Source organism: Nocardia carnea NBRC 14403, assembly GCF_000308515.1.
Classification (GTDB): Bacteria; Actinomycetota; Actinomycetes; order Mycobacteriales; family Mycobacteriaceae; genus Nocardia; species Nocardia carnea.
Genome location: NZ_BAFV01000118.1, coordinates 1 through 57,671, shown reverse-complemented (window position 1 = coordinate 57,671; position 57,671 = coordinate 1). Strand labels below are relative to the sequence as shown.

Below are 57,671 nucleotides of genomic sequence, written 5' to 3'. Positions count from 1 at the left end.
GGATTCGGTGAACCGACCCACCTGGAACACGCCTTCGCCTGGACCCGCAACGAGCTCTTCGCCGAGTTGACCGGTCGCGGCTTCCGGTCGATAGCACTCGAAACCGATCGGGTGGCCGCGCTCGTGGTCGACGACTACGTGCGGGAGGGCGTGGGCACGCTCGACGAGGCCATGCGGGCGGGCTTCTCGCACGGTTTCGGTGAGCTGGAGGCCAACTGGCAGCTGGTCGCCTGGATGCGGGAATACAACGAGGGCCGGGCTGCTGACGAACGTGTGGCATTCCACGGCTTCGACGGGCCGATGGAGACCATGAACGTGCCGAGCCCACGCCGATATCTCGAATACGCCCGTGACTACCTGGGTCTCGACCATGATGTGGCCGGCCTGGCGGGCGCGGATGAACGCTGGCACCGCACGGAGGCGGTCATGGACCCCGACGAATCGCCCGGTGCCACCCGCGAAGCCGATGTTCTCCGGGTGCTGGCCGACGATATGCTCACCGAGCTCTACGCACGTGCGCCGGAACTGGTGGCGAAAAGCTCGCAGCTTCAGTGGATCCGGGCCGAAACCCAGCTGACCGCCGGACTGGGTATGCTGCGGTACCACCGACAGGCAGCGCAACCCGTCGGACAGGAAGCCCGGTGGACCCGGATGTGCGCCACCCGGGACGCGCTCATGGCCCGGAACCTACTGGATATCCGGCGTTTCGAGGGAGGACGCGGCGCGACCCTGGTGTTTGCCCACAACCTGCACCTGCAGCGCAATACGAGCCGGATGCGCCTGGGCGATATGGATCTGGAGTGGGCCGGCGCCGGTGCTGTTGCCGGGTCGCTGCTGGGGTCCCGGTACTCCGTCGTCATCGGCAGTCTGGGCCGTGACGACACCATCGATATGCCGGAACCCGACGTCGGCACCTACGAGGGTTTCCTGCAGCGGCGGGTCGCCATCCGGGAGTGCGTAGCGCCCTCCGAAATCCCCGCCGCCACCACGCGAACCGACCACACCCCGGCCCACGGATATTTCCCGCTGGACCGCGAGACGGTGGACCGGGCCGATGCGATCCTGCATATCCACGACGGCGCTACCCATCGAGGAGGGGCGCCGGACCTGCGTCCGGCCTTGGCACCGGAACTCCGATAGGTCTTCCTCTACCGGCAATCGGCGCTCGGCGGCCCCGGGTGTTCGGCACCTGAGACTTCCTGCGCTTTCCGTGGCGCGCGGCCACTTACGGTGTGGTCGCGCGCCGGCGCCTGCCGATCACATCGGATGCGGTCGTCCGCCGGGGGAAATCTGCCGCGAACTCGTACCGGCCACTTCGCATGAGCAACCCGCAGCCGCGGAGTCGCTCGGAACCTTCGGATCCTGTTCAGGGCTCCGGGTTTCCGAACGCTGCCTGTGGAGTTCGTCCCGCCACAGGTTCTGCCGAGCCGCGGCAACGGACGACGCCACCGACGGGCTACCCGACCGATATGGGCAGGCCCGCCCCATGGTTTCCGCATGTCGGCCCGGTCGGTGCCGCCGCCGGTGGATCGAGAATCATTCCTCGCCACTCGCCACTCGCCACTCGCCACTCGCCACTCGCGCCGAGGGCCGGTTGAGCTTCGGGCCGGCCTCCGGGGTCTTCAGCGGGTGAAGGTTGCGGCATGGGCGGCAGTGGTCAGCCGGACGAGATCGGCGGCGTCGGTATCGCCGAGAACCGCGAACGCCGGAGCGATCAGCGTATCGGTGATCGATTCCGCCTGCTGCCACCTGTCGCGGATATCGGCGGTGATCTCCTCGAAGGGTTCGGGCCAGCCGTACCAGCGGGCCTGCCCGGGACCGTCGTTGAGCGGGGAGCCGGACACCAGGACGGCCTGCAGCGGGGTGATGCCCGAGGCGCGCACGGCCATCAGGTGCAGCCCGCCGCGGAGTTCGCGCAGGACGTGCGCGAGTTGCATGACCCGCGCGGCCGGATCGGTGGGCAGGGGCATTGCCCGCCAGCCCGCGAACAGCGGAGCTCCGGCGGGATCGGCCGCCGCGGCAACGGTTTCCAGGAGTGTTGCGAGGCGCTCGGCGTCCTCGAACGCACCGAGTTTGCGCCGGCCGAATTCCTGGCAGGCCAGTGCGTAGCGCTGCGCGGCTTTCTCGGCGGGGAGCGTTACCGATTCCCACGCGGCGCGGATCGAATGCCCCGGGAAGAACCCGAACGCCGCGGTGACCACATCGGCATCCACCTCGCCGAGGACACCGCCGCGGCCGCGGGTGTAGGGACCGAAGAATTCGTCGATCCCGGTTTCGGCGGCGTAGGTACGTGCCTCCCGGGAGAACATGAATCCGCCGCCGAGTTCCTGGATATGTTTGTTCACCGTCGCGCCGATCGACATTCCCGGCTCCTTCTCGTCCTGGCCTCTTTCGGTCACGTTAGCGCGTTTTTACGCTGTACGTAAGGGGTGTTCCGGTGCGGATCCTCCTGTGTGGCAGGAGCCTTTGGGCCGGTGAATGGACAGGGCCGGCGTTCGGCGAGCCCGGTCAGGGGAGAAATCGGCTGCGGGCATCGATTCGACCGGCCGCTCGCGCCACGGTCGGACACCCGCACCGGCAAACGTCAGTGGGCCACGGGGCCGATTTCCGGAGTCGAGTCAGACCAGGGCGCTTCTGTTCTGTGCGTAGGCGATGACGTCCTCGGTATACGCCGGCAGCTCGCGGCCGGCGAAACATGCCCGGAGGTGTTCTACGGCGTCGTCGAGCTCGGGGCCCGGCCCGCGGTCGGCGAGTAGGACGACGACCGTCTCCCAGGTGCCGATGTGGCGATCCGCTCGGGCGAGCAGTTCATCGAGGTAGCGGTCCGGTTCGACCAGTTGCAGTGCGCGGCGTGCGCAGGCGTGGATCCGGCGGGGGAGTTCGGCGCGAATGGTGTCGATATCCGATTGCAGGACATGCCCGTCGGGGGCGGATCGCAGACTCCACGGCCCGGGCGGTTCGCCGGATGCGTGTGCAGTGGTGAGCAGATCGGGCCCCACGGCTTCTTCCAGTGGTATCGCGGGTAGGCCCAGCCGGGCGTTACGCCAGTTCCCGAACTCCCACCAAGCGGCCGGTGTGGCGGCCAGGTACACGTCGAACCGGAGCACCTGGTGCCCGTCGGTCCAGCTGCGGGACGCCCGGGTGCGCCCGACGGCGGCGACACCGCCCGGTTCGATACGTACCCAGCGGGGATCGCTGCCGTGGAATCCGTACGGTTCCAGCAACTTCTGCGTTTCCCGCAGTAGACGGCGCAGCGCCGGATCGGGTCGGACCATCCCGGCAGAGTATCGACTGGGTCCGACAGGTTCCCAATGCGCAGCTCACCCGCCCGGCTGCGGTATGCCGGCGGCCCCTGGATCAGGTGGTGACCAGGGGCCGGAGACCAGTGTGGACGGGAGTTTTCCTACCCGGACGAGCTCGCATACTTGGCGGCGTAGCGGTCCGCGTATTCCTGGCGGGTGGTGGTGGAGAGGTCGACATCGGCGCCCTTGGTGCGCAAGGCGCCGACCGTCGCTTCTTCGCGGGTCTGATGGGCGAAGGGATCCCAGTTCAGGAAGCGGCAGGCGTTCTGCCAGGTGATCTTGTCGATATCGGAATCGTCGGCGCCGGCTCCCTCGAGTTCCTTCAGGACGAACTCCGGGGCACCCGGCCACAACGAATCCGAATGCGGATAGTCGCATTCCCAGGCGATATTGTCGATGCCGATCTCGTGGCGGAGTTTCAGCGAGGTCGGGTCGGTGACGTAGCAGGCCATGACATGCTCACGGAAGACCTCGCTGGGCATCTTGCCCCCGAAATCGCGGCGCAGCCAGCGCTGGTTGATGTAGTGCCGGTCGGAGCGGTCCAGGAAGAACGGTATCCAGCCGACACCGCCCTCGGACATCGCGACCTTCAGCTTCGGATAGCTGCGGAAAGCCGGGCCCCACAGCAGATCCTGGACGCCGATCAGCGAAATGCTGGGCGCGAGGACCATGAGATTGTCGATCGGCGCGTCCGGGGCCAGTTTGAGTACGCCGAATCCCTGGCCGATGTGCAGGTTCATGACGGTGTCGTTATCGCAGAGCGCCTGGAACACCGGGCCCCAGTAGCCGATATCGTGGTAGCTGGGCAGGCCGTCGATATGTGGCAGTTCCGGCATGGTCACCGAACAGCAGCCCTTCGCGGCGAGCCGGTTGATCTCGTCGACGGCCAGCTGTGGTTCCCAGAGCGGCAGAATCCCGATCGGGATGAACCGGCCGGGGTAGGCGCCCGCCCATTCTTCGATATGCCAGTCGTTGTAGGCGGAGATCATCGCGACGGTGATCTCGTCCATCCCGCCGCGGCTCAGGTGCCCGGCGCTGAAGCCGGTGAAGGTGGGGAAGCACATCGAGCCGAGGACGCCGTTGGCGTCCATATCGCGTACCCGGTCGTGGATGTCGTAGACCGCGGGCCGCATCTCGGCGTACCCGGCGGGATCGTATCCCCATTCTTCCGGGGGCCAGGAGACGACCGCGTTGAGACCGGTGACGCCGGTCGGCCGGTCCCGGTAGATCCAGCGGTCGATGCCCTGGTCGTCCACGACGACCTTGGGCACGTATTCGGCGTACTTCTTCGGCACGTGGTTGTCGAACATATTGCGCGGCTCGACCACGTGGTCGTCGATGCTCACCAGGATCATGTCGTCGATATTCACCGGATTCCTCGCTGTTCATGGTCGACGCCGGGCGTGCCCGGGCTGGGAGAGTAAAAGTCTCCGATTATGAGAATTGCGCTCTCGGTTGTGTTCGACGATACACCGCGGCAGGTGCCGGGTCGAGACGATCGGAGCGGATCGTGGAAGTGCTCAGGCGTGCTCAGCGCAACTGGTCCTTCATCACCTTTCCGGTGGCGTTGAGCGGAAGTTCGTCGAGGAATACCACCGACCGCGGCACCTTGTAGCCGGCCATTCGCTCCTTGGCCCAGGCGATCAGATCGGCTTCGCCGATTGCTTCGCGCGCCACCACGAATGCTTTGCCCACCTGCCCCATTCGCTCGTCGGGTACACCGATCACCGCCGCCTGGGCGACCCCCGGATGCTCCAGCAGGAAGCCTTCGATCTCGGCCGGGTAGGCATTGAATCCGCCGACGATGTACATATCCTTCTTGCGCCCGATCACTTTCAACCGGCCGCCTTCGTCGAGACTGCCCAGATCACCGGTGTGCAGCCAGCCGTCGGCGTCGATCGCCGCGGCGGTGCCCTCGGGATCGTCCAGATAGCCCTGCATCACGCTGTAACCACGGATGAGGACCTCCCCGTCGTCGGCGATACGCAGTTCGATCCCGTCGCAGGCGGTACCGGCGGTGGTCGCGATCTGCTCGAAGGTATCCCCGGGGCGGGACGCGGTGGCCGTACCCGCTTCGGTGAGCCCGTATCCGGTCATGATGGACTGGAAAGGCAGTTCCTGGCGGACCCGGCGGATCAGGTCGACCGGGATATCGGCCGCCCCGGTGACCGCGGCCCGCAGCGACGAGATATCGCGGGCGCCCTCGTATTCGAGCAGGGAATGGTAGAGGGTCGGTGCACCCGGAAGCATGGTGACCCGTTCCTTCTCCACCAATTCGAGTACCTTGCCGACATCGAACACCGGTACCGGCAGCATGGTGGCGCCGCGGATCAGCGCAGAGACGATACCCGCCTTCAACCCGAAGGTGTGGAAGAACGGATTCACCATCAGATAGCGATCGCCCTCGCGGAGATCGGCCAGATCGCACCATTCCGCATAGAGCCGCAGTGTCTGCAAATGGTTCATCATCACGCCCTTCGGGCGCCCGGTGGTGCCCGATGTGTAGATGATGTCGGCGATATCGGTACCGGCCACTTCGCGTTCGAAGGGCGCGCCGCTGCCGAGGAAATCCGATTTCAGATCGAAGACCGGGACTCCGGGCGGCGCCGGATAGTCGCCGCCGAGGAATCCCTTCTGGACGAGTAGTGCCTTGGCGCCGCTGCGGCGGATCACATCGGCCGCTTCCGCAGCCTTGAACCGGGTGTTCACCGGTACCAATACGCCGCCCGCTGTCATCAGGCCGAGTGCGGCGATGATCCATTCGGCGGAATTGGGCGCCCAGATGGCTGCGCGGTCGCCCTTGCCGATCCCGGCGTCGGCGTACGCGCCCGCGGCCCGCCGGATGCGGTCCGCGAGTTCTGTATAGGTCAACCGCAGGTCCCCGTCCACCACCGCTTCGGCGTCACCGAAGCGGTCGGCGGTGGACAGGGCCAACTGCGGGATGGTCTCCCAGGACATACGGTTCCGCTCAGACCTTCAGCAGCCGTGCCAAGTTGCCGCCCATGATCTTGGTCTGGTTCTCCAGCGGCATATCCTTGATCTCGTGGATGTAGCGGGCCGGTTCGGCCAGCCCCTCCGGATGCGGCCAGTCGGAACCGAACAGCACATGATCGGCGCCCATGACCTCCGAAAGCCGCTGCAGATCCTCTTCCCAGAACGGGCTCACGTAGAGGCTGCGTTTGATGGCCTCGACAGGATTCTGGAAGCCGAAACCTTCCGGCGCCTTCTTGTAGACATCGGTCAGCTGCTGCAGCAGCGGTTCCAGCCAGGCCGAGCCGTTTTCGATCACTGCGATCTTCAGATCGGGGAAGCGGTTCAGCGCCCCGTGGCACGCCCAGGATGCGACCGCATCGGTGACGGGCCGCCACTGATTGGTCATGGCGAAGGTGTTGGTCTGGAACGGCAGCATCTCCTTGTCGCTGCCATCCCATTCTGCGTCGAAACGTGAATAGCCACTGTCCGAGGAGTGCATGGTGACCAGCACGTCGAGTTCGACGACGCGCTTCCAGAACGGATCGAACTCCGGCAGCGCGAACGAGCGCATCCCCTTGTAGCCGGGCACGGGCGCGGGGCGCACCAGAATGGCCTTGGCGCCGTGTTCGACAACGGCCCAGTTCAGTTCGTCGATCGCTCGTTCGACAATCGGCAGGGTGATCACCGGAACGGTGAAGATCCGGCCGGAGTGTACGAAGTTACCGTCCTGGCCCCAGTCGTCGAGCATCCAGCGGTTCAGTGATTCGATCACCGCGTGGATCAGTTCGGGGTGGTGGCGCATCCGCTCCTCGACCAGGCTGGCCAGGGTCGGGAACATGAGCGCCCGCTGCAACTGGAGGTCGTCCATGACCTTCAGTCGTGCCTCCGGATCGCGGAAGGCGTCGATCGCCTTCATGGACTTCCCGAAGATCTCGCGCCGGCTCTTGCCCTCGGGGTTGCCGTGCTTGAAGTAGTCCTCCATCGCGCCCGGGCGGGCGACGACCTCGAAGGTGGGGTTGGGGATGTACTCGCTGATCTGGCCCAGTACCGCGATTTTGGTGCGGCCGTTGATCTCGACGTACTGAATGGCCCCCTCGTACTGCTTGGGCAGGTGGCGGGTGAGCGCTTCCTTGGTTTCGTAGAGGTGGTTGTCCGCGTCGAAGAGCTGGTAGGGCAGCTCGACTTTACTCATGAAATCCTCCTTGGCTATTTATGAGAATCGTATTCTCATAAAGGTTCCGTCGCAATGGCCTCGTTGCCGGACGTAGGGGCTTCGTCGTGTGCCGCGGCCAGCTCGCGCCGGATGACGAACTTCTGGATCTTTCCGCTGGGGGTCCGCGGGAAGTCGGTGACGATATGGAGCTCCTCCGGCCACTTCTGCTTGGCCAGCCCCGCCTGCGCGAAATGCGTGCGCAGGGCCTCGATATCGGGTTCGGCGTGACCCGGCAGGCAGCGCACGACCGCCGCGGTACGTTCCCCCAGTCGTCGATCCGGGACGGCCACCGCGACCCCCTCCGCCACGCCGGCAAGCGTGAGCAGCACTTCCTCGACCTCGAGGGCGCTCACGTTCTCCCCGCCGCGAATGATGATGTCGGATTTGCGGTCGGTGATGGTGAGGTAGCCGTCCGCGTCGACGATGCCGATATCGCCGGTGTGGTACCAGCCGTCGGCGTCGAACGCGCGGTCGGTGAGGTCGGGGTCGGTGTAGCCCAGGCAGAGATCCGGGCCGCGGCTGACGATCTCGCCGTCCTCGGCGATCCGGAACTCCACACCGGGCAGTGCGTGGCCGTCGGTGAACAGGCGCTTGTCCGCGGGCTCGGTGGCCAGGGATCCGGTGATCGACGGGTGTTCGGTACTGCCGTACGAACGGAAGACCCGGATCCCGAGGTTTTCGAGCCGGGTGCTGACCGCGGCCGGTACCGCGGCGCCGCCGAGTCCGGCGTAGCGCAGCTGGGCCAGATGTGCGGGATCGTAGTCGGGATGGTCGAGCAGGCTGGTGACGAAATAGCTGACCCCGCCGCCCACGCAGATGTTCTCGGTGGCCATGAGTTCGAGCACCCAGCCCGGATCCCAGAGATCGAGCAGATGGATCGGTGCACCGTCGAGCACCGGGATGAGCAGGGCGTTGAGCATGCCGATGAAATGCCCGACCGGGGCCGAGGTGAGCTGATCGCCCCGGTCCGGCGGATACATCCCGGCCAGTTGCCGCACCTCGTAGCCCAGGGTGTTGTGACTGTGTACGACCCCTTTGGGTGCCCGGGTGGTACCGGAAGTGAAGGCGATACAGGCGGGGCTGTCCGGGTCGGTGGTCAGTGTGCCGGTCAGCGGCTCGGGGTCGAGCAGATCTTCGAAATCCCGGCCGACCACACCCACCACCGGCACGTCGGCGCACAGGTGCGGGTCGAATTCGTTCTGGCCGAAGCGTTCACAGGTGATGAATGCTTTCGGGCCGACCGCGCCGAGGATGTAGCCGAGCTCTTTGCGGCCGTAGAAATGCGCGATCGGCACCACGGTGGTGCCCAGTAGTGCGCACGCCCAGTAGGTGGCGGCGGCCTCCATCCAGTTCGGTAGCTGGAACGCGACGGTATCGCCGGGGCCCACCCCACGCCGGTGTAATCCGGCCGCCAGCCGCCGGGCGGTCCGTTCCACGTCGCCGAAGGTGCCGGTGTACGGGCGGGTCCGCGAGTGCACCGCGAAGGTCGTGGCGGGGGATGCCGCCAGACCGCGGGCGAGGATTTCGCCGAGTGTTTCGTCGGTCCACCAGCCCGCTTGGCGATAGCTCCGGGCCAGGTCGGCGGGAACCCGGCGGGTGGACAGGTCGGGTCCGGTGGTGGGGCGTGACCGTGTGGGGTCTTCGCTCGTGTGCCATGCATGCGGCATATATCGAACTCCCGATCCGAGCGCCGGAAACCAGCGGGAAAGTATATGGTTCTCTATGTAAGAGAATCATATTTCCGTCGAGGAGAACAAGTCGTGATCGAGCTCGAACTGGCGGACGGACTGGCCGTCGTCACCATCAACCGCCCGCACGCTCGCAACGCCATCGCCCTGGACACGATGGACGAGCTCGGCAAAGCGATCGACGGAGCGGCCGGTGCGCGGGCGCTGGTGATCACCGGCGCCGGCGACAAGGCCTTCGTCTCCGGCGGCGACCTCAAGGAACTCGCCGCGCTGCGCACCCATGAACAGGCCGCGGCCATGGCGAACAAGATGCGGCAGGTATGCGACAAACTCGCCGGCTTCCCCGGGCCGGTGATCGCCGCTCTCAACGGGCATGCCCTGGGCGGCGGGGCCGAGGTGGCCGTCGCGGCCGATATCCGGATCGCGGCGGCCGATATCAAGATCGGGTTCAATCAGGTCGCGCTGGCGATCATGCCCGCCTGGGGCGGGGCCGAGCGGCTGACGCGACTGGTCGGGCGGAGCCGGGCGCTCCTGCTGGCCGGTTCGGGTGAGATTCTCACCGCGCCCGACGCCGAGCGGCTGGGGCTGGTGGACCGGGTCCTGCCGCGCGCGGAATTCGACGCGGGCTGGCGTTCGCTGGCCCGGGCCCTGGCCAACCCGTCCGCCGGTGCAATCAAACGAGTGATCGACGGCGCGACTCCACAGGAGGCAGTGGATGCCTTCGCCGACCTCTGGGTCGCCGACGCGCACTGGGCCGCGGCGGACCGGGTGATGAATCGCGGTAAATGATTTCGGTACGCCTACTGCTCGGGTTCGAGCAGGTCGATCTCGCGTTCGGCGAACGCGAAGGTTTCGGCGTGCCCGGCGGTCATCCCGAGCGCCTGCTCGAGCACCACCATCCGCGCGGCGCTGGTCATCAGCACCGACAGCACTTCGGCGGGGAAGCGGCTCGTATCGACCCCGTAGCCCGCGAGCATCCGGCCCAGAGCTTCGGTCTGGGCGGCGCGGAACTGTTCGGAGTAGCGCACCACCTCGGCGCGGACGGCCGGTTTCTGGTTGGCCAGGCCGACGAACTCCATGGTGAACCGCGCCGCGGTGGCGTCCGTGCTGAACTCCCACAGCGCATGCAGTGGACGTTCGGATTTCAGGACCTGGGCCAGGGCTTCGAGGCCCTGGTCGGCGCGGCGCCGGAACAGCTCGAGGAACAACTCGTCCATCGAGCGGAAGTAGTAGTGCACCAGTTGCGGTTTGAGGCCGGCGTGTTCGGCGATACGCCGGGAGGTCACGGTGGCCCACCCCTGTTCGAGCATCAACTGTTCGGCGGCGTCCATCAGGACAGTGCGATTCTTGGCGTCGGGTGCGCCGAGCCGGCGGGGTGCTGACATGGTCGTGTCTCCTCCTGGATATCCGCGCGGCCGAGGCGGTCTCGTGATCACCGGGGATGGTATCCCGCGAGCAGCGACTGTTGACGGCCGCGTGCCGCGCATGCTAAGCATGTGCTCAGCATCACATCTGAGCAGTCGCTCAGCAAGGGGCGTTCCGTATCAACCGGTAATCCACGCTCGAGCGCCTATTTCTGCTGACAACAGGAGGTTCCCGTGACCGATTTCGATACGGTCGACTACTTCACCGACCCGGCGCTGGTGCCCGACCCGCACCCCTACTACGACCATCTGCGCGCCAAATGCCCCGTGACCCGCGAACCCAACTACGGCGTGTACGCCGTCACCGGCTATCAGGAAGCCAACGACGTACTGCGCGATTCGGACTCCTTCTCCTCCTGCATCGCCGTGGGCGGGCCGTTCCCGCCGCTCCCGTTCACCCCCGAAGGCGACGACATCACCGCGCAGATCGCCGCCCATCGCACCGAACTGCCGATGTTCGAGCATATGGTCACCATGGACCCGCCCGAGCACACCGACGCCCGGTCGCTGCTGAACAAACTCCTCGTTCCCTCCCGGTTGAAGGAGAACGAGGAGTTCATGTGGAAGCTTGCCGATAAACAGCTCGACGAATTCATCGACGACGGCAAATGCGAATTCCTCGGCGCCTACGCCAAGGTCTTCACCCTGCTGGTGATCGCGGACCTGCTGGGTGTGCCCGAGGAGCATCACGAAGGACTGCGTATCAACCTGGCCGGTGGACCGACCGTGGGCTCGATCGACAAGGAGATCGTGCCCGTCAACCCGCTGGAATGGCTGGACAACCTGTTCAGCGAGCTGATCTCCGACCGCCGGCGCAACCCGCAGGACGATGTCCTGACCTCGTTGGCCGGCGCGAAATACCCGGACGGGTCGACGCCCGAGGTCACCGAGGTCGTGCGCACCGCGACCTTCCTCTTCGCCGCGGGGCAGGAGACCACCGCCAAACTGCTGGGCAGCGCCATGCAGTTCCTGATCACCCGCCCCGACCTGCAGGATGCGCTGCGCGCGGACCGCAGCAAGATCCCCGTCTTCATCGAGGAGACCCTGCGCATGCAGGCGCCGGTGAAGAGCGGGTTCCGGCTCGCGAAGAAGGCCGTGGAGGTCGGCGATGTGCCACTGACTGCCGGTGATCTGGTGATGATCTGCCCCGGCGCCGCCAACCGCGACCCGCGGCGTTTCGAGAACCCGCACGAATTCGATCTGGCCCGCCCGAACTTCCGCGAGCACATGGCATTCGGCCGCGGCGTGCACACCTGCCCGGGTAGCCCGCTGGCGCGGGTGGAGGGCCGAGTATCGCTGGAACGGATCCTGGACCGGATGCTCGATATCCGGGTGGATCCGGAAAAACACGGTTCCGCGGACGACCCGGTGTTCCAGTTCGAGCCGACCTTCATCCTGCGCGGCCTCACCGAGCTGCACATCACTTACACGCCGAACTCCTGAAACAGCGTACGTAGCAACGAAAACCGGCAGGCGTGCTGCCGCAACGAAGAAAAGAGGAAGTCATGACCGGACGGGTCGAAGGAAAGGTCGCGTTCATCACCGGCGCGGCCCGCGGCCAGGGCCGCAGCCATGCGGTGCGGCTGGCCGAAGAAGGCGCCGACATCATTGCCATCGATATCTGTAAACCGATCGACACGGCCGAGATCCCCCCGGCGACACCCGCCGATCTCGCCGAAACCGAAGAACTCGTCAAGGCCACCGGCCGCAAAATCGTCACCGCCGAGGTGGACGTTCGCGACGCCGACGGGCTGAAGGAATCCCTCGCCGAGGGCGTCGGGAAGCTCGGGCGCCTCGACATCATCGTCGCGAACGCCGGTATCGCCAGCGGCGGCGACACTCTGGCCGAAACCGACGAGAACGTCTGGCAGGAAACGATCGATATCAACCTCAGCGGTGTGTGGAAATCGGTCAAAGCCGGTGTCCCGCATATCCTCGAGGGCGGCCGCGGTGGTTCCATCGTGCTCACCAGCTCGGTCGGCGGCCTGAAGGCCTACCCGCAGACCGGCCACTACGTCTCCGCCAAACACGGTGTCGTCGGCCTGATGCGGGCCTTCGCGGTGGAACTCGGCCAGCATATGATCCGCGTGAACTCGGTGCACCCCACGCACGTGAGTACCGCCATGATCATGAACGACAAGACCTTCCAGATGTTCCGCCCCGATCTGGAGAACCCGACCGCCGACGATATGGCGCCGATCTGCCAGATGTTCCACACGCTGCCGGTGCCGTGGGTGGATCCGATCGATATCAGCAACGCCGTGCTGTACCTGGCCTCCGAAGAGGCCCGCTACCTCACCGGTGTCACACTGCCGGTGGACTGCGGTTCGATGCTCAAGTAAGTCGTCGTGGTGGACGCTCGCCGGTACCCGGCTGCCCCGAAACGGGCGGCCGGGTAACCCGCGCGTCGCGGGACGGGAGGCTTTCCTCGCAGTGGTGTGCTGCCGGCCCGGCTGCATCGGCGCGTCTCGACTGCAGCGGATCCAGTGGTCCGACTGCTGGACGATGCTCGGTCTCGGCGGACTCCTGGTGCGTGCGCCGGCAGGGTTTCCGGCGATCGAACATTCGGCTCGGATACCGACCGAGCGCACCGAATCGGCTCATCAGACGACACCCCTATGCGAGGATCGGTGGTTATGAATGCCGCGCGTGCGGGCCGGTGGGCGGTCGCCCTGGGGATCGTCGGGGCTGCGGCGGCCTGTGCGTCGGCTGAGCCGGCGCCGCCTCCGGAACTGGGTACCGAATTCACCTTGTCGGGCGGCGATACCGCTGTTCTGGAAGCAGGCCGGGTGACGGTGCACTTTCGCGATGTACCCGAAGACAGCAGATGCCCCGCCGAGGTGAACTGTGTCTGGGAGGGCGATGCGACTGTGCTCACCGAGGTCACGGTGGACGGTACACAGACGGCCCACGAACTCCATTCGAACCCGCAGTTCCCCACCGATGTGCTGACGGGTGGCTACCGGATCGCGCTGCGGTCGATAGCGCCGCAGGGATCCACCAGCGAAATCCCGCTGCCCAATTATCGCGTGAACCTGCTGGTCACCCGGGAATGATTCCGTTCAAGTCGGGGGCGTTGCAGGGTCGGCGGTTACGATTTGGGCATGTCAGTCCCACCCGTCGAGTGGCCCGACCTCCCCGAGCGTATGACGTGGGAGGAACTCGATGAGCTCCCCGTGGAGATCTCTGAGCAGATCGAACTCTGGGACGGCCGTGTGGTGTGGGTCTGTCGGCGGCCCGCCGAACATCAGGAGTTCACCAATCTGCTGTGGAGCGAACTACGCCGATGCGCCCGACGTGAAATGGAGCGAGGGCACCAGCTGTGCTGGCGAGTGCATACCGAAACGACTGTCTACCTCGGTCCCAGCGGCAAGTCGGACTTCGTAACCCCCGATTTTTTGGTTGCTCGGTGCTTGGCGGAGCCTTATCAGGATCTCCGTGCCGACGATGTCCTTCTCGCCGGCGAGGTGCTCTCGCCCTCCGACGCTGGCAATGACATGGACGAGAAGAAGTACCGCTATGCGATGGCAGGAATCCCGTGGTATTTTGAAGTAACGCTGGCTCCGGAGAAAAGTGCCATCGAGACGGTCAGGGCATTCGCGCTGGAGACCACTCATGGCCGGCTGCCGGAGGGAGTCCGCCCACTCTACCCGGCCAACTATCTGCTGGCCGGGAAATGGTCGCCGCAAGATTCCGAGCGGATATCGATCGGCTTCCCGTTTCCGATTGATATTCCCTGGTCGGCACTGGCGTTCTGAGGGCAGCGTTATCCGGGATTCATTCTTCGGGTAGGGCGCGGCGGAGTTCGGTGACAGCTATCCGGGCGGCCTCGGCGATGGCTGCGTCCACGGCCGGGAGGGCGGGGTCGGCGCGGGCCGCGCGGGTGAATACCGCCACTGCGACCGGGTATTCGCCCGGGAACTCGACCACCGCGACCTCGTTGCGGATGATGCCGATGGTTCCCGTTTTACCCGCCACCGATACCGCGCGATGCGGGAAACCCGCCGCGATCCGGTGCGGCCAGACCTGGCGGCGCATCACCGCTCGCGCGAAATCCGTTTGCTGTGCCGATACCACCTCGCCGCGCCACAGTGCCGACAGCAACCGGGTCATCTCCTCCGGCGTGGTCGCGCTCGTGTAGGCGGGATCGTAGGCCGAAACCGTCCATGCCTCGTCGTTGTCGGCCAGCGCCGCGAAAGCCTCCACGGTGCTGTGGGTATCGGTATCGGAGATCAGGCTGCGCTGGATATCGGCCGTGCCGCCGACCAGCCGGGTCCGGGTGAGCCCGAGTGATGTCAGGAGATCGTGCACATCGGCGAGACCGATCTCGCCCAGCAGCAGATCGGCCGCGGCATTGTCGGACACTGTCATCATCGAGGTCGCCAGATCCCGCCGGCTCATGGTGACCGGATCGTGCAGGGCGGAGATCCCGGTGGGGCCGGGGGTGCATTCGGCGGGAGTGAGGGTGAGCCGCTGCAGCGGGTCGATCCGGCCGGCGTCCACCGCGCGGCAGTACGCGAGCAGTAGCGGAAGTTTGTACACCGACGCGGTTACCACCCGTTCGGTGCCGCCGATCGAGACCTCCGCGGTGCCTCCGTCACACCGCCTGGCATGCAATCGCCCGGTGCAGCCCGCATCGGCGAATACCGCGTGGATCCGCTCGGCGACGGTCACCGTACTCGTTCCCGGTACAGCACGCTGTCCAAGGCGTCGGCCTGTTCTTCGGCATCCGCGCGGTGGATCACTCGGCAGCGCAACGCCACCGCCTGCGGTGCCATCCGCAGCCAGGCGACACCGGGGATATCGGACGGTGGGGTGGTGGTGAGACCGAAACTGGTCCCGGCGGCCACTGCGGCGAGTATCGAGCGATCGTCGTGCACGGTGATCGTCGGCGCGTCGAGTCCCCGCTCGCGCAATAGGTCCCGGACCGTATCGGAGGCCGGGGGATTGGCGGCGCGTGGATACGCCGCATAGGTGAGGTCGGCGAGCATCGGGAACACGGGGCGTTCGGTGGCGGCGCTGCGATGTTCGGCGGGCACCACGATCCAGCGCGGTAGTTTCACCACCGGCCTGGCCTCCACACCGTCGACCAGTGCCGGATGTTCGATCACCGCCACATCGCACAATCCCGACCGCACCGCCGATACCAGGTCTACGGTGGCGGCCACCGTGGTGGACACGGCATCACCGCTGTTCTTCTCGGTGCGTAGCGCGGTCACGCAGGCGGTGAGGATCCGGTCGGCGAGCGCTGTGGTGGCGCCCCAGTGCACGGTGCCGCGGGTTCGGGCGATCCGCTGCGCCTCGGCCAGCAGCCGAGCCGCGTCGTCGACCAGCAGCCGGGCCCGCGGCAGGAGTTGCCGGCCGGCCGCCGTGAGTACCGCGCCCTGCCGGGTACGGTGCACGAGTTCGACCCCGAGCTGGGTCTCCAGTCGCCGTAATCCCTGGGACAGTGGCGGCTGGGTCATATCGAGAACCGTGGCCGCGCGTCCGAAATGTCCCTCGTCCGCGATGGCGACGAAATAGCCGAGGTGGCGGATGAGGTCCATAGCCATATTGAACCAGCGTCCCGGCCGTCCACCGTCCAACTGCGGTTTCAGCGCGGGTTTCGCAGACCGAAACCGCCGGTTACCTGCAGATATATCTGATGCGTATCGTGTGTGGGAGTGTCGGATATTGGCGACCGGACACGGACCCGTGTGTGCTGCCGATGTGAAACCGATCCGATCCGAATTTCGCGTCCCGCGCCGATCGCTGGCGGCCGTACTGGCTGTCACCGCGTTCGCCGTCACCGCATGCGGTTCCGATCCGAGCGAGCCCAGCACTTCGGCACCGGCCACGATCAGCCCGCCGGCCGTCGCCGACCTCAGCAATACGCTGATGGAGATCCAGGAACGCCACGATGTGCTGTTCGGCATCGCCGCCTACAGCCCGACGGGCGCGCGGACCTTCGAGTGGAATGCCGCGGACCGGTTCGCCCTCACTTCCACCTTCAAGGTGTATGCGGTCGCCGCGCTGCTGCGTCTCGCCGAACGCGGGGAAGTGGACCTGAACGAGCAGGTGCCGATCCTGCAGGAGGACATCGTGATCGCGTCACCGACCACCAGCTACCGAGTCGGTGAAACCCTCAGCTGGTACGACCTGTGCCAAGCGGCCCTCGTACGCAACGACAACACGGCCGCCAACCTCATCCTGCGCCGGATCGGCGGCCCGCCCGCGGTCACCGCGCTGGCGCGCATGCTCGGCGATACCGAGACCCGGCTGGACCGCTGGGAACCCGCACTCAACGAAGCCCTGCCCGGCGACACCCGCGATACCAGCACGCCCGCCGCGTTCGCCGGTGGCCTGCACCGGCTGGTCCTCGGCAATGCGCTGATCCCCGAACACCGGCGCATGCTCACCGGTTGGATGCGTTCGAGCGTCACCTCGGGTGAGCGGATGCGCGAAGGCTTGCCGGTCGGCTGGGTCGCGGCCGATAAATCCGGTACCGGCGCCTACGGCACCGTCAACGATGCCGGTGTGGTGTGGAGCCCCACCGGAACCTCGGTCGTCCTGGTCATCTTCAGCCGTTCGACCATCGGCTACCCCATGGCTGCCCCGAGCAACCAGGCCGTCGCCGACGCCACCACGGCCGTGCTGGAGACCGTGGCCCGCTAGTGCCCGCGCCGCTACGGGGTGATCCGAGACCAGCCGGGGGCCGAATCCGGCGTCCGTGGCTCGTCGGCCGGGCCGGCTCCGAAACGCAGTGTGACCTGCTCGGTCACCGGCCGTGCCCGGCAGGCGAGAACCTGACCGCGCGCGATCTCGTCGCCGGTGATCGCCATCAGGGGATCGGGGTCCATTTCGGCGTGCCCGTCGGCGACGACGGCGAGGCAGGTTCCGCAGGAGCCACCGAGGCAGGAGTACGGAAGGTCTTCACGCTCGTCGAGTGCGGCGTCGAGGATCGTCCGGTGCCGCGGCATACCGAACTCCAGGGGTTCGCCGTAACCGGTCAGGGTGACCCGGCTGGTCGCGGCTTCGGCGGCGGTCTGCGGCCGATCCGGCGTGCGGGTGTCGAAGAGTTCCACCCGGATTCGCGATCCGGGAACACCGCGTGCCCGTAAGGCATCCATGGTTTCGCTGACCAGTGCTTTCGGCCCGCACAGAAACCAGCGGTCGGCGTGCTGCCGGGCGATATCGGATGCCGTCATCCGCCCGTGCCGGTACTGCACGCCGGAATCCTGCGCTTTTCGCGGCCGTTGCCGGGACAGGTGGTGAACGACCCGGAGCCGCCCGGGGTAGCGGTGGCACAACTCGCGCACGGACGGTGCGAGCATGATGCCGGCGCGGTCGCGGCTGCCGTAGTACAGCGTGAAAACACTGTCCGGTTCGGTCCCGAGTACGGCGGCGATGATCGAGACGATCGGGGTGATCCCGGAACCGGCGGCGACCGCCGCGTACTCGTTACGGGCGGCGGGGTCGAGTTCGGGGGTGAAAAGCCCCGACGGTTCGGCAACATACAACGCCGACCCGGTGATGCGCTCGTCGAGGACATAGGACGAGAACGCGCCACCTGCTTGCCGTTTCACGGCGATCCGCACCCGGCCCGAATCCGGGGCATCGCACAGTGAGTAGCTGCGGCGAACCGGTTCGCCGCGGCGGGTTCCGCGGATCACCAGATGCTGTCCGGCGGTGTAGGTGAATCGGCTGCGCAGGTGCGCGGGGATATCGAACTCGACGATCGCACTGTCTTCGGTATCGCGGACCACCGAACGCACCACCAGCCGATGGAAACCGCGGGCGGGGCCGTGCGGCAGGGGATCGAACAGGGGCCGTGGTTTCCGATCACGGGGGGGCCGGAACGCGGCCGCGGCTGCGAGCGTGCCCACGGCGAGCGCGGCGCGTCCTGCCGGTTCGGGCCGCAACATCGTCTCCGGACGGTCCAGCAGGCCGGCTATCCGGGCGATGCGGGTGCCGATCGCCGCGTCGCGCTCCCCGACGGCCATGGCGGCCCCGGCCAGCGCGCCGAGCGCCCGCAGCGGTCCCCGGCCCGCCGAATCCACTTGCGGCATAGCCAGATCGAACAACTCGGTGATCCGCCAGGCGTCGTCGATCGCCCGGGCGACGGCGCGGAAATACCGGCGGCGCAGGTTGTGGTCGCCGGCGGCGAGTACTTTGCCCAGTTGTAGCGCCTGCAGCGCCGAAACGGTCATTCCCTGCCCGAATGCGGGGCTGAAACTGCATACCGCGTCGCCGAGCACGAGTAGTCCGTCCGGAAATCTGGTCAGGCGTTCGTAGCGTCGCCGCTGGTTGGCCGGATACCGGTAGGTGGCGATATCGCTGAGGACCTCTGCGCCCACCAGCGCCTCCCGCACATCCGGGGGCGCCACCGAGGCGGCGAAACGCCAGAATCCGTCCGGATCGGTGGGCGGGTGGTCGCTGCCGTAGCCGATCAGTGTGAGGATATGCGCGCCGTCCTCCACCGCGAACAGGGCCAGCCCCCGGGCCGGGTTCTGGTTCGCGATCACGATCTCCTTGTCACCGCCGACCGAACGGGGCGGTAACCGCACGTACCGGCTGGCGTACTTCATATCGATCCGCACACCCTGCTCCGCGGGTCGCTCGTAACCGAGCTCGGCCAGCCAGTCGTTGATCGGACCGTGCCGGCCCAGGCAGCTCACCACCAGGTCGGCGTCGAATTCCCGCCCGTCGGCTGTGCACACGCCGGTGACCCGGGCGCGGCCGGTGTCGAAGAGCAGTCCGGCAACAGTGGTGTTGTCGACCAGTTCCACCCCGGGGAGCGCACGGACTCGGCCGCGGACCCGCCATTCGAGAAACGGGCGGCTGGCCTGGAGTAGGGAGAATCCGGCATCGGCCTGACGCAGCGTGTGGCCGGCCACGGTCATCCGCATCTCGGTCAGCGAACGGCATTCGACGGCGCCGTCGGCGAGTAGTTCCGCAGTGATGCCCGGGAACAGCTCCTCGAGGACGAGTCGCCCCCGGGCGAGCAGTGCATGGACGTGACGGCCCTGAGGAACTCCCCGGCGGTCCCCGGGGGCCGACAGATCGTCGCGTTCGAGCACGACGACCTCCGTGAAATGCTCGGCCAGCGCCCGGGCTGCCAGCAGACCGGCCATACTCGCGCCCAGTACCACCGCCCGGCCGCGAGCCGCTGTCTTTCCGGTCCTCGCCACCTGTGCCTCCGTCGTCATTGTCCCGAAATCCCAGGGCTTCGGCGTGCGCGGCACCGTACTGAGACTGATTATCAAATTAGTCTCAGTAGGCTGGGTGAGGCAACCCCCGTCACCGCATCCCGAGGTAGAAAGGCACATGACCTCTTCCACCCGATCGTCGGACGAGCTGCTGGAAGCCGCGGTCGCGCTCATCGCGGAAAGCGGTTTGGACGGACTCACCCACGGTGCCGTCGCCGCGCGCGCCGGGGTCTCGCGTGCCACCGCCTATCGAGAATTCGGAGATAAGGACGGGCTCGTTTCCGCCGTGGGCCGCTATGAGGTGGCAAAGATGGTGGCCGCCGCGTTCACCGCGATCGACATCACCGCCGACGCCGCCGAAGTCGTCCGGGCAGCAACGCTTTTCGCGCTCAACTACCTACGCGGCCACCGCGCGTTCAACTACCTCCGGATGCACGAACCCGGCTGGTTGCTCACCCTGGCCATCGCACACGACGGAGCACGGCTGAATCTGGTCGAATCCGTGGCTGCCTTCGCCGAACCGTTCGTCGCGGCCGGTGACGAGGCAGCGCTCGCCCTGTCTCCGCGCCGAGCGGCCGAGGTGGTGGTGCGCACGGTGTTGTCCCACGCGCTGATCCAGGACAGCGGCCTCGACGACGACGAGATCGCGCGCACGGTCGCCCGCGCGGTCACCCGCTGAGGCTCACTCCTCGACGACGAGTCCGACCGCCGCGGCAAGAGTCGGCGCCAGGTCCAGCAGCTGGCCCGGTGTGACGAGCGCACCGCGCAACGATTCCACCCCGTCGGCGATACCGATACTGTGCGCACGCCGGAAATCGACCTTCTTCAGCTGGGCGTTGCGCACCGTCAACGCCGACACCTCGGAACCCGGGAAGCTCACTTCCGAGAGCTTCGCGCTACCGAAATCGACATGCCGCAGCACACAATCGACGAAACGGACCTTGGTCAACCGGGCATTCCGGAAGTTCACCGAGTCCAGTTTGCAATTGTGGAAGACCACCCGGCGCAGTTCGGCACCACTGGACTCCACTCCCGACCAGGCCCCATCGATCACCTCCGCGTCCATCCACGCGGCGTCCGGCATATCCGTACCGGTGAACCGGACACCGTGCAGCCAGACATCGGCGAACCGGGCACCACCGGCCACACCGTGGTCGATATGCACCGAGCGGAAGGCACACTGGCCGAACACCGTACTGCGGAGATCGGGTTCGGCCAGAACCATATCCTCGAACCGGGCGCAATCGTACTCACGCTCGACATCCAGATCGCCGACCGGTTCCAGCCATGGTGCGAACGGTAGATCGGCCAGTTCCCGTGGCATTCCACTCCTTCGCCGGTGGCTGTAACGATTACACCGAGATGGTCCCACTGTAGGGTGCCGCGGATATGCGGGCGCCGGTACCCGGTGGGCCCGAGCTGCGCTGGTTTCGGCCTCGATGATCTGATCGAGATCGAATCGGAGAAAACGGGGGAGCGCATGCTTTTCGGCGGAGTCTGTGGTCGGCTGTCCGTGGTGCCGCTGCGCTGCCGGGGCGGGCGCTCCGCCGCGGGCACCGCTACTGCCGGTCGCGCGTTACTCTCCCGCGGCTTGCGGAGGTACGAGGCGCAGACCCGGCCCTGCGACGGCGGATCGATCGGCCAGCCAGATGACAAGACTCTGTTCCGCATCGCTATCCAGCATTTCGACCGGGATGTCGACATCGCCTAGTTCGGGATGATCGAACCGCAGGACCTTGGATACGGGCAGGCCCGCACCCTGCGGTCGCCAGCGGGCCGCGAAATCGGGATTCCGGCGCATCATGGTGACGGTGTCGCGCAGGACCGCGTCGCCGGGGCGGCGCAGCGTGGCGCGGCGCAGTAATTCGGCGAAGGTATCGGCGGCCTCGGCCCAGTTGCGCAGCATCCGCCGGGCCTGCGGATGGGAGTAGACGTACCGGGCCAGGTTCACGTCGTACCGGTGATCCAGCAACCCCAGTGGTAGTGCGAAATCCTCCCACGCCGAATTCCAGCCCAGCACATCCAACGCCGGCGGCCCAGGGGCGTCGGTGCCCGCCGATCGGCGGGGCGGGCCGATGGGCCGGCGACGAGTTCATCCCGTGATGCCACCCAGCGCTCCGAGGAAGCGCCAAGTGGCCCGTTCGTCCTCATCGCCGCCGAGGTCGGTCTGGGTGATCAGCAACTCGGTGGCGCCCGCGTCGACATAGCGGCGTAGCTGTGCCTCGACCTCGGCTTCGGTGCCGATCACCGCCAGTTCGGCCGCGGTCGCGACGCCTTCTCGTTCCAGCACCGAACGATAGGACGGGATCGCGTCGTAGAACGACATCCGTTCGGCCGCCTCCGCACGTGCCCGGCCGGGGTCGGCGGTCACCACCACCGGAACTCCCGCGATCACCCGGGGCCGGGGACGGCCGGCGGCCCGCGCGGCTTTTTCGACCCGCGGCACGATATCGCCGGCGAGGGCGCGGGGGCCGGCCAGGAAGGGCACGATTCCGTCGGCGAGTTCACCGGATACGGCCAGCGCCTGGGGGCCCATGGCGGCCACGACGATATCCGGTCCGTCGCCGCCGGCCACCGCCGCGGGCAGCGGTGGTGCGGCGGTGAGTGTTTCGCCGGTGAAATCGACGGTTCCCGTGGTGAGTACCGAGCGTAGGACGGTCAGATACTCCCGCAGCCGGCGGATCGGACGGTCGGTGGGCACCCCGAACGCGGGTTCTTCCAGAGCTCGCGCGCCGAGGCCGAGCCCGAGGGTGAAGCGACGGTGACTGGCGGCGTGGGCGGTTTGTGCCTGACTTGCGACAACAAGTGGATGCCGCGGATTGATCGGCACCACCGAGGTGCCGATATGCAGCCCCGGCACCGCGGCGCCGACCGCGGCGGCGACGGACAGTGAGTCGAAGTCGAAACGCTGTGCGAACCAGACCCGGTCGATGCCCGCGCGTTGCACGAAACGCGCCCGGTCGAGCAGATCGTCGACGGTATTGGCTGCGGTGGGATGGGGGTTGAGCGCGATTCCGATCGGTGCGGTGAGTGCCATATCCGCCGCAACCGGCGGAGCCGCGATTCGTATTCCGGCCGGAGGCAATTGGAATCAGGCCGAATCTCACCGGAGCCGGGCAGGTTGTCATCTGCTAGCGGCCGCGGACCTCGTCGGCCCTGGGGGCCGGGAGTCGGAGTTCTGGTCGCGGAGCGCTGCCGCCGAGTCCGGCCGGTCCCGGAACGCGGCGCCCTTTCCGGCGGCCTCGCGGTGCCACCCGGCGCCGGGCGGCTGTCATCGAGTGCCGCCCGGGTTCCGTGATGGCCGCGGATGTGCTCGTTGCCGGTCGCGAGCATCCGTCCAGTGGCACATACTTCCGGCCCCGGGCACGCTGCCGGAACGGAGTCTCCGGCAGCCGGCGCAGACCCGGCCGGGGTGTGCCGCCGATCGCCGGCATAGTGCCTGATCTACGCGGCTGGGGCTGCTGCGGCGATCTCCTCGGAGTCGGACATTTCCTATATGGAGAATGATATTCTCCCAGTTGTGGCTCGCGGTGGTAGCAACGGCTTTCCGGGGGCGTCGAAAGCGCGCGTATCCAGGCGGATACCCCATGCTCGTAACTATCCTTACAAAGATTGCAATGCTTATTGCGCTTGCCTGGATGGGGCGTTAGATTCCTTACAAAGTCCTCGACATCGAGGCGGATCAGCGCTAGCGGCCGGGTCGGTTGGGAGTCAGTCGGAATGTTGCAGCAAGAGGCCCGCTATCAGGGCGGCCGATCGATCGGGGTCGCGGCGGGCTGGAGTCAACGGCGGATCACCCCGCCCAGCCGGCTGTTCGGCGCCAACGGGTTACGGACCGGGCCGGACGGGCGGATCTATATCGCCCAGGTGACCGGCAGCCAGATCAGCGCCCTCGATATCGATACCGGCGCGATCGAAACCATCAGCGCCAAGGGCGGCGATATCGTCGCGCCCGACGATTGCGCATTCGACTCGGCCGGCAACCTGTACGCCACCGAGGTGATGGACGGCCGCGTGAGCGCCCGCAACGCCGACGGCACCACCCGCTTGCTGCGCGCGGACCTGCCCAGCGCCAACGGCATCACGGTGTATCAGGGCCGGCTGTTCGTCAACGAATGCCGGCCCGGCGGCCGGCTCATGGAACTGCCGCTCGACGGTGGCACGCCGCGCATCCTGCTGGAAAACCTGGAACAGCCGAATGCGATGGAGGTGGGTCCCGACGGGTTGCTCTATTACCCGGTGATGGGGCTCAACGAGATCTGGCGGATCCATCCCGACGGCGGTGAACCCGAACGGGTCGCCGGGGATCTCGGCGTACCGGATTCGGTGAAGTTCGATGCGGACGGGTGCATCGTGTCCACCCAGGTCGCCTCGGGGCAGGTACTGCGGATCGATCCCCGCAACGGTGAGAAAACCGTCCTCGCCCAGCTCGATCCGGGCCTGGACAACTGCACGCTGGTGGACGGCCGGCTGTTCGTCTCCAACTTCACCGGCGAGATCACCGAAATCCGCGCCGACGGCACCACCCGCACCACGCTGCCGGGCGGGCTGAACTGGCCGCTGGATCTGACCGTCGGCCCCGACGGCACACTGTTCGTCGCCGACGGCACCTACTTCTATGCGGTCGGCCCCGACGGGCTCGAAACCCTGGGCATGCTGTTCAGTCCGGGCTATCCGGGCTTCGTCCGCGGTGTGACAGCCGCCGGACCGGGTGAATTCCTCGTCGCAACCGCGGGCGGTCAGGTCGCCCGGTGGCGGCCCGCGAGCGGGGAGAGCGAATTCCTTGCCGGCGCCGAAGCGCCGCTCGACCAGTTGTACGGGATCGAGGCCGGGCCCGGCGGAAAGATCGTGACCACCGAATTCGGCACCGGCCGGGTGCTCGGGGTGCGTGGTGACGGCGGAGTCGAGGTGCTCGCCGCCGGGCTGGACAAGCCGATCGGCATCGCGTTCACCGCGGACGGCACCTGTCTGGTCGCCGAATCCGGGGCGGGCCGGGTGGTCTCGGTGTCCGCCGGGGGAGTGGACACCGTGGTGGACGGTCTCGACACTCCGCAGGGCCTGCTGATCCGCGGATCGCAGCTGCTGATCGTCGATTCCGGTGCCAAGAATCTCGTCGCGGTCGATCTGGAGACCAAGGCCCGCGAGGTGCTCGCCTGGAACCTGCCGGTGGGCGCGCCGCCCGGGGTGACGCCGAAACCGCTGCTGGGTATGCCGCCCTTCTCCGGGCCGCAGGGGCCGTTCGCGGGTATTGCGGCCGGCCCGGACGGAACCCTGTATATCGCCGCCGACGCCGAGGGCAGTGTGCTCGCATTCCGGAAGGACGGGTGAATCAACCATGATAGGCGAATTCTTCGGACTGGACGGGCGCGTGGTGATCGTGTCCGGCGCGGGCGGTGGCGGAATCGGGACCGCCGTGACCAGACTGGTCGCGCAAGCCGGGGCGACCGTGCTCGGAGTCAGCCGCGGCGCGGAGAACCTGGCGAAACATGTGGAACCGCTGGCGAGCGAGGGACTGAACGTCGTTCCCGTACAGGCCGATGCCGCCACCGACGAAGGTGTCGCCACCGTGCTCGAAGCCGCGCGAAAGGCCGAAGGGGACCTCTACGGCCTGGTCAATATCGCCGGCGGTGCCGCACCCACCACCTGGATGCCGGCCACCCGGGTCACGCGTGACGACTGGCGGGCCCTGTTCGCACAGAACCTCGAATCGATGTTCTTCATGAGCCAGGCGGTGGCCGCGGAGATCAAAGCGGCCGGCCGGGCGGGCTCCATCGTCTCGCTGTCGTCGATCAGCGGGATGAACACCGCCCCGTACCATATCGCCTACGGCACCGCGAAAGCCGCCCTCGTCGCCGCGACCCGGACGCTGGCGGTCGAACTCGCGCTCAGCGATATCCGGGTGAACGCGATCGCGCCCGGCGTCACCGAAACTCCGGCCTCGGGAACCTATGTCGACGAGGACGCTGAACGCGATCGGACCGCGATCGCCATGGGCCGCCGCGGCCGGCCCGGAGAGCAGGCGGGTGCCGTGCTGTTCCTGCTCTCCCAGCTGTCGTCCTATATCACCGGGCAGACGATCCTGGTCGACGGCGGGCTCAACTTGAAATGGACCCATCTGGGCGCCGACAACACCTCGCTGTTCCTGAAGGACGAGGGTTTCCGCGCCGCCATCACCAGCTGACCACCGAAATGTATTGCACCGACACCGACTGTCCCCGGACCCGGGGTGGGAGAACACGATGAGCGAGCGCGTCGACGATATCGCCACGAACACCGAACCGCTGTCCGCGCCGATGACGATCGGGGTGGAGGCCTACCTCAGTCCCGAATACGTCAAAGACGAACGCGACAAGTTGTGGCGCAAGGTCTGGCAGCAGGTGGGCCGGGTCGAGGAGATCCCGCGCGTGGGCGATTACCTCACCTACGAAATCCTCGACGATTCGATCATCATCGTGCGCACCGCCGAGGATACGATCCGCGCGTACCACAATGTGTGCGCCCACCGCGGCCGCAAACTGGTCGACACCCCGTCCGGCGAGCGTAATGCCAAGGGGCAGAAGAAACAGTTCGTCTGCGGATTCCACGGCTGGCGTTACGACCTCGACGGCCGCAATACCTTCGTCCCCGAACGCGAGGACTGGCCCTGCGGGCTCACCGAACGTAACGACGGACTGGTCGACGTGCATGTCGACACCTGGGGCGGCTGGATCTTCGTCAATCTGGATCCGAAGCCGTCGGAAACCCTGCTGGAATACCTGGAACCGGCGGCGTCCCTGCTCGATCCGTTCCAGTTGCAGAACATGCGCTACCGCTGGCGGCGGTGGCTGGTGTTCGACTGCAACTGGAAGGTCGCGCTGGAAGCCTTCATGGAGACCTACCACGTGCCCTACACCCATCCGGAGTTCATGAACTTCGGTATGTTCCTGGGCTGGGCGCGGGCGCAGGGCAAGCACAGCAATATCGGCTACGACGCGCCGAAGGGCCAGGAAGAGAGCCAGGGCAAGATCCGCCTCGGCCACGGCCCCGACGCCCGCAAATCCACCATCGAACTGCAGAATTTCACCTGGGAGAACGCCAACACCAACACCACCTGGACCATGGTGGAGGCGGCGCGGCGGCTCACCGAGGAACTGCCGGAGGGCACCCCGGCCCCCGAGGTCATGCAGCATTGGCTGGCATCGGCGCGCGCCGCCGACGAGAAACGCGGTGTTATCTGGCCGACCGTTTCCCCGTCGCAGGTGGCGGCGGCCGGCACCGCATGGCAGATCTTCCCGAACTTCCAGATCGGGCACGCGGTGAACAATATGCTCTGCTACAGCGCCCGACCCTACGGCTACGACCCGGACAAATGTATTTTCGAGGCCGCGGTTTACGAACTGTTCCCGGAAGGCGAAGCGCCGGAAACGGAATGGATCCACACACCGCAGGACGATCCGGGCTGGCGCACCGTACTGCCGCAGGATTTCGACAATATGGCAGCCGTCCAGCAGGGGATGAAAACCGCCGGTTTCACCGGCCCGAAACCTAATCCGTATCGCGAGCGCAGTGTCGTCAACCTGCATCACAACCTCGCGAAATACATGGGCACCGGCGCACCGCGTGACCTCACCTGACCCGGCGCCGCCGGCCCGATCCAGCACCGAGGAATCCGAATGAACAACTGCGCACCCACGCAGACCCCCGATATCGACCATGCCGCGTTACGGGCCAAGTATCTGGCCGAACGCGATAAGCGGCTGCGATCGGAAGGGCAACAGCAGTACGTCGCCAGCGAGGACGGGTTCGCCGAGGTATTCGAAGGCGACCCCTATACCCCGGTGACACCGCGAGAGCCGATCACCGAGGAAGTCGATGTGGTGGTCCTCGGCGGGGGCTGGGCCGGTTTGACCGCAGGCGCGCGGCTCACCCAGGCCGGCGTCGAGGATTTCCGGATCATCGAACTGGCCGGCGATTTCGGCGGCGCCTGGTACTGGAATCGTTATCCCGGTATCCAATGCGATTCCGACGCCTACTGCTATCTGCCGCTGCTCGAGGAAACCGGGTACATCCCGACCCAGAAATACGCCTACGGCGACGAATGTTTCGAGCACGCCCAGCGTATCGGGAAGCATTTCGGACTGTACGAGAAGGCGATCTTCTCGACCATGACGAAATCGCTGGAATGGGATGAGGCGCTGCGACGCTGGCGCATCGGCACCAATCGCGACGACCGGATCCTGGCCCGGTTCGTCGTCATGGCGCAGGGGCCGTTCAACAAGCCGAAGCTGCCCGGTATCCCGGGTATCAACGATTTCATCGGGCACACATTCCATTCGGCCCGCTGGGATTACGCCTACACCGGCGGTGATATGCGCGGCGGCCTGACCGGGCTGGAGGACAAGAAGGTCGCGGTGATCGGGACCGGTGCCAGCGGCATCCAGATCATTCCGCATATCGCCCGGTCGGCCGAACACCTGTACGTTTTCCAGCGCACGCCGTCCTATATCAACGAACGCGGTAACGTCCCGACCGATCCGGATTGGGCGAAATCGCTGCAGCCGGGCTGGCAGCTGGAACGGCGCCGCAATTTCCACACCGCCGCGTTCGAGGCGTTCGCGCCCGGCCAGCCGGATCTGGTGTGCGACGGCTGGACCGAGGTGAGCCGGAATGTGCAGGCCTACCTGGACGAAACGAACAGCTGGGCCGAGGTGACTCCGGAGAAGTTCATGGAGATCCGGGAGACCCAGGACTACCGGGCCATGGAGCGGGTCCGGCAGCGCGTCGACCAGATCGTCGAGGATCCGGCGACCGCGGCCGCGCTCAAACCGTATTACCGATTCCTGTGCAAGCGGCCCTGTTTCAACGACGAATACCTGCCGACCTACAACCGCTCGAATGTGACCCTGGTCGATGTATCGAAGACCAAAGGCGTCGAGCGGATAACAGCAGCCGGCATCGTGGCCGACGGTGTGGAACACGAAGTGGACTGCATCATCTTCGCCAGCGGATTCGAGATCACCACCGATCTGGATCGCCGCTACGGTATCCACCCGTTCACCGGCCGGGACGGCCTGTCGCTCTACGAACATTGGGCGAACGGCTACCGCACCTTGCACGGCCTCACCAGTAACGGTTTCCCGAATATTTTCTTCACCGGGTTCGTGCAGGGCGGCGTGACCGCGAGCACCACCGATATGTTCGATCAGCAGACCACCCATGCCGCCTACATCATCGGTGAAGCGCTGAACCGGGACGCGAAAGTCGTGGAACCCACCCCGGAGGCCGTCGAAGGTTGGTGCACCACCATCAAGGAAACCGCCGTCGACAACAGTAATTTCCAGCGTGAGTGCACGCCGGGTTACTACAACAACGAGGGCGAGCAGAACATCCGGTCCCATCTCGGAGAGCCGTACTGGCCGGGCTTCTACGCCCTGGAGGAGCTGCTGCAGGAATGGCGCGGTACCGGCCGCCTCGAGGGTCTGGTGCTGGGCAAATGAACGAGTCGGGCCCGGAGAAACGGTTCGACGGCCGGGTGGCCGTCGTGACCGGTGCCGGTCGCGGGCTGGGGCGGGCCTACGCCCTGATGCTCGGCGCGCGTGGTGCGAAAGTCGTGGTCAACGATGTCGGTGGGGGGATCCCGGGCGGTGATATCGATGCCGGGGTGGCCGGTGGTGTGGCCGCCGAGATCCGGGACGCCGGTGGGGAAGCGGTGTCGAATGCCGATTCCGTGGCGAGCCCGGAAAGCGGACGCGCGATCATCGACACGGCCCTCGACACCTATGGTCGCGTCGATATCCTCATCCACAACGCCGGCAACGTTCGTTATGCACCGTTGACCGAAATGTCCTACGAGGATTTCGATTCCGTCCTCGACGTGCATCTGCGCGGCGCATTCCACGTGGTTCGCGCGGCATTCCCGGTAATGCGCGACGCCGGCTACGGCCGGGTGATCCTGACATCCTCGATCGGCGGACTGTACGGCAACCAGAACGTCGCGAATTACGCTGTCGCCAAGGCCGGCGTGATCGGATTGTCGAATGTGATCGCGCTCGAGGGTGCCGAGCACGGGGTGAAATCCAACGTGATCGTGCCCGCGGCAGTGACCAGGCTGGCCGACGGCCTGGATACCTCGAAATATCCGCCGATGGAACCCGAGCTGGTCGCCCCGGCGGTGGGTTGGCTGGCCCACGAATCCTGCACGATCAGCGGCGAGATGCTGGTCGCGCTGGCGGGCCGGGTCGCACGGGCCTATATCGCGGAAACCCCCGGCGTCTACCGGCCGCAGTGGTCGATCGAGGACGTCGGCGAACAGATCGACGACATACGCGATACCGACGATTCGTGGTTGCTGCCGGTGGTGCCGTCGGCGCACAGCGACCATATCGGCCGGAGTTTCGCAATGGCCATGGGAGGACAGTGAATATGGCGGTCAAGGTTTACGAACGAATTCTGGACCTCTTCGAGGCCGAAGGTATCAATACGATTTTCGGTATCCCCGATCCGAATTTCGTGCACCTGTTCCATCTGGCCGACGAACGCGGCTGGAATGTCGTGTCCCCGCACCACGAGGAATCGGCCGGGTTCATGGCCGAGGCGGTTTCCCGGATGACCGGTAAGGCCGCCGTCTGTATCGGCACCCTCGGACCCGGTATGGCGAATATGGCCGGCGCGATGATGTGCGCCAAGGTGGAGAATTCGCCGGTGATCTTCCTGGGCGGGCAGCGCGCGCGGATCACCGAACAGCGGGTACGCCGCGGGCGGATCCAGTTCGTGAAACAGTCCGGCCTGCTGGAACCCTCGGTGAAGTACGCGGCGAGTATCGAATACGCCGACCAGACCGACGAGATCATCCGCGAAGGCCTGCGCAAGGCGCTGACCGGTGTCCCCGGCCCCGTGTACATCGAATACCCATCGCATGTCATCCAGGAAGAGCTCGATGTTCCGGCGCCGCTGCCGCCGCACCGCTACCGCCTGGTCGGCCAGACGGCCGGTCAGGACAAGATCGACGAGGCCGCCGAGCTCATCCGTCAGGCGAAGCAGCCGGTTCTGCTGGTCGGGCACGGGGTGCACACCTCCCGCGCCGGCGCTTCGGTGAAAGAACTCGCCGATCTCATGGCCTGCCCGGTCGTGCAGACCTCGGGCGGTACCTCCTTTATCGAAGGCCTGGAAGACCGAACCTTCCCGTACGGGTTCTCGCCGTCCGCGGTGGAAGCCGTCGTGAAATCCGATCTGTGTTTGGCTATCGGCACCGAGCTGGGCGAGCCGGTGCACTACGGCCGGGGCCGGCACTGGCTGGAGAACGAAGCCATCCGGAAATGGGTGCTGATCGAACAGGACCCCACCGCCATCGGCGTCAACCGCCCCATCGACGTACCGCTGGTCGGTGACCTGCGCGCCGTCGTACCTCAGCTCACCGCCGTCCTGAAGGACACGCCGCGCGCCGCCACCCCGGAGCTCGCCCGGTGGATCGAACAGGACGCCACCCGGCTGGCCGAACTCGCCGAATCCGCGCCGTCCGGCATGTCACCGGTACATCCGGCCCGCCTGGTCGTGGAGGCCACCAAGGATTTCCCCGCCGACGGGATCCTGGTCCGCGACGGCGGCGCCACCACGATCTTCGGCTGGACCTACACGCAGTGCAAACCACACGATGTGGTCTGGAACCAGAACTTCGGGCACCTCGGCACCGGCCTGCCGTACGCGGTCGGCGCCTCGGTGGCCGACGGCGGTAAACGACCGGTCCTGCTGATCACCGGCGACTCCTCGTTCCAGTTCCAGATCGCCGAACTGGAAACCGCTGCCCGGCTGAATCTTCCGCTTGTCACCGTCGTCGCGGTCGATTACGCGTGGGGTCTCGAGGTCGGTGTCTACAAACGTACGTTCGGTCAGGGTTCCCGGGAAACCGCTGTGCACTGGAGTAAAGAGACACGGCTCGACAAGGTCGCCGAGGGCTTCGGCTGCTACGGCGAATACGTCGACACCGACGCCGAGATCGCGCCCGCCATCAAGCGCGCCTTCGCCAGCGGAAAACCGGGTGTCATCCATGTAGCGGTGGATCCGAAGGCGAACTCCGAGGAAATGCCGAGCTACGACGAGTTCCGCACTTGGTACGCGGAAGGGATGCAGTGATGCGCGAATACCTGAAGTTCTATATCGACGGGCAATGGGTCGAGCCGTCCGGAAACCGGACCTTCGACGTGGTCAACCCCGCCACCGAGGAAGTGGCCGGGAAAGTCGCGGCCGGATCGGCCGCCGATGTGGACGCAGCCGTCACGGCGGCGCGCGCGGCCTTTCCGGTGTGGGCCGCCAGTACGGTCGCCGAACGGCTGGACCTGCTCCGGGCCATCGGTAGGGAATACCAGAAGCGCACCGCCGATCTGGCCGCGGCACTCACCGAGGAGATGGGCGCTCCTGCCGGACTGGCGAACGGATTCCAGGTGGATCTGGCGGCGGGCCATCTGCAACAGGCGATCGAGATCCTGGAGAACTACCGGTTCGAGGAACAGCGCGGGGCCACGTTGATCGTGAAGGAACCGATCGGGGTCTGCGGGCTGATCACGCCGTGGAACTGGCCGATGAACCAGATCGCGGTGAAGGTTTTCCCCGCGCTGGGGACCGGCTGCACGATGGTGCTGAAACCGTCCGAACGTTCACCGTTCACGGGGCAGATCTTCACCGAGATCCTTGCCGCCGCCGGTGTACCGGCCGGTGTGTTCAACCTCGTACAGGGCGACGGCCCGGGGGTCGGCGTACCGCTGTCGTCGCATCCGGAGGTCGATATGATCTCGTTCACCGGATCCACCCGCGCCGGCGTCGAAATTTCTCGTAATGCGGCTCCGACCGTGAAACGAGTGACCCAGGAACTGGGCGGGAAAGGCCCTAATATCGTCCTCGACGACGCTGATTTCGCGACCAATGTCGGCGCGGGCGTCGGAAACATGATGGGTAATTCCGGGCAGACCTGCAGTTCACCCGCGCGAATGCTGGTTCCCAGCGCGCGGATGGCGGAAGCGATCGAGGCCGCCCGCGCCGCTGCCGAAACGATCACCGTCGGTGATCCCACCGGTGACGTCGCTATCGGTCCCGTAGTCGCCGCCTCGCAGTTCGAGAAGATCCAATCCCTGATCCAGAAGGGAATCGATGAGGGCGCCACTCTTGTAGCCGGCGGTACCGGGCGACCGGACGGCCTGGAGAAGGGGTACTACGTCAAACCCACGGTATTCGCCGATGTCACGAACGATATGACCATCGCGCGCGAGGAAATCTTCGGGCCCGTGCTGGTGATCATCGGCTACGACGGTATCGACGATGCCGTCGCCATAGCCAACGACACCGAGTACGGCCTGGCCGGTTTCATAGCGGGCCGTGACCTGGACCAGGCCCGCGCTGTCGCACGGCGCCTGCGTGCCGGGTCGATCGGGATCAACGGCGGTTTCGATTTCGCGGCGCCGTTCGGCGGTTACAAGAAGAGCGGAAACGGCCGCGAATGGGGTGCAGCCGGTTTCGAGGAATACCTCGAAGTCAAGGGCATTCTCGGATATGCCCCCGAAGCCGCCGAGGCGTAAGGGCGTGGCGAGGTGAACGACGTCGCCGCCGAAGTGCAGACGATCCTCGCCCATGCGCGTATCCGTGACTGTCTGGTCCGGCTCGCGCGGGGCGAGGACCGCCGCGATGCGACCCTGGTGAAAGATGCGTTCTGGTCCGATGCCACGGTCGATTTCGGGATATTCGGCGGCACCTTCGACCAATACCTGAGCTGGGTGATCCCCGGCTCGCCCGCGATCGTATCCACCCAGCATCTACTGGGGCAGACTTCGATCGACCTGCGCGGCGAGCACGCGCGCACCGAGACACAGGTGATCGCCTACCACCGTCTCGATACCGGTGCCGAGCACCGTGATTCGGTACTCGGCGGCCGCTATCTGGATCGGTTCGAAAGCCGCGACGGCCGGTGGCGGATCGCGCAGCGGATCATGCTGTACGACTGGGTCCGGGACGAGGGGGGTTCGGCGGACTGGTCGCAGGGCGTGCTGGGTGCTCCGCTGCGCGAGGAGAGGTTCATCGGTCGCGCGCACGGTGACCACAGCGAAGAATTCTTCGGCGGATAGGTGGCGTCGATGGGTGCACTGTCCGGCCGGGTCGCCGTGGTCACCGGTGCCAGCCGCGGTATCGGCAAGGGGATCGCGCTGGCGCTGGCGGAGCAGGGTGCGACCGTGTACGTCACCGGCCGCACGGTCGCCGACGGCGAGCATGCGTTGCCCGGCACGATCGGTGCGACCGCCGCCGACTGCACAACTCGCGGCGGGCAGGGGATCGCGGTGCGGGTCGACCACGGCCACGACGACGAGGTGGCCGCATTCTTCGACCGGGTGGCCGCCGAGCAGGGGCGCCTCGACATCCTGGTCAACAATGCGTTCTCGCTGCCGGAGGATCTGACCGATCCGCAGCCGTTCTGGGAGAAGCCGCTGTCGAACTGGGAAATGGTCGATATCGGGGTCCGGTCGAATTTCGTGGCCGCCCGGCACGCCGCCGCACTGATGGTTCCGGGCGAATCCGGGTTGATCGTCGCCATTTCCGGCTACACCGGGGTCGCCTACACCTACGGGGTGGTGTTCGGTACCGCCAAATCCGCGGTGGACCGGATGGCCCGTGATATGGCGGTGGAATTGAAACCGTTCGGCGTCGCCTCGGTATCGCTGTGGCAGGGCCTGACCATGACCGAACGTGCCGAACGCAATCTCGCGACCGTCCCGGGTCTCGCGAGGCAGGCAGCAACCACGCCGGCACACGGATGTTCCCCCGAATACCCCGGCCGCGTCATCGCCGCCCTTTCCGTGGATCCCGCCCTGATGCAGCGCACCGGCGGCACATTCATCACTGCGGAACTGGGGCGGGACTACGGCATCACCGATATCGACGGCCGTGAGATTCCTTCGCTGCGCGAAACCCGCGGATCCCCGATCTGGTCACCCATCCCATAACCATTGCGCACCAACAATGTTTCGAGGACATCATGAGCACCGCTACCGAACAGCAGGCCAGGCTCGCTGCTCTGCTGGACCGTCAGGACATTCTCGATTGCCTGACCCGGTTCAGCCGGGGAATGGACCGGTTCGACCGCAGCCTGTTCCTTTCGGCGTTCCACCCGGATGCCGAGATCGCGGCCGGTGATTTCGTGGGCTGTCCGGAAGATCTCTACGGCTGGGCGTCGGCGATGCACGAGAGTGGTCAGTACGCGACCCACCACAACCTGCTCAATCACACCTGCGATATCGACGGCGACACCGCCCACACCGAAACCTACTATCTCTTCGCCGCCCGTAACCGCGACGACAGCAACTGGCTCGCCGGTGGCCGCTATCTCGACCGCCTCGAACGACGTGCCGGGGTTTGGCGGATCACCGTGCGCACCAACGTCATCGAATGGTCGGGCATGGTCCCGACGATGCCCGTACCGTTCGCCGAAGTTCCCGATATCCACGCCAACGGTGCACCGTCGCGCAACGCGCAGGATCCTTCGTACGCACGCCCGTTGCGGAATATCCGCCGGCCGAATATCCCGTGCTGAACGCGGAAGTGAGGAGACAGTCATGCCCGCAGTGGCTACGCGAGAACTGAGCGAGAAAGTCGGTGTCGAGGTTCTCGATGTCGACGCCGCCCGGCTGATCACCGACCCCGATCTGCCGGGAATATGCCAGGAACTGCTGGAAGAATACGGTGTGGTGCTATTCCGCGAATTGCACGCCACCGACGCGGCACAGGTGGAATTCGGTGCGAAACTCGGTGAGCTCGCTGTTTTCCCGCAGTTCTCCAACAATAACGTGATGGAGATCAGCTTCGACCCGGCGAACCCGCTGGCGCCGTACTTCCCGAGCAACGACTACTGGCATATCGACGGCTGCCTGGACCGTATGATCGCCAAGACGTCGATCATGAGCGCCCGGGTGATCGCCGCCCGCGGCGGGGAAACCGCGTTCGCCAGCACCTATGTCGCCTACGACGAACTGAGCGAGCGGGAGAAGGAAGAACTCGCCGATATCCGGGTGGTCCACAGAATGGCGCGGGTACAGCGATTGAGCCATCCCGATCCCACCCCCGAGCAGGTCGCCGAATGGGAGCGCCGCCCGCCCCGCGTGCACCCGCTGGTCTGGCAACACGAATCCGGCCGCCGCTCCCTGGTTTTCGGTGCCACCGCCGCGCATGTCGAGGGCGCCGATCCAGCCGGCGGCCGGGACCTGCTCGACGAACTGGAAGACCGCGCGACCGCCCCCGACCGCGTCTACACCCACACCTGGTCGGTGGGTGACATGGTGCTGTGGGACAACACCGGCCTGGTGCACCGGGCCTGCGAATTCGATCGGTCCGAACCCCGTCGTATGGCCCGGTCGACCGTACTGGGTTCCGAACCCATCGCATGAGCGAGTCAGGCCTGGAGGCGGTAGCGGAGCGTGACCACCGGAGGGCCCTCGCTCATGCCGAATAGACAGGGCATGAGCGAGTCAGGCCAGGAGGCGGTAGCGGAGCGTGACCACGCACATGGATGACAAGGAGTTGCAGATGGAGCGCATACCCCCGCTGAAGCCCGCGGAATGGTCGGCGGAACTACGGGCGTTCTTCGCCGACTTCCGCACCCGGGTCCACCACGGTGGCCCCGCGCCTGCGAATACCCGATCGGGAACCAACCTGCTCGGGACCCTGGCCCGGCATCCCGCGTTCACCATGGCCTTCCTGCCGTTCAACGGGCATCTGCTGTACGGCACCGCACTGTCGGATCGGCAGCGCGAACTACTGATCCTGCGGGTCGCCCACCTCTGGAACAGCGACTACGAATGGGCCCAGCACGCGGTCCTCGGCGGCAATGCAGGACTGACCGAGGAAGAGATCCGCCGGATTGCCGAGGGTCCCGACGCCGCGGGCTGGTCCCCGGTGGAAGCCGCCCTGCTGCGCGCGGCCGACGAACTGCGCGAATCGGGTGCGGTCGGGGATACCGCCTGGCAGGCACTCGCGGCGGAGTTCGACGAACAGCAGTTGATGGATATCGTCTTCACGGTGGGTGCCTACGCCATGCTGGCCATGGCGATGCGGTCGTTCGGGGTCCGGCCCGAACCGGATCTCGAACCGTACTTGCCTGTGCGACAGTGAAAGCGGGAATCGCCGGCCACTTGTCGAGCCGTTTCCGGCGACCCCGTCCGATCGAGATTCGGAGCAATGATGAGCGAAGAAACCGTACCTTCCGGGTATCAGCACCGCCCCGATTACCGGGTCGATCTGCTGGCCCGTACCAATACGATGACCGCCACCCTCGACGGGCAGCAACTAGCCGTGAGCGACGAATGCCTGCTGGTGGACGAACAGGATCACGGCCTGGTGGTGTACTTTCCGCCGCAGGCGGTGAACTCGGGCTTGCTCGAAACCGTCGAACTGCATACGGTGTGCCCCTTCAAAGGTGAGGCGTCGTACTGGACCCTGCCGGGCAGCGACCGTCCCTGGATCGCGTGGTGTTATCCGCAGCCGCACTCCCAGGTGTCGCGCCTGGCCGGCTATATCGCTTTCGACCAGTCCGTCGTCCAGGTGACGATCGGTGCCGGCCGGTACACCGGGGTGCGCTCGTGAACGCCGCACAACCGCCGGGCGGTATCCCTGAATCGTCGATGGCGCGGATGCTGGAGATCTTCGATATCCGGCCCGACCCGGTGGTTCCGTCGCGCTATCTCGGCGACAGCGACGGCGGAACCCGGCGGGTGGTCGACGGTAGCCAGATCCTCGGGCAGAGCATTGTCGCGGCCACCAAGGCCCTGCCCGGCCGTACCGTGCGTAACGCGCACGCACTGTTCGTTTCTGCTGCCGACCCCGATATTCCACTGGACTTCACCGTCACCCCGATCAAGGCCGGTCGTAGTTTCGCGAGCGCCACCGTGACTGCCCGTCAGCAATTGAAGATCCGCACGAGTTGCACAGTGCTGCTGGACACGCCGCAGCCCGACCTCGTCCGCCGCGACGAACCCGCCGGACCACCGGTGCCCGGCCCGGACGAAGCCCTCCCGGCCGAAAGTCTGCCGCTGCCCGGACGTGAGGTCCGTATCGTCGGCTGCGCCGATATCAACGACCCCGACGAAATCGGCCCGCCGGTGGTGGACGCCTGGCTGCGCTACGACGAGGTTCCGTCCCGTGACGATCTGCATCGTGCCGTACTCGCGCATTTCACCGGACATCTCGGGATCTCCACGGCGCTACGCCCGCATCCCGGATTCGGTACCGCACAAGCCCACCACACCCTGTCGACGGCGCCGATGGGAATCGCGGTGACCTTCCACGACCCGGTGAAATGGGACGGCTGGTTGCGCTACCACCACGAGGCCACCTTCGTGGGGGCCGGATCCGCGCATATTCGTGGCCAGATCAGCACCGGCAGCGGCCGGTTGATCGCCTCGTTCACCCAGGACGCGATGATCCGCGCGTTCGAACGGGGACCCGTCACCGAGATCCCGAGCGCGGCGCGGCTGTAGTTCAGCGGCGGAGGCTCTGGGCGCTGCGGATCGCCTGCTGGGCCATCGTCGAGGACGCGTTCACGATGCCGTCGTCGAACCGGTCCAGCAGCAGCGCCTGCGTCGCCGCGAGATGCGCGCACGCCATATGCTCGGCCGCCGAGGCCTGACCGGAGGCGATATCGTCGACGATCTTCTGATGGGTGCGCACCGCGGCCCTCGCCTGTTCCCGCGACGGATACTCGCCGCGACCGGTGAGTGCCTCGGCCCACGCCTCCTCCTGCGCCGACCACAGCGCGACCAGGCTGCTCACCACATAGCGGACGGTCGCGTTCGGCGTGAACGAGACCACCAGATCGTGGAATTCGCGCGCGGTCTGCGTGAAGGCGACCCCGTCGTCCACCAGCCCCTTCGATTTCTCGATGTTCTCGGTGAGTACCGGCACCACCACCTCGAGGCGGTCTTCCCGGCGGGCGCATTCGGCCGCACACATCGGTTCCAGCATCTGCAGCCCGGACGCCAGATCACGCAAGGTCACGCGTCCGCCTTGCAGGGCGAGCCCGAGGTGGTACGCCGCCGACGTTTCGTCGGGCCGGTGCACCTCGGCGCCACCGACATTGCCGCGGCGCACGGTGACCAGGCCCTCGGTTTCGAGAATGCGGATCGCCTCGCGGATCGAGGGATAGGAGACACCGAATTCCTGTACCAGCTGATCCTGGGTGGGCAGCCGGTAATCGTCGGTGCCGTTGAGGATGCGCGTGCGCAATTCGTCCGCCACCGTCTGCGCCACCCGGTGCTGGGTGACCCGTCCACGCCGGGGGGTCGTCACGACAGCCGCTTGCGGCCGGAAAAGTGCACCATATGCGCGAGTTTATAGCGAAACAGCTAGTTCATCAATGATTGCAATATTTGAGAAGACAGCAAATCCGGGCGGAAAGGCGGCAGGCGGGTTCGCCGGCCCTACGGGTTCGGGCCGTGGATCTCGATCAGTGAGCGCCGGGTCCGCTGCCGAGGTTCGGGCGGTGAGCATCACGGCAAGGCCGGCGTCCGGCGCAAGGTGACGAGATATGCCTCGGCGGCCAGGCGTTGCGTAGCCCGGACCACCGGCCCACCGACGCGGGTATACCAGGCCGCGGGCCGCGAGAAGGCTCTGACCACCCCGTACACCGTCGCCGTCGCGTGATCGTATTCGACCGCGAACAGCTCTTCACCCGATTCGGGATGGCCCGGTAGCGTGCCGTAGGCGAACCCGCGGCGATCCTCCTCGTCCAGGACATACACCACCCGGCACGGCGCGAGCACGCCGAACCGTCCGATACCGAGCCGGACCGTGATGTGCGCCCCTGGTTCGGCCCGCGGCGTCTGTGCATCGGCCAGCAGGCCCAGACCGCGCTGCATCCGGTAGGCCAGGAGAGCATCCCCGAAACGCCGGAAATCGTCGCGTCCGCGGCCGAGTGGGCGGCGTATCTCCAGGTGGTGACAGCCGACGGGCATCGAACCGCTGGTGGCGCCCACCTCGGAATAGGTGAAGGCCGGGCTTTCGGCGGAACTCGTCACGGCACAATTATCTCTCGCGGCCGGCCGTGGACCGCGCGCAGGGCGATGCCGAACCCGATCGCAGAGTGGGGCGAGTGCGTTCGGGGCCCGCCGGGGTCGGACCGTGACGCATACTCCGGGGGACTGTCAGGTGCGGTCGGCTTTGAACTGGTTCACCGGGCCCTTGTCCATCCGCACTTCCACCTGCCCGTCGGGCCGCAGTGTCACCGCGGGGCGATGTTCGGAGAATCGACGGCTGTACAGCTCGAGGCGTTCGATGAGCACACCCTCGGGGCGGTTGTAGACGATGCCCGGAACGCAGGTGAAGATCCAGCTGGACTTCTTCGCCTGGTCGGCCGGGATGCTCACGGAATCCGCGCCGCTCTCGATCGAGAGCGTGACCCGGTATTTGTGGAAAGAACCGGTCCCGTTGTTGATCGCCGAATACGCCACCGGCACCACCGCGACGATCTCGGGCGCCAACCGCACCTCGATGATCTCCTCGGTCTGGCCGCCACCACGCTGCACATCCCCGCGGCCGCGGTCGCCGAGATGGCGCACCAGATCGCCGTACTGCGGGGCAGCCGGAATTCCCGCGGCCGGAAATGTGGCGACATGCACGACTTTTCCGTCGGACAGCACGACCAGGGCGTAGGCCTCGTAGTCGGCGCCGCTGGCCCACGCGACCCGCAGCCGGACAAGCGGCGCCTTCTCCAGCAAGACCGGCCCCGCACCTTTGGTGAGCGTGACGGCGCCCTTACTGAAATTCACACCGGGCGGTGGGGATTGAGAGTGCCCGATTCCTGCGGAACCCGAAGCTACGGGCGGAGCGGCGAAACCGGCTGGCGGGCTACCCGCTGCCGGCCGGCCGTCGGGCGCCGGCGGGTACCCGGGTGCGTTCGGCGGTGAATATCCCGGAGCGGTCGGCGGCGGGTACGCCGGGGGTACCGGTGGTGGATACCCCGGTGCGTGGTGCCCGGCGGATGGTGGTGCCGGATACCCCTGCGCGGGCGGCAGCGTCGATGTGGTCGGTGCCGGTGGGGTGTCTGATGGCGGGGTGGGTGCGTCGTCGACGGTGATCCCGAAATCGGTGGCCAGACCGGCCAATCCGGTGGCGTACCCCTGGCCGATATTGCGGAGTTTCCAGCCGCCTGCCCGCCGGTAGACCTCGGCGAGCAGCACCGTCGTCTCCGAGGTGAGGCCGGTGATGGGTAGTTCGTAGTCGCCGGCGCCGGCCTCGGTGATCCGCACGGTGAGCGGAATCGTACCGAATGTCCCGGTGTCCACCGACGCCGCGACCACCATCCGGTGGGCGTCGCCGATAACCGCCGTGAGGTCGATCGTGATCTCGCCGCCCGCCAACCGCACCGCCGAATCGGGAGATACCGGCTGGTTGTAGAACACGAAATCGGCATCGCTACCGACCTTTCCGTTCTCCCGCAGGCACAGGACGGTGAGGTCGATCCCGGGCGGGGCCGCCGATATCCGCACCTGTCCACCTCGTAGCGCGGTGTTCGCGCCCTTACCGATCATCTCGGGCATCCGCACCTCTGTCGTTCGTGGCCTTCTCGACCAGGGTAGGGCCGGAACGACTCATCGGGAGGGGGACGGTGGGTACAGGCCGGGATACTCGAGGTCCCGGGCGCGGGGAGCAGTGGTTGCCTGTCCTGGGGGCTGCCGATGCCGGTCGGGAGCCGAGTCGCAGCGGACTCGGTTCCCGAGCGCGGAGAGCCGTGCTCTTGCCGCGTGCGGTGCGGGCCCGGTGGGATCCGGGCCCGCACCGCACGGACGGTCCTGTCAGCGGGCCGCGCAGGCGTCGGTCAGGAACTCACACCGCTGAGTTCGTTCGGGACATCCGGCAGGGTCACCGACTCGGTCACCGAGCCGGCAGCCAGGTCGATCCGGTGGATCTGCTTGGTGGCCGGATCGGAGACGTAAGCGATACCGTCGCGGACGAACAGGGCGGGACGCGGCTGCTGCCAATCGATCGGCTCCTGCCACGAGTCCATGACATCGATGGTCCGGGTGACCTTACCGGCGACCGGGTCGATCACGTGGATGGCGCCGTCGGTGCCCAGGACCAGCGCTTCCCCCTGCGGGCCGCGGGCGAGCGAACGGAAGGTGTAGCTGGTGCCCAGGTCGACCAACCGCAGCGTGCCCTTTTCGGTATCGATCAGCGAGATACGTTCCGGGCGTTCGAGTTCGGCGAACTCGTCGGTTTTGTAATCGCCGAGCACGATCGGGGAGACTTCGCTGCCCGCCTGATTACCGATCCGGCCGTAGGGGTCCGGGCTGTCGATCTTGGTGATTTTACCGCCCCGGTAGACCAGGACACCGTCCTCGCAGCCGACGACCAAGGTATCGCCGGCGGCGGTCGCCTCACCATGTACTCCGGGGCATTTCTCGTTGCGAGTGACTTCCTTACGGTCGGCATCCAAGATCGCCACGCCGGACACCTCGTCCTCGTTGCCCAGAGTGACCGCGAGTTCACCGCTCTCCAGTTCCACGGCCACACCGTGATGCGGTTCGGCGGTCTGGTATTCGGTGGTCTCCGGGGCGCCGCCGGCGAGATCGGCGGGATCGAAGGAAGTCACTTTTCCGGTACCGTCCGAGAAAAGCACCGTGCGACCCGCATGGCGAACGACATGCCCCGGTTTCGGACCGGGGAATTCGATATCGGTGAATTGTGCTCCGGCAGCGTCCAGGACTTCGAAACCGTCCGTGGTGGACACGATCACATGCCTATCGTCACCGGCGGGATTGATCCGGTTGAATCCGCTGAGTTCCACCCCGCCGCCCCGCGCCAAGGTGGTGCCGTCGAGCAGATGGATACCGCCGTCGTAGGTGACGGCCAGCGGTTCGGCGATCGCGGTCTCCTCGCCGGAATCGGCTCCGCCGCAGCCGCTCAATGCGACCACCGCGGTGACAAGGCCGGACAGTGCGACCGCTCTTCTGGTGCCGGATCGATTGTGCATGGTGTTCCCTCATCTTCTTCGTGCTGCCCGCGGCGGCGATCCACCGCGGGTCTTGCGGGGTCAGGCGGGGGCGAGGCCCGTCACCATCGCGGTGGTGTTGGCGCGCATCATCTCCAGGTAGGTCGCGGCGCCCGCGCCGGGCTCGGTCAGGGATTCGGAATACAAACCGACGATCCGCACCTGGACACCGGCCTGTTCGGCCAGTGCTTGCGCCAGCCGGTCGGGACGGGCGGAATCCACGAATATCGCGGGCACCCCGGTGGTGCGGATGGCGCCGGCCAGGTCGGCGAGATCGGCGGCGCTGGGTGAGGCCAGGGTGGTGCCGCCGGGGATCACCGCACCCACCACCTCCATATCGAAACGCTCTGCGAGGTAGCCGAAAACATGATGGTTCGTGACGAGTTTGCGGCGTTCGGGTGCCACGGTGGCGAAACGTTCGGTCATCCACCGCTGTAGCGCGTCGAGTTCGGTGAGGTAGCGGTCGGCGTTCGCGCGCACGGCGTCGGCATCGATATCGGGGACCGAGGCGATCACCTCGTCACGGATCGTCTCGACCGCCCGATGCACCCGCTGCGGGTCGGTCCAGAAATGCGGGTCGGGTGTGCCCGCGGAGTCGCCGGCCCGGTAGGGGAGCGGGTCGATCCGGTCGCCCACCGACAGTTTCGGCACTCCGCCCTCGGCGGCGGCCGTCACATGCCGGGCCAGGCCTTCTTCCAGGCCCAGACCGTTCTCGACGACGAGATCGGCGCGGTCGAGTACCGCGGCGTCCTGCGCGGAGAGCGCGAAGGAATGGGGATCCGATCCCGGCGGCATCAGTACAGTGACAGGCGCCGTATCACCGACCACGGCGCGGGTGATATCGCCGAGGATATCGGTGGTCACCACGACCCCGCCGCCGCCGGTATCGGTGATACCGCAGCCGCTCAGCGCGAGTACGCCGGCGACGAGCGCGGCGCAGATACGGGTGATCGTGCTCATCGGCCGGTCTCCACCATCAGGTCGGGGTCGATATCGAAGGAGAAGGTGCGCGCCACCCGCAGATCGTCGGCGTAGTCGATTTCGTGGACCTCGCGACGGGCTGGATCGTTGAGGTAGGCGCGTTCGGAATCGACGAGCAGCACCGGCGCCGCGGCCGGATCCACGGGCGTGGAAAGCACACGGTGGTGGGCGGTTTCGGCGCCGGTGGCCGGATCGTAGGCGTGCAGTACGCCGTCGGGGGTGAGAGCGAGAATCGCGGTCCCCGCGCCCGCCGTGGTCGCGGCGGTCACCGGCCCGGTCTCGATCGGCCGCCAGGTACGCCGGGCGATATCGAGTACCAGAACCCGCGACTCCCGGACCGCCACCAGCACATCACTGCCCGGCCGGTGGTGGAACTCGGCGACGCTGCCGGTCGTCCCGGCGGGATACGGCAGCTTTTCGGCCGCGAACCGATCGTCGCGCTCGGTCACCAGCAATGCTCCGTCACCGCAGGAGAAAACCGCGCCGCGCCGGGTCACCGTGGTGCCGCCCGGATCCGGGCAGTGCGGTGTCAACGTCTCGACGGGCTCGTTCTCGCGGGTGCGGACCTCGATCTGCGCCGAGCCCGGGGACGCGACGAGCAGGTGGCCACCGTAGGGAACCGCTACCCCCTTCACCACCGGTCCGGTGCGCAGCTCCCCCTCATCGAGAGCTGCGCGGTCGGCCGGCACGCTGGATCCGGTATCGAGCACCGCGGCGGATACCACGGGATCGCTGTGCGCGGACCGGACGGATCCGTCGACGACGCCCACCGGGCGCGGCTGCGCGCGGTAGTAGTGCACATGATCACCGTGGTCGACGACCCAGCTACCGCTGTCCACCACGGTGGTCGCGTCGCCCGCGGCGAGATAGGCGTAACGACCGTCGCCCGCGATACCGGTGACGCCCGGAACCGGCTCCAGGTCCGCGATCTCCTCGGTCACCACATCGAGCAGCCGGACCGCCCCCGTGTCCCGGTCGGCCAGCACCAGGCGCGGCTGCGCGCTCGCACTCTCCTCGGCACCCTCCACATACCCGTGGGGCACCGGTTCGGCCGGCTCCTCGGTACCGCAGGCAGCGACCGGCATCACCAGCAGCCCGGACAACGCCACCCGCACAAGGGTTTTTCTACCCAGCGGTCGTGTGGTGCGGCGGAACCGCCGTTTCTTGCTCCGACGGGAACCGTCGAGCGCGGAGTTGTCAGGGCGGTGGTCGATCGGGCTGCCGGGCCCGGTGCGGGATCCCGGTGAACCGGGACCGTCGATCGCGGTGGCCACGGAATCACGGCGTCCCGGCGTATGGTCCGCCGCGGGGGCCGGGGCGACAGCGTCCACACCGGGCCCATCCGAGTAGTGCAGATAGTCGGTCGCGGAGTACCCGGCGGTGTTCGGGCCGGCGGAGCCTCTGCCTGCCGGCTCCAGTACCTCGGTACCCGCGCTGACCCCGGTCGGCTCGGATACACCCGTTCCCGCACTGTCCGAAGCGAGACCTCCGCCGTTGTTCGCCGGTTCGAGCCCGCCTTCACCGCCTTCACCGGGATCGCCGGATCCGGTGCGTGTCCGCAGCGCGCTGCGAACTCGCGCTACCAGGGCGGAGAGGAAGAAGATCATGACCGCTGTCAACGCGATGGTCGCCCCGGCCGCGGTGCCCGCATGCCAGGAGACCAGAAGCCCCACCACCGTGGACAGCGCGCCGATACCGGCCGCCAGCATCATGATTCGCGGGATGCGGTGCGTGAAGTAGGTCGCCGCGGCCGGGGGCGCAACGAGTAGGCCCAGGACCAGCAGGGTGCCGACGATATGGAACGACGCCGCGATCGCCAGTGTGAGCAACGCCAGCATGGCGACTTGCGCGGCGTGCGGCCGCAGCCCGAGCGTGTGGGCAGTTCGCGGGTCGAAGCTCAGGGCGACGAAGGCGCGATGCCCCGTCACGGTGATCACCAGTGCGACCAGCAGTGCCGCGAACAGGAAGAGCAGATCACCCGGCCGCGTGGCGAGGACATCGCCGAACAGGAATCCGGTCAGGTCGACCGCGAACGATTGCGACCGTGATATCAGGATCACCGCGGTGGCCAGCATTGCCACGAACAGCAGCCCGATCCCGGTATCGGTGGACAGCCGCCGGTTGCGGCTGAGCACCGATACGCCCGCCGCCATGGCCGACGCGCTCACCAGCGCACCGAGTAACAGATTTCCGCCGAGTAGCGCGGCCACCGCCACCCCGGGCAGCATGCCGTGCGCCAAGGCTTCGCCGAGAAAAGCCATGCCGCGCACCACAACCCATGTTCCCGCGAGGGCGCACAGGCAGGAGACCAGCAGTCCGCCCCAGAGAGCCCGTTGAACGAATGAAACCTCGAACGGGGCGATCAGCCATTCCATGATCGAACACTGTAAACTGATAACGATTGTCATTACAAGTTGGTTGCGGGAGTCACAGTATGCGTACGGCGGATATCGAAATCACCGGCCTGTCGGCGGGATACCGGGACAACCCGGTACTGCACGACGTCACGGCGACCTTGCCCGGTGGCCGGGTGACCGCGCTGATGGGTCCCAACGGTTCCGGAAAATCCACCTTGCTCGCGGTGCTCGCCGGCGTCCTCGGTGCTACGTCCGGATCGGTCGTCCGCCCCGGTGGGCGCCGCCCGGCCCTCGTGGTGCAGCAGCAGGTCGTACCGGCGACTCTGCCGATCACCGTCGGCGAAACGGTCGCCATGGGGCGCTGGGCGTATCGCGGCCTCTGGCGTCGCCTCACCCGCACCGACCAGGCCGTGATCGCGGATTGCCTGGACCGGCTGGATATCGCCGCTCTGGCGCATCGCCGGCTCGACACCCTGTCGGGCGGCCAGCGTCAACGCGTGCTGCTGGCCCGCGCCCTGGCCCAGCAGTCGGACCTCTTGCTCCTGGACGAACCGAGCACGGGGCTGGACGCCGCCGCTCAGGAAGCCATTGCCGCCGCTGTCCGAGAAGTCGCCGCGGACGGGGTCACGGTGGTCCATGCCACCCACGACCGTGCGGACGCCCGGCACGCCGACTATTGCGTGCAGCTGCGACGGGGCCGCGTGGAGGCCCTGGGGGCACCCGAGGCCGTCCTGGCTGTGTCCGCTTGATCTCTTATGTCGGTCTGTAACGGGCGCTACGCACCGCGGCTGCTGTTGTGACGATCCTGCAATCGGTGATCGTCGGATCGTGACGTTCGGTGGGGTAACTACGCCCGTCCCGCGGGCGGATAGTGGACTCACTGTATCCGCGCACTGTGTCCCCGATCCGACCTCGAGAGGTGTGGACAATGGCAACACCGGCAGTCGACGAAACCGAGATCGAGAAGTTCGCCGAGAAAGCGATCGGCGACCTGGCGGGACTGTTCACAGTGGTGTTGTGCCATGTGGGTGACCGGCTCGGCCTGTTCACCGAATTGTCCGAGGGCGGGCCCGCCTCCGCGGCGGAACTGGCTCGACGACGGAGTATCGACGGGCGATACGCGGCCGAATGGCTGCGCGGCCTGACCGCCGCCGGTTACCTGCGGTACGACGAGGCGTCGGGCCGGTACGAACTATCGCCCGAACACGCCATGGTGCTGGCGGTGGAGGGCGGTCCGGCCTTCTTGGGCGGTGAGTACCAGATGGTCGGGGGTCTGCTGGAGCCGATTGCCGACCTGGGCCGGGTGTTCCGCGAGGGGGGCGGGGTCCGCCAGGGCGCCTACGGCCCGGACTTCTGGGAGGGGATGGAGCGGTTCACCGCCGGATGGTTCGAGAATTTCCTGCTGCAGGAATGGATTCCCGGGATGCCGGAGGTTGCCGAACGGCTGGCGGCCGGCTGCGACTACGCCGACGTCGGGTGTGGTTCCGGCCGGGCCTTGATCAAAGTGGCCGAGGCATACCCCAATTCACGCTTCGTGGGCTACGACCTGTTCGAGCCGCAGGTGCAACGAGCGCGCGCCGCTGTCGCCGCCGCGGGACTATCCGGCCGTATCCGGGTCGAATGCGCCGACGCCGTCGACGGTTTGCCGGATCGGTTCGATGTGATTTCGACCTTCGACGTCATCCACGATGCCGTCGATCCGCTCGGGCTCCTGCGGGGAGTCCGGCGGGCGCTGCATCCGGACGGTATCTACATCTGCCTGGACATCAACTGTGCCGACCGCCACGAGGACAACGAAGGACCGCTGGCCACGGTGTTCTACGGTCTCAGCGTTGCCTACTGTATGACGACATCGCTGTCCGCCGGCGGCGCCGGACTCGGCACCTGCGGGCTGCCGGAGGCAAAGGTGCAGGAACTGTGCACGCAGGCCGGATTCGCCTCGGTTCGCCGCGTGCCGCTGGAGAACCCCTTCAACAACCTCTACGAGGTTCGGCAGTCCTGAGGAGATGCGGTTGCGCCACCTGCCTCCGGCGGCGTCTCCGGCCGATCCCTGGTGCGACGGTGAGATGATCATTTACAGTTTGTCTCACTCGGCGCTCGGACGACAAGGAGGTCGGCGATGGATTCCACCTGGCCGGCCGCGGAACTGTCCGCCGGCGCCGGAATCCGTCGAGGGGAGCATCAGTGCAGAACAGGCCCACGGCAGCGGAGCTGCTGGAATCACTCGCCGAACTGCTGGAGCAGACCCTGCTGCCGGCGCTGCCCGCCGATTTGCAGCATCGTGCGCGGGTCGGGGCGAATCTGGCCCGCATCCTCGGCCGCGAGGCCGAACTCGGTCCCGCGGCGGCCGCCCGGGAGAAGGAACTGCTCGAGGCCGTTCCGGCCGGTGACGAGGAAGCGCTCTGGCAGGCCCTGGCCGAGGTGGTGCGGGCCGATCTCGCCATCGCCAAACCGGGATACGACAGCTGGGAGGGGGAGTGATCGTGGCAGTCGTGAAGCGTGATCAATCGGGGCCTCGTGGAGTGGAGGCAGGATGAGTACCGACCCCGCCCGTGGCCTTGCCGATTTCCTCACCGGAGAACTCGGTGACCGGGTCACCATCTCCGAGTTCCAGTTCCTCTCCGCCGGCGCGCGGCGCCGCAATATCGCCTTCACCGCCACCGCCGGTGACAACTCCCGCCGCTTGGTCGCGACAGTGGTACCGCCGGCCGTCGAACTCATGCCTGTCGAAGCGGAAGCCGGTGTCCGGGAGCTGGCGCGCGCACACGGGGTTCCCGTCCCGGAAGTCGTCGCGACCTGCACCGACACCTCCTACGTCGGTGAACCCTTCCTGATCTCCGAACATATCGACGGCGAAACGGTCCCGCGCCGGGTGCTGCGAACCGTTGCCGCCGCGGGCAACGCGGAGCGCACGGCACGGCAGTGGGGCGGAGCCATGGCCCGGCTGCACAGCATCGACCCGGCGCAGGCCCCGCAATCCGTTCCGGCGGCGGGCGCCGACCCCGCCGCCGCACATCTCGCCGAAGTGGCGGCGGTAGTGGGCGAACTCCTGGCCGACCGGCCCGTTTTCTCACTCGCCCTGCGCTGGCTGGAGAAGCGGCTGCCCGGCCCGCCGCCGCATCCCGCACTAGTGCACACCGATATGCGCAACGGCAACCTGATCGTGGGTGCGGACGGGTTGCGGGCCGTCCTCGACTGGGAGGGCACACAACGGTTCGGTGACCCCATGCGCGATGTGGCCTGGCCTGCGCTGCGTATGTGGCGGTTCCGGGAGGACGCAAAGGAATTCGGTGGTTTCGCCGACCGCGAGACCTTCGTACGCGGCTACGAGGAGGCGGGCGGCACCTTCGATCCGGACCGCTTCCGCTGGTGGAAGGTGATGGGCACCCTGTACTGGGGCGCCGGCCTGGCCCAGCAGGCGGCCGCCCATCTGGACGGCACCGTCCGCGATATCGTCATGGCCGCCAGCGGGCGCCGTGTCTCGGAGATCGAATGGGATCTGCTCATGCAGATCCGCCCCGCCGCGAAAGCTTAGGAGTCACCGTGGATTTCGAACTGCCCGCCGACCTACGCGCCTATCTGACCGAACTCGACGAGTTCATCGAACGTGAGATCGAACCCCTCGAACAGACCGGCGACAATATCCGGTTCTTCGACCACCGCCGCGAGGACGCCCGCACCGATTGGGACCGCGGTGGCCTGCCGAGTGCCGAATGGGAGGAACTGCTCGCCGAATCCCGGCGCCGCGCCGACGCCGCCGGCCATTACCGCTACGCCTTCCCGAACGAGTTCGGCGGCCGCGACGGCACCAATCTCGGCATGGCCGTGATCCGCGAGCACCTCGCACACCGCGGACTGGGCCTGCACTGCGATCTGCAGAACGAACACGCCATCGTCGCCAACAATGTCGGGCTGCTGCTGATGCTCGAATACGGTTCACCGGCGCAGAAAGAGCAGTGGGTGGACGGTCTGGCGGCCGGTACCCGGTTCTTCGCCTTCGGTATCACCGAACCCGAACACGGTTCCGACGCCACCCATATGGAGACCACCGCCGTCCGCGACGGTGACGACTGGGTGATCAACGGGACGAAGACCTGGAACACCGGCGTCCATATCGCCGACGCCGACCTCATCTTCGCCCGCACCTCCGGCAAGGCCGGCGACGGCCGGGGGATCACCGCATTCCTGGTACCCACCGACGCGCCGGGGTTCGAGGTCGAGGAATACCTGTGGACCTTCAATATGCCCACCGACCACGCCCGGATCTCGCTCACCGGCGTCCGGGTGCCGGATTCGGCGATCTTCGGGCAGGAGGGCCGCGGGCTGGCCGTGGTCCAGCATTTCTTCAACGAGAACCGCATCCGGCAGGCCGCATCCAGTCTCGGCGCCGCACAGTACTGCGTCGACCGGGCCGTGGCGTACGCCAAGGAGCGCAAACCGTTCGGTAAACCGCTGTCGTCGAATCAGGCCATCCAGTTCCAGCTGGTCGAACTGCACACCCAATGCGAGATGCTGCGCGCCCTGGTGCACAAAACCGCCTGGTCGATGGATAAGTACGGCACATTCGCCGTGTCCGAGCAGGTATCGATGTGCAACTACTGGGCCAACCGCCTCTGCTGTGAGGCCGCCGACCGGGCCATGCAGGTACACGGAGGTCTCGGCTACTCCCGCTACACCCCGTTCGAGCACATCTACCGCCACCACCGCCGCTACCGGATCACGGAGGGCGCCGAGGAGATCCAGATGCGCCGGGTAGCGGGATACCTGTTCGGATTCATGGACCGTGCGGCAGTGAAGGGTGTCGGCGGCGCGTCGGGACAGGGGTAATCGACGGCGACCACGGCCGCGCGACGGCCACGCCCTTGCGTCGGGCCGATCCGGTCTTCTCCGGCGGGCGCCGTCTGTGGCGACGGAAGGTGGGGTGTGCCGGTGTCCCGCCCGGTCGCTGCGGCGGCAGTCGGATCGGGCCCGGTTCCGGGTGGAGGTTCCGCATCCGAAACAGGTCTGGTAGGAAGCGAAACGAAACGACGTGCGAACCGACATTCGGTAGCGAGGAGCACTCATGGCCGGTCCAGCAGTACGTGTCGAACGCGACGGCCCGGTATTCACCGTGATCCTGTCGCGCCCCGAGGCCCGCAATGCGGTGGACGGCCCCACCGGCGCGGCATTGTTCGAGGCGTTCAGCGAGTTCGACACCGACGAGTCGGCGTCGGTGGCCGTGCTCTGGGGCGAAGGGGGAACCTTCTGCGCGGGAGCCGATCTCAAATCGGTGGGTACCGAGCGAGGTAACCGGCTGGCCGCCGACGGTCCCGGGCCGATGGGACCGAGCCGGATGCGGCTCGGTAAACCCGTGATAGCCGCGGTCGCCGGGCACGCCGTGGCAGGCGGTCTGGAGCTGGCGATCTGGTGTGATCTGCGGGTCGCGGCCGAGGACGCGGTCTTGGGGGTGTTCTGCCGCCGCTGGGGCGTTCCGCTCATCGATGGCGGCACCGTGCGGCTGCCCCGGCTGATCGGTACCGGCCGGGCCATGGACCTGGTACTCAGCGGACGCCCGGTCGACGCGGCGGAAGCTTTGTCCATGGGGCTGGTGAACCGGGTGGTGCCCGCAGGCGAGGAACGCGCGGCCGCCGAGGAACTGGCCGCAGAGATCGCCCGCTTCCCACAGACCTGTACCCGCCGGGACCGGCTCTCCTTGCTCGAACAGGAAGGGATGACCGAACAGGACGCCCTGGCCAACGAATGGGAGCACGGGCTGATCTCGTTCACCGAGGCCGGCGCCGGCGCCCGGCGCTTCGCCGCCGGCGCGGGCCGCGGCGGTTCTTTCGACGACCTGGGTTGACAGGGGTGAGCCCACTGCGCCGGAGGCTCTGTCACCGCCACCATGCCGGCGGAGCCGTCCGGGTGCGGGCGTGTTACACGCGGCGTGCTCTGTCGACACGTGGCACCCGGACGTTCGCCCACGTGCAGGCGAAGGCCTCGGGGCGCGCGAATACCGTCACCGAAGGATGCCGAGAGTGGGCCGGCCGGTGGCGATGAGCCGTGCGAGTGCGCAACGACGTCGTGAGTAGGCATCCCGCCCGAGTTGCTCATCCGCCCTCGAGGAGTTCGTGGAGTCGTGCACTCATCGCCCGGCCGGCGGCGTGCAGTGGTGCGGTGGAGTGCAACGTGCGACTCAGGACGAATGCGCCCTCCAGCGCGGTGATGATGCCGAGGATGAGTTCGCGTGCGGTGTCCTCGGGCAGGCCGCGGCCGGCGAAGTACGCGGTCCCGCCCTCGATCCACGACGTGATGATCTCCGCGGCTACCGCGCGCAGTTCCGGCTCGGCATCGGCGATTTCGCCCGCGACCGTGCCCACCGGGCACATATTGATCCATCCGGTGTGCTCGATCTGTTCGGCGGCGGTGGCGAAGGCGGCAGGAAGTGCTTCCTGCAGATCGGCGTAGGGATCGAGCAGCAGCGGTATCAGCTGTCCGTAGGCCACGCCCGCGTCGCGCAGCGCCGCGGCCGCGAGCTCGGGTTTTCCGCCGGGGAAGTGGTGATAGAGCGATCCCATCGGAGCGTTCGCGGCCGCGCTGATCTGTTTGACGCTGGTCCCGCTGTAACCGCGGGTGCGCAGGAGTTCGACGGTCGCGGTCACCAGTCGCTCGCGGGTTCCGGAGGTTGACATCTTCTCGGTCACCGTTCCAGACTAGAGCAATCACTCTAGAGCGATCGCTCGGAAGGGGCCGATAATGCCGACAGTCGATATACCCGCAGGTCGGATGCACTATGTGGAACACGGCGACGGTCCGCCGGTGGTCTTACTGCACGGCCTGCTGATGAACCACACCGTCTGGGACCGGATGATCGGCCTGTTACCGCCGGGATTCCGCTATCTCCGGCCCGATCTGCCACTGGGAGCTCATTCGATCCCGCTGGAACCGGGCACCGATCTCAGCATGAAAGGCCTCAACCAGCTCGTCGCGGATTTCCTCGCCGCGCTCGACCTGCACGATGTCGTCCTCGTCCACAGTGACTGGGGTGGGGCCCTGTTCCTCACCTCCTACGGCCTCGACGAACGCGTCGGCCGGCTCGTGGTCCTCCCGTGCGAGGCATTCGACAATTTCCCGCCCGGGCTCCCCGGAAAGCTCGCCACCGTTGCCAGCCGGATCCCCGGCGGGTTCACCCTGGCGCTGCGGCAACTGCGGGTGCGGTGGTTACGGCGCACACCGCTGCTGTTCGGCTGGATGGCCCGCTACCCGATACCCGACGATCTGGTCCGCGGCTGGACCGAACCGGGCCTGCGTGACGCACGAATCCGCCGCGACCTACTCGCCTACACGCGGTCGGGTTTCCCCGCGCGCGAACTCATCGCACACACCGAAGAACTCCGCCGTTTCCGCGGTGAGGCGCTCATCTTGTGGTCTTCGGCCGGCAAGGTGATGCCCCGTGAACACGGCCGGCGGCTGGCCGAACTGATCCCGGCCTCGCGCCTGGTCGAAATCCCGGACGCCTACGTGCTGTCCATGCTGGACCAGCCCGCGGCCGTCGCCGAGGCGATGTCGGAATTCCTGCTGACCCACCGAGCGCGCAGCGCTCAGTGAGCCGCAGCGGACGCGGGGGTATGCCGGGCATCGTGCGAAACCTTCAGCCGGGCAGGTGTGGCATGACCTCCGCGGCGAACAGCTCCATGGTCGCGGCCGCTTGTTTCGCCCCGGTCATGAAGATCACCGAATCGATTCCCCGGCCCGCGCGTTCGGCCAGCCGGTCCACCAGCATGGCCGGCGTACCGACGTAGCCTTCGTCGAGAGCGAACGCTTCGGCCCCGTAATGCCGCTGCGCCCGGGCCCGGACCGCGGGGAGTTCCCGCTCGTTCTCGGCGATCGCCACTATCGCCTGGTGAGAACGGCGGATCGAGGCGGGGTCGCGATCGATACGGGCGCATTCGGCGTCCAGCAGTTCGGCCGACCGGCGGTAGTCGCGCAGGCCGTAGGTGGGCACATTCCAGACATCGGCATAGCGCGCGACCAGCGGCAACGTGTATTTCGGGCCCGTGCCCCCGATATGGATCGGCGGGCGCGGACGCTGGACCGGTCCGGGGACGTTGGCGATATCGGCGACCTGGTAGTGCTTGCCGACGAACGAGGTTCGTTCGCGGGCGAACATCGAGGTGATGATCTCGAGCGCCTCACCGAGCCGTTCGGCCCGTTCGCGCGCCGGACCCCAGGGCAATCCGGCCTGCTGGTGTTCGCCGGGAACGGAACCGCTGCCGAGCCCGAATTCGAGCCGTCCGCCGGAGATCACGTCCAGTGAGGTTGCCATCCGGCCGAGTACCACCGGATGCCGGAAGTTGTTGCACAACACCAGGGCGCCCACCCGCAACGTCGTGGTGCCGGCGAGCAGCGCGGCCGCCGTCGTCCACGCCTCCAGGGCGGGATGCTCGGGCAGCCCGGGTGACCACAGATGGTCGAAAAGCCAGAAATTGGTGAATCCGGTGCGTTCGGCCGTTTTCGCGAGATCCAGCAGGAGCTGGAAATCCGGAACCATCTGCGGTACGTAGATCCCGAAATCTGGCACGCTCACATCGCTCATTCTGCCAGCACGGGTGGCGGCCGACCAGGCTGCCTCCACCGTCCATCGGGACGTGAATGCCGAAGTCGCGCCGATCGATCTCACCGGTCGCCGTGAAACCGGCGCGTTGCCGGCCGTTGCGAGCGACGACACACGCCACCGGAACGTGAGGTGGTGAAGCGAGTTCCGGAGAGCCCCCGGGGCACCTCAGGGCTCCAGATCTACCGCACCGCGCCCGCTCGCCACGTCGAGCGGCACCGAGACCTGGTCGTGCGCGATCAACCATGTGCCGTCGATCTTCTGCATGCCATAGGTGACCCGCACCCACATACCGTTCGTCGCACTCCCGCTCTTCAGCTTGCCGCTGAGACGGGCGAAGGCATACCCGAACGCTACGTCGTCCCCGACGGTTACGGCCAGGTCGCGAACCTCGTAGGTCACCTGTTCGAAGGCTTGGAACACCCGCGCCCAGTTCTCTAGCTTCGCGGCTGTCCCGACGTGCTGGAGTGGCGGTTCGATATCGAAGGACACGATGTCTGTCGTGTACACCTCCTGTACGGCCGCGAGATCACCGGCCTGGAGTCCTTCGATCAGCTTGCCGATCTGTCGGCGGATCGCGGCTTCGTCCGCCGCGATGCGAACATTGCGTGCGTGAGAGTCGTTCGATGTTTTCATCATCGGTTCCTTCGGCGTCGTTGGTGCGCATGTCGGTGACGGGCAGGCGCATCGCCTCGATGCCCGTACGACTTCCGACGACACAGCCCCGCGGAATGTCAGGCCGCGCATCTGGTGATCGTGGGCGCCTTACACAATGCGCGGCTACTTCGTCGAGATCAGCAAGACATGATCTCGACCGGCCACTACCAGGCGGTCGAAGTGGCCCCCGGTCTCGCCGGGCGTCATCTCTGCGGGTGCCGGTCCGCCGTCCAAGAGCGGAGTTTCTCGGGGTTACGCATGGCCCAGATCCGGGTGATCCCGTCGCCGGTGAAGTCGAAGGCGAACACCGTGACGGCGACCCCGTCATGCTGAACGACCAAGCCGGGCCGGCCGTTGACCGTCCGCTCGACGATATCCAGGCTTGCGGGTGCCGGCGACGCGAGCGTGATGTAATACCGCGCGATCTGCTCGGCGCCTTCGAGAGGGCCGGGCGCGGCGCCGACGATTCCGCCGCTGTCGGCCACCGCTATCGCGTCCGGATCGAGGAGACCGATCATGGCTTCGATGTCCTTGGCGGCCCATGCTCGCTTGAAATCGCGGACGATATCGGCCGACCGGCCGCCGGCCTGAGCCTCGGGGTTTCGTGCTGCGCGGATTCGCCGGCGGGCCGAGGATGCCAGCTGCCGGCACGCTGCCGGGGTGCGACCGACGATTTCGGCGATATCGGCGAACGAGTACCCGAAAACATCGTGCAGGGTGAACGCGACGCGCTCGGCCGGGGTCATCGTGTCGAGCACAACGAGGAAGGCCATGCTCACCGATTCGTCGAGGGTGACGCGGTCGGCCGGGTTATCGCTGCGGCCGGTGATCCACTCCGCGGATTCCGGTACCGGTTCCGGTAGCCACTCACCCACGTAGTGTTCGCGCCGTGCCCGTGCCGAGCCGAGCAGGTCGAAGCAGATGCGGCTGGTGACCGTCTGCAGCCATGCGCCGGGGGAGCGGATGGCCGTCCGCTGTTGCTCGGACATGACATACCAGCGGGTGAAGGCCTCCTGGACCACGTCCTCGGCATCGGCCAGCGAGCCGAGCAGCCGGTAGGCGAGACCGATCAGCTGCCTCCGCTCACTCAACAGTACGTCCAGATTCGGGTCCGGTCGCTCGTCTCGTGGCTGAAATGAGGTGGGCATGGTCGGCGGCTCCTCAGCTCGTTACGGCTCTCACCTGTTCGACGTTGTGGAGCGCGTGAATGTGACGTCCCCCGGCGCCTGACATTCCGGCGAACAGTTTCGTCGACAGTTACTGACGAAGCCGGGAAGCACAGCGAGGTCGGGTCCGCTGCCGGCCGGGCGGCGACTACCGGCCGGACCGGATCGTCGTGAGGATTTCGAATACACCGAATCCGGCCGTATCCGGGCGGTGTGCCGGCTGATGTCGTCCTCGTCAACGGCGCACCGGGCTCGTTCACGAGCTTCGGTAAGAAACGGAGAAACTATGAGGGACCTGCATGCGATCGCCGATCGCGTCGAAATCGAAGCGTTGCGCGCCGAATTCAGCGATGCGGCGATGATGGGTGACACCGACCGGATAGCTTCGCTGTACACCGAGGATGGGGTGTATCGAATCCCTGCAGTGAACATCGAGCAATCCGGCCGCGAAGCGATACGTGCCGGCACCGAACAGCGCTACCGACGCACCCCGCAGGGGTGGAAATTCACCGAACGGGTTATGAGGTCCGGTATTTCGATACCACACCGCTTGCCGGCTCCCCGGAGGTCATCTGGAAAACGACTACCCTGCGGGCTGGAAAAGTTCGCACGAGTCGTCGTAAACCTCCGGCCGCCGCAGTGGTCCACGCGTCCGCCGGCCACCGCGGCCCGGCCGCTGTCGACCGAGGAAAATCAGTGATGACACAGAGAAAATCCGGGATGATCGACACGGCGACAGCGTCGGCGATTGTCGCACCCACCAGCGTGGGTGCGCTGAGCATGAGACGGGTAACGGCGACGGCGTTGGAGATCGCCCCCACCTCGACGCAACTACAAGTCGTAGTAGAGGCTAGACTTCCGTTATGACGTCGGATGCGAATCGCGTATTGCGTGGTGCATCCGTCAGCGCGCTGTCGGCGATCGTCACGGCTGCGGCGCACGGCGCCGGGGGTGGGGTGCTTCCGTCCGAAGCGGGCGCGTTACTGCTCATCGTCGTATGCACGGCCATCGGCTGTGCCGCGGCATCGATGCGCGGAATATCGCGAACCCGCTTGATGGGGGCGCTTGCGGTCGCGCAGGCGCTCGGCCATCTCGCCCTGTCGGTGATGGATGTACACCCGCACAGCGCGACGGCCGAT

53 protein-coding genes and 1 pseudogene (1 of these 54 running past the window's edge) are annotated in these 57,671 nt (G+C 66.8%); 31 read left to right on the top strand and 23 right to left on the bottom strand.

Annotation, left to right across the window (positions count from 1 at the left end; translation table 11 throughout):
- Window positions 1–1,140 carry the 3' portion of an erythromycin esterase family protein gene (locus tag ON22_RS29650; RefSeq protein ID WP_051158260.1) on the top strand. Its footprint begins 48 nt before the window's first position, so 1,140 of the gene's 1,188 nt are visible here — the last part of the coding sequence; the start codon falls outside the window, past its left edge; its stop codon occupies window positions 1,138–1,140.
- 482 nt (window positions 1,141–1,622) lie between these two features.
- Here the strand turns inward: ON22_RS29650 and ON22_RS29645 are convergent, their stop codons facing one another.
- From ON22_RS29645 to ON22_RS29620, 6 genes are all read right to left on the bottom strand, one after another.
- Window positions 1,623–2,363 carry an SCO6745 family protein gene (locus ON22_RS29645; protein ID WP_033245668.1) on the bottom strand — a complete coding sequence of 247 codons (741 nt, stop codon included), beginning with the start codon at window positions 2,361–2,363 and terminating at the stop codon, window positions 1,623–1,625.
- Between the two features lie 255 nt (window positions 2,364–2,618).
- On the bottom strand, window positions 2,619–3,275 hold the full coding sequence (locus tag ON22_RS29640) for a hypothetical protein (protein ID WP_033245667.1): 657 nt from the start codon (window positions 3,273–3,275) through the stop codon (window positions 2,619–2,621).
- A gap of 128 nt (window positions 3,276–3,403) precedes the next feature.
- Window positions 3,404–4,672, bottom strand: a complete 1,269-nt coding sequence (locus tag ON22_RS29635) for an amidohydrolase family protein (protein ID WP_033245666.1) — start codon at window positions 4,670–4,672, stop codon at window positions 3,404–3,406.
- 160 nt (window positions 4,673–4,832) lie between these two features.
- Window positions 4,833–6,260: a FadD3 family acyl-CoA ligase gene (locus tag ON22_RS29630; RefSeq protein ID WP_033245665.1), complete on the bottom strand. Its 1,428-nt coding sequence runs from the start codon at window positions 6,258–6,260 to the stop codon at window positions 4,833–4,835.
- A 10-nt stretch (window positions 6,261–6,270) separates the two neighbouring features.
- The gene (locus ON22_RS29625) at window positions 6,271–7,467 is read right to left on the bottom strand and encodes an amidohydrolase family protein (RefSeq protein WP_033245664.1); all 1,197 of its coding nucleotides are present in this window, start codon (window positions 7,465–7,467) and stop codon (window positions 6,271–6,273) included.
- Between the two features lie 35 nt (window positions 7,468–7,502).
- Entirely contained in the window at window positions 7,503–9,155 is a 1,653-nt protein-coding gene (locus ON22_RS29620) for an AMP-binding protein (RefSeq protein WP_081595929.1), read from the bottom strand.
- 93 nt (window positions 9,156–9,248) lie between these two features.
- Between ON22_RS29620 and ON22_RS29615 the strand changes: the two genes are divergently transcribed.
- Window positions 9,249–9,965, top strand: coding sequence for an enoyl-CoA hydratase/isomerase family protein (locus tag ON22_RS29615; protein ID WP_033245663.1), 717 nt, complete (start codon window positions 9,249–9,251; stop codon window positions 9,963–9,965).
- An 11-nt stretch (window positions 9,966–9,976) separates the two neighbouring features.
- On the opposite strand, the gene ON22_RS29610 is transcribed toward ON22_RS29615, so the two are convergent.
- On the bottom strand, window positions 9,977–10,561 hold the full coding sequence (locus tag ON22_RS29610) for a TetR/AcrR family transcriptional regulator (protein ID WP_033245662.1): 585 nt from the start codon (window positions 10,559–10,561) through the stop codon (window positions 9,977–9,979).
- Window positions 10,562–10,774: 213 nt separating this feature from the next.
- On the opposite strand from ON22_RS29610, the gene ON22_RS29605 reads away from it, so the two are divergent.
- The 4 genes from ON22_RS29605 to ON22_RS29590 all read left to right on the top strand — a co-directional run bounded on the left by ON22_RS29605 (window position 10,775) and on the right by ON22_RS29590 (window position 14,358).
- The gene (locus ON22_RS29605) at window positions 10,775–12,043 is read left to right on the top strand and encodes a cytochrome P450 (RefSeq protein WP_033245661.1); all 1,269 of its coding nucleotides are present in this window, start codon (window positions 10,775–10,777) and stop codon (window positions 12,041–12,043) included.
- A 62-nt stretch (window positions 12,044–12,105) separates the two neighbouring features.
- A complete protein-coding gene (locus tag ON22_RS29600; protein ID WP_033245660.1) occupies window positions 12,106–12,942 on the top strand; it encodes a mycofactocin-coupled SDR family oxidoreductase in 837 nt (278 codons plus the stop codon).
- A gap of 294 nt (window positions 12,943–13,236) precedes the next feature.
- Window positions 13,237–13,656: a hypothetical protein gene (locus ON22_RS29595; RefSeq protein ID WP_033245659.1), complete on the top strand. Its 420-nt coding sequence runs from the start codon at window positions 13,237–13,239 to the stop codon at window positions 13,654–13,656.
- 48 nt (window positions 13,657–13,704) lie between these two features.
- On the top strand, window positions 13,705–14,358 hold the full coding sequence (locus ON22_RS29590; protein WP_051158258.1) for a Uma2 family endonuclease: 654 nt from the start codon (window positions 13,705–13,707) through the stop codon (window positions 14,356–14,358).
- A 19-nt stretch (window positions 14,359–14,377) separates the two neighbouring features.
- Here the strand turns inward: ON22_RS29590 and ON22_RS29585 are convergent, their stop codons facing one another.
- Both ON22_RS29585 and ON22_RS29580 read right to left on the bottom strand, forming a co-directional pair.
- Window positions 14,378–15,274 carry a serine hydrolase gene (locus tag ON22_RS29585; protein ID WP_033245657.1) on the bottom strand — a complete coding sequence of 299 codons (897 nt, stop codon included), beginning with the start codon at window positions 15,272–15,274 and terminating at the stop codon, window positions 14,378–14,380.
- On the bottom strand, window positions 15,271–16,146 hold the full coding sequence (locus tag ON22_RS29580) for a LysR family transcriptional regulator (RefSeq protein WP_033245656.1): 876 nt from the start codon (window positions 16,144–16,146) through the stop codon (window positions 15,271–15,273). Before ON22_RS29580 ends, ON22_RS29585 begins: the two co-directional genes overlap by 4 nt.
- Before the next feature lie 163 nt (window positions 16,147–16,309).
- Here ON22_RS29580 and bla point away from each other — a divergent pair, with 163 nt between their 5' ends.
- On the top strand, window positions 16,310–17,254 hold the full coding sequence (bla, locus tag ON22_RS29575) for a class A beta-lactamase (RefSeq protein ID WP_051158257.1): 945 nt from the start codon (window positions 16,310–16,312) through the stop codon (window positions 17,252–17,254).
- 11 nt (window positions 17,255–17,265) lie between these two features.
- On the opposite strand, the gene ON22_RS35050 is transcribed toward bla, so the two are convergent.
- Entirely contained in the window at window positions 17,266–19,770 is a 2,505-nt protein-coding gene (locus tag ON22_RS35050) for a 2Fe-2S iron-sulfur cluster-binding protein (RefSeq protein WP_169332488.1), read from the bottom strand.
- A 136-nt stretch (window positions 19,771–19,906) separates the two neighbouring features.
- Here ON22_RS35050 and ON22_RS29565 point away from each other — a divergent pair, with 136 nt between their 5' ends.
- Window positions 19,907–20,467, top strand: coding sequence for a TetR/AcrR family transcriptional regulator (locus tag ON22_RS29565; RefSeq protein WP_033245655.1), 561 nt, complete (start codon window positions 19,907–19,909; stop codon window positions 20,465–20,467).
- Between the two features lie 3 nt (window positions 20,468–20,470).
- On the opposite strand, the gene ON22_RS29560 is transcribed toward ON22_RS29565, so the two are convergent.
- From ON22_RS29560 to ON22_RS29550, 3 genes are all read right to left on the bottom strand, one after another.
- Window positions 20,471–21,112, bottom strand: a complete 642-nt coding sequence (locus tag ON22_RS29560; RefSeq protein ID WP_033245654.1) for a pentapeptide repeat-containing protein — start codon at window positions 21,110–21,112, stop codon at window positions 20,471–20,473.
- Between the two features lie 252 nt (window positions 21,113–21,364).
- The gene (locus ON22_RS29555; RefSeq protein ID WP_156052365.1) at window positions 21,365–21,808 is read right to left on the bottom strand and encodes an MmyB family transcriptional regulator; all 444 of its coding nucleotides are present in this window, start codon (window positions 21,806–21,808) and stop codon (window positions 21,365–21,367) included.
- A 72-nt stretch (window positions 21,809–21,880) separates the two neighbouring features.
- Window positions 21,881–22,825: a TIGR03564 family F420-dependent LLM class oxidoreductase gene (locus ON22_RS29550; protein WP_033245653.1), complete on the bottom strand. Its 945-nt coding sequence runs from the start codon at window positions 22,823–22,825 to the stop codon at window positions 21,881–21,883.
- Between the two features lie 683 nt (window positions 22,826–23,508).
- On the opposite strand from ON22_RS29550, the gene ON22_RS29545 reads away from it, so the two are divergent.
- From ON22_RS29545 to ON22_RS29480, 14 genes are all read left to right on the top strand, one after another.
- On the top strand, window positions 23,509–25,116 hold the full coding sequence (locus tag ON22_RS29545; RefSeq protein ID WP_033245652.1) for an SMP-30/gluconolactonase/LRE family protein: 1,608 nt from the start codon (window positions 23,509–23,511) through the stop codon (window positions 25,114–25,116).
- A 7-nt stretch (window positions 25,117–25,123) separates the two neighbouring features.
- On the top strand, window positions 25,124–25,969 hold the full coding sequence (locus ON22_RS29540; protein WP_033245651.1) for an SDR family NAD(P)-dependent oxidoreductase: 846 nt from the start codon (window positions 25,124–25,126) through the stop codon (window positions 25,967–25,969).
- A 58-nt stretch (window positions 25,970–26,027) separates the two neighbouring features.
- Window positions 26,028–27,401 (top strand): aromatic ring-hydroxylating oxygenase subunit alpha, encoded by a 1,374-nt coding sequence (locus ON22_RS29535; protein ID WP_033245650.1) that lies wholly within the window; start codon window positions 26,028–26,030, stop codon window positions 27,399–27,401.
- A gap of 39 nt (window positions 27,402–27,440) precedes the next feature.
- Window positions 27,441–29,264 carry a flavin-containing monooxygenase gene (locus ON22_RS29530; RefSeq protein WP_033245649.1) on the top strand — a complete coding sequence of 608 codons (1,824 nt, stop codon included), beginning with the start codon at window positions 27,441–27,443 and terminating at the stop codon, window positions 29,262–29,264.
- Complete coding sequence (locus ON22_RS29525; protein ID WP_033245648.1) at window positions 29,261–30,187, top strand: SDR family NAD(P)-dependent oxidoreductase; 927 nt, start codon at window positions 29,261–29,263, stop codon at window positions 30,185–30,187. Before ON22_RS29530 ends, ON22_RS29525 begins: the two co-directional genes overlap by 4 nt.
- A 2-nt stretch (window positions 30,188–30,189) precedes the next feature.
- On the top strand, window positions 30,190–31,896 hold the full coding sequence (locus ON22_RS29520; RefSeq protein ID WP_033245647.1) for a thiamine pyrophosphate-binding protein: 1,707 nt from the start codon (window positions 30,190–30,192) through the stop codon (window positions 31,894–31,896).
- Window positions 31,896–33,332, top strand: coding sequence for an aldehyde dehydrogenase family protein (locus tag ON22_RS29515; RefSeq protein ID WP_033245646.1), 1,437 nt, complete (start codon window positions 31,896–31,898; stop codon window positions 33,330–33,332). Before ON22_RS29520 ends, ON22_RS29515 begins: the two co-directional genes overlap by 1 nt.
- A 12-nt stretch (window positions 33,333–33,344) precedes the next feature.
- Window positions 33,345–33,875, top strand: a complete 531-nt coding sequence (locus ON22_RS29510) for a nuclear transport factor 2 family protein (RefSeq protein ID WP_033245645.1) — start codon at window positions 33,345–33,347, stop codon at window positions 33,873–33,875.
- Window positions 33,876–33,884: 9 nt separating this feature from the next.
- Window positions 33,885–34,748, top strand: coding sequence for an SDR family NAD(P)-dependent oxidoreductase (locus ON22_RS29505; RefSeq protein WP_033245644.1), 864 nt, complete (start codon window positions 33,885–33,887; stop codon window positions 34,746–34,748).
- A gap of 32 nt (window positions 34,749–34,780) precedes the next feature.
- The gene (locus tag ON22_RS29500) at window positions 34,781–35,335 is read left to right on the top strand and encodes a nuclear transport factor 2 family protein (RefSeq protein WP_033245643.1); all 555 of its coding nucleotides are present in this window, start codon (window positions 34,781–34,783) and stop codon (window positions 35,333–35,335) included.
- 22 nt (window positions 35,336–35,357) lie between these two features.
- Window positions 35,358–36,185 carry a TauD/TfdA dioxygenase family protein gene (locus ON22_RS29495; RefSeq protein ID WP_033245642.1) on the top strand — a complete coding sequence of 276 codons (828 nt, stop codon included), beginning with the start codon at window positions 35,358–35,360 and terminating at the stop codon, window positions 36,183–36,185.
- 106 nt (window positions 36,186–36,291) lie between these two features.
- Window positions 36,292–36,909: a carboxymuconolactone decarboxylase family protein gene (locus ON22_RS29490; RefSeq protein WP_231508678.1), complete on the top strand. Its 618-nt coding sequence runs from the start codon at window positions 36,292–36,294 to the stop codon at window positions 36,907–36,909.
- Between the two features lie 69 nt (window positions 36,910–36,978).
- The gene (locus ON22_RS29485; protein ID WP_157170452.1) at window positions 36,979–37,380 is read left to right on the top strand and encodes a DUF427 domain-containing protein; all 402 of its coding nucleotides are present in this window, start codon (window positions 36,979–36,981) and stop codon (window positions 37,378–37,380) included.
- Complete coding sequence (locus ON22_RS29480; protein WP_033245640.1) at window positions 37,377–38,273, top strand: acyl-CoA thioesterase; 897 nt, start codon at window positions 37,377–37,379, stop codon at window positions 38,271–38,273. The genes ON22_RS29485 and ON22_RS29480 overlap by 4 nt, the downstream gene beginning before the upstream one ends.
- 1 nt (window position 38,274) lies before the next feature.
- On the opposite strand, the gene ON22_RS29475 is transcribed toward ON22_RS29480, so the two are convergent.
- The 6 genes from ON22_RS29475 to aztB form a co-directional block, all read right to left on the bottom strand.
- Window positions 38,275–39,081, bottom strand: coding sequence for a FadR/GntR family transcriptional regulator (locus ON22_RS29475; protein ID WP_033245639.1), 807 nt, complete (start codon window positions 39,079–39,081; stop codon window positions 38,275–38,277).
- A gap of 200 nt (window positions 39,082–39,281) precedes the next feature.
- A complete protein-coding gene (locus ON22_RS29470) occupies window positions 39,282–39,809 on the bottom strand; it encodes a DUF1990 domain-containing protein (protein WP_033245638.1) in 528 nt (175 codons plus the stop codon).
- 126 nt (window positions 39,810–39,935) lie between these two features.
- Window positions 39,936–41,330, bottom strand: coding sequence for a TerD family protein (locus ON22_RS35045; RefSeq protein ID WP_051158254.1), 1,395 nt, complete (start codon window positions 41,328–41,330; stop codon window positions 39,936–39,938).
- A gap of 278 nt (window positions 41,331–41,608) precedes the next feature.
- The gene (gene aztD / locus ON22_RS29455) at window positions 41,609–42,763 is read right to left on the bottom strand and encodes a zinc metallochaperone AztD (RefSeq protein ID WP_033245637.1); all 1,155 of its coding nucleotides are present in this window, start codon (window positions 42,761–42,763) and stop codon (window positions 41,609–41,611) included.
- 60 nt (window positions 42,764–42,823) lie between these two features.
- Complete coding sequence (gene aztC / locus ON22_RS29450; RefSeq protein ID WP_033245636.1) at window positions 42,824–43,741, bottom strand: zinc ABC transporter substrate-binding protein AztC; 918 nt, start codon at window positions 43,739–43,741, stop codon at window positions 42,824–42,826.
- Entirely contained in the window at window positions 43,738–46,137 is a 2,400-nt protein-coding gene (gene aztB / locus ON22_RS37665; protein ID WP_086007830.1) for a zinc ABC transporter permease AztB, read from the bottom strand. Before aztB ends, aztC begins: the two co-directional genes overlap by 4 nt.
- Window positions 46,138–46,196: 59 nt before the next feature.
- On the opposite strand from aztB, the gene aztA reads away from it, so the two are divergent.
- From aztA to ON22_RS29410, 6 genes are all read left to right on the top strand, one after another.
- A complete protein-coding gene (gene aztA / locus ON22_RS29435; RefSeq protein WP_033245635.1) occupies window positions 46,197–46,868 on the top strand; it encodes a zinc ABC transporter ATP-binding protein AztA in 672 nt (223 codons plus the stop codon).
- A 179-nt stretch (window positions 46,869–47,047) separates the two neighbouring features.
- Window positions 47,048–48,121, top strand: a complete 1,074-nt coding sequence (locus ON22_RS29430) for a class I SAM-dependent methyltransferase (RefSeq protein WP_033245634.1) — start codon at window positions 47,048–47,050, stop codon at window positions 48,119–48,121.
- Between the two features lie 182 nt (window positions 48,122–48,303).
- Window positions 48,304–48,600, top strand: a complete 297-nt coding sequence (locus tag ON22_RS29425; protein WP_033245633.1) for a DUF6285 domain-containing protein — start codon at window positions 48,304–48,306, stop codon at window positions 48,598–48,600.
- Between the two features lie 52 nt (window positions 48,601–48,652).
- The gene (locus ON22_RS29420; protein ID WP_033245632.1) at window positions 48,653–49,654 is read left to right on the top strand and encodes a phosphotransferase family protein; all 1,002 of its coding nucleotides are present in this window, start codon (window positions 48,653–48,655) and stop codon (window positions 49,652–49,654) included.
- Window positions 49,655–49,662: 8 nt separating this feature from the next.
- Window positions 49,663–50,946 (top strand): acyl-CoA dehydrogenase family protein, encoded by a 1,284-nt coding sequence (locus ON22_RS29415; protein ID WP_033245631.1) that lies wholly within the window; start codon window positions 49,663–49,665, stop codon window positions 50,944–50,946.
- A 235-nt stretch (window positions 50,947–51,181) separates the two neighbouring features.
- Window positions 51,182–51,958 (top strand): crotonase/enoyl-CoA hydratase family protein, encoded by a 777-nt coding sequence (locus ON22_RS29410; RefSeq protein WP_033245630.1) that lies wholly within the window; start codon window positions 51,182–51,184, stop codon window positions 51,956–51,958.
- Between the two features lie 247 nt (window positions 51,959–52,205).
- Here the strand turns inward: ON22_RS29410 and ON22_RS29405 are convergent, their stop codons facing one another.
- Entirely contained in the window at window positions 52,206–52,799 is a 594-nt protein-coding gene (locus ON22_RS29405; protein ID WP_231508677.1) for a TetR/AcrR family transcriptional regulator, read from the bottom strand.
- A gap of 52 nt (window positions 52,800–52,851) precedes the next feature.
- Between ON22_RS29405 and ON22_RS29400 the strand changes: the two genes are divergently transcribed.
- Window positions 52,852–53,703, top strand: coding sequence for an alpha/beta fold hydrolase (locus ON22_RS29400; RefSeq protein ID WP_033245629.1), 852 nt, complete (start codon window positions 52,852–52,854; stop codon window positions 53,701–53,703).
- A 43-nt stretch (window positions 53,704–53,746) separates the two neighbouring features.
- On the opposite strand, the gene ON22_RS29395 is transcribed toward ON22_RS29400, so the two are convergent.
- The 3 genes from ON22_RS29395 to sigJ form a co-directional block, all read right to left on the bottom strand.
- Window positions 53,747–54,682: an LLM class flavin-dependent oxidoreductase gene (locus tag ON22_RS29395; RefSeq protein ID WP_033245831.1), complete on the bottom strand. Its 936-nt coding sequence runs from the start codon at window positions 54,680–54,682 to the stop codon at window positions 53,747–53,749.
- Between the two features lie 195 nt (window positions 54,683–54,877).
- Window positions 54,878–55,345, bottom strand: coding sequence for a YybH family protein (locus ON22_RS29390; RefSeq protein WP_051158265.1), 468 nt, complete (start codon window positions 55,343–55,345; stop codon window positions 54,878–54,880).
- A gap of 224 nt (window positions 55,346–55,569) precedes the next feature.
- The gene (gene sigJ, locus ON22_RS29385; protein ID WP_051158253.1) at window positions 55,570–56,514 is read right to left on the bottom strand and encodes an RNA polymerase sigma factor SigJ; all 945 of its coding nucleotides are present in this window, start codon (window positions 56,512–56,514) and stop codon (window positions 55,570–55,572) included.
- A 304-nt stretch (window positions 56,515–56,818) separates the two neighbouring features.
- Here sigJ and ON22_RS36990 point away from each other — a divergent pair, with 304 nt between their 5' ends.
- Complete coding sequence (locus ON22_RS36990) at window positions 56,819–57,232, top strand: YybH family protein (protein ID WP_051158252.1); 414 nt, start codon at window positions 56,819–56,821, stop codon at window positions 57,230–57,232.
- A 163-nt stretch (window positions 57,233–57,395) separates the two neighbouring features.
- Window positions 57,396–57,671: pseudogene (locus ON22_RS29375) on the top strand (hypothetical protein); the annotation flags it as partial.

Bases quoted from the DNA above. Each gene is read 5' to 3' on its own strand.
- ON22_RS29645 (WP_033245668.1), bottom strand. From the start codon at position 2,363: ATGTCGATCGGCGCGACGGTGAACAAACATATCCAGGAACTCGGCGGC.
- ON22_RS29640 (WP_033245667.1), bottom strand. From the start codon at position 3,275: ATGGTCCGACCCGATCCGGCGCTGCGCCGTCTACTGCGGGAAACGCAG.
- ON22_RS29630 (WP_033245665.1), bottom strand. From the start codon at position 6,260: ATGTCCTGGGAGACCATCCCGCAGTTGGCCCTGTCCACCGCCGACCGC.
- ON22_RS29625 (WP_033245664.1), bottom strand. From the start codon at position 7,467: ATGAGTAAAGTCGAGCTGCCCTACCAGCTCTTCGACGCGGACAACCAC.
- ON22_RS29620 (WP_081595929.1), bottom strand. From the start codon at position 9,155: ATGCCGCATGCATGGCACACGAGCGAAGACCCCACACGGTCACGCCCC.
- ON22_RS29610 (WP_033245662.1), bottom strand. From the start codon at position 10,561: ATGTCAGCACCCCGCCGGCTCGGCGCACCCGACGCCAAGAATCGCACT.
- ON22_RS29600 (WP_033245660.1), top strand. From the start codon at position 12,106: ATGACCGGACGGGTCGAAGGAAAGGTCGCGTTCATCACCGGCGCGGCC.
- ON22_RS29595 (WP_033245659.1), top strand. From the start codon at position 13,237: ATGAATGCCGCGCGTGCGGGCCGGTGGGCGGTCGCCCTGGGGATCGTC.
- ON22_RS29590 (WP_051158258.1), top strand. From the start codon at position 13,705: ATGTCAGTCCCACCCGTCGAGTGGCCCGACCTCCCCGAGCGTATGACG.
- ON22_RS29580 (WP_033245656.1), bottom strand. From the start codon at position 16,146: ATGGACCTCATCCGCCACCTCGGCTATTTCGTCGCCATCGCGGACGAG.
- ON22_RS29565 (WP_033245655.1), top strand. From the start codon at position 19,907: ATGACCTCTTCCACCCGATCGTCGGACGAGCTGCTGGAAGCCGCGGTC.
- ON22_RS29560 (WP_033245654.1), bottom strand. From the start codon at position 21,112: ATGCCACGGGAACTGGCCGATCTACCGTTCGCACCATGGCTGGAACCG.
- ON22_RS29550 (WP_033245653.1), bottom strand. From the start codon at position 22,825: ATGGCACTCACCGCACCGATCGGAATCGCGCTCAACCCCCATCCCACC.
- ON22_RS29545 (WP_033245652.1), top strand. From the start codon at position 23,509: ATGTTGCAGCAAGAGGCCCGCTATCAGGGCGGCCGATCGATCGGGGTC.
- ON22_RS29540 (WP_033245651.1), top strand. From the start codon at position 25,124: ATGATAGGCGAATTCTTCGGACTGGACGGGCGCGTGGTGATCGTGTCC.
- ON22_RS29535 (WP_033245650.1), top strand. From the start codon at position 26,028: ATGAGCGAGCGCGTCGACGATATCGCCACGAACACCGAACCGCTGTCC.
- ON22_RS29530 (WP_033245649.1), top strand. From the start codon at position 27,441: ATGAACAACTGCGCACCCACGCAGACCCCCGATATCGACCATGCCGCG.
- ON22_RS29525 (WP_033245648.1), top strand. From the start codon at position 29,261: ATGAACGAGTCGGGCCCGGAGAAACGGTTCGACGGCCGGGTGGCCGTC.
- ON22_RS29520 (WP_033245647.1), top strand. From the start codon at position 30,190: ATGGCGGTCAAGGTTTACGAACGAATTCTGGACCTCTTCGAGGCCGAA.
- ON22_RS29515 (WP_033245646.1), top strand. From the start codon at position 31,896: ATGCGCGAATACCTGAAGTTCTATATCGACGGGCAATGGGTCGAGCCG.
- ON22_RS29505 (WP_033245644.1), top strand. From the start codon at position 33,885: ATGGGTGCACTGTCCGGCCGGGTCGCCGTGGTCACCGGTGCCAGCCGC.
- ON22_RS29500 (WP_033245643.1), top strand. From the start codon at position 34,781: ATGAGCACCGCTACCGAACAGCAGGCCAGGCTCGCTGCTCTGCTGGAC.
- ON22_RS29495 (WP_033245642.1), top strand. From the start codon at position 35,358: ATGCCCGCAGTGGCTACGCGAGAACTGAGCGAGAAAGTCGGTGTCGAG.
- ON22_RS29485 (WP_157170452.1), top strand. From the start codon at position 36,979: ATGAGCGAAGAAACCGTACCTTCCGGGTATCAGCACCGCCCCGATTAC.
- ON22_RS35045 (WP_051158254.1), bottom strand. From the start codon at position 41,330: ATGCCCGAGATGATCGGTAAGGGCGCGAACACCGCGCTACGAGGTGGA.
- aztD (WP_033245637.1), bottom strand. From the start codon at position 42,763: ATGCACAATCGATCCGGCACCAGAAGAGCGGTCGCACTGTCCGGCCTT.
- aztC (WP_033245636.1), bottom strand. From the start codon at position 43,741: ATGAGCACGATCACCCGTATCTGCGCCGCGCTCGTCGCCGGCGTACTC.
- aztB (WP_086007830.1), bottom strand. From the start codon at position 46,137: ATGGAATGGCTGATCGCCCCGTTCGAGGTTTCATTCGTTCAACGGGCT.
- aztA (WP_033245635.1), top strand. From the start codon at position 46,197: ATGCGTACGGCGGATATCGAAATCACCGGCCTGTCGGCGGGATACCGG.
- ON22_RS29430 (WP_033245634.1), top strand. From the start codon at position 47,048: ATGGCAACACCGGCAGTCGACGAAACCGAGATCGAGAAGTTCGCCGAG.
- ON22_RS29420 (WP_033245632.1), top strand. From the start codon at position 48,653: ATGAGTACCGACCCCGCCCGTGGCCTTGCCGATTTCCTCACCGGAGAA.
- ON22_RS29410 (WP_033245630.1), top strand. From the start codon at position 51,182: ATGGCCGGTCCAGCAGTACGTGTCGAACGCGACGGCCCGGTATTCACC.
- ON22_RS29400 (WP_033245629.1), top strand. From the start codon at position 52,852: ATGCCGACAGTCGATATACCCGCAGGTCGGATGCACTATGTGGAACAC.
- ON22_RS29390 (WP_051158265.1), bottom strand. From the start codon at position 55,345: ATGAAAACATCGAACGACTCTCACGCACGCAATGTTCGCATCGCGGCG.
- sigJ (WP_051158253.1), bottom strand. From the start codon at position 56,514: ATGCCCACCTCATTTCAGCCACGAGACGAGCGACCGGACCCGAATCTG.
- ON22_RS36990 (WP_051158252.1), top strand. From the start codon at position 56,819: ATGAGGGACCTGCATGCGATCGCCGATCGCGTCGAAATCGAAGCGTTG.